General features: G+C 67.4%; 46 protein-coding genes. 24 read left to right on the top strand and 22 right to left on the bottom strand.

Features of this window, described 5'->3' with window-relative positions:
- The first annotated feature begins 220 nt into the window (after nt 1-220).
- Entirely contained in the window at nt 221-817 is a 597-nt protein-coding gene (locus ACFQ4E_RS16135) for a gamma-glutamyl kinase (protein ID WP_386805362.1), read from the top strand.
- Between the two features lie 3 nt (nt 818-820).
- Here the strand turns inward: ACFQ4E_RS16135 and ACFQ4E_RS16130 are convergent, their stop codons facing one another.
- Both ACFQ4E_RS16130 and ACFQ4E_RS16125 read right to left on the bottom strand, forming a co-directional pair.
- The gene (locus ACFQ4E_RS16130; RefSeq protein ID WP_386805360.1) at nt 821-3,313 is read right to left on the bottom strand and encodes a hybrid sensor histidine kinase/response regulator; all 2,493 of its coding nucleotides are present in this window, start codon (nt 3,311-3,313) and stop codon (nt 821-823) included.
- 109 nt (nt 3,314-3,422) lie between these two features.
- On the bottom strand, nt 3,423-3,950 hold the full coding sequence (locus tag ACFQ4E_RS16125) for a molybdopterin-dependent oxidoreductase (RefSeq protein WP_386805358.1): 528 nt from the start codon (nt 3,948-3,950) through the stop codon (nt 3,423-3,425).
- A 230-nt stretch (nt 3,951-4,180) separates the two neighbouring features.
- Between ACFQ4E_RS16125 and ACFQ4E_RS16120 the strand changes: the two genes are divergently transcribed.
- From ACFQ4E_RS16120 to ACFQ4E_RS16105, 4 genes are all read left to right on the top strand, one after another.
- Nucleotides 4,181-4,795, top strand: coding sequence for a response regulator (locus tag ACFQ4E_RS16120; protein ID WP_386805357.1), 615 nt, complete (start codon nt 4,181-4,183; stop codon nt 4,793-4,795).
- A gap of 77 nt (nt 4,796-4,872) precedes the next feature.
- Nucleotides 4,873-5,598 carry a Crp/Fnr family transcriptional regulator gene (locus ACFQ4E_RS16115; protein ID WP_386805355.1) on the top strand — a complete coding sequence of 242 codons (726 nt, stop codon included), beginning with the start codon at nt 4,873-4,875 and terminating at the stop codon, nt 5,596-5,598.
- The gene (gene bluB, locus ACFQ4E_RS16110; RefSeq protein ID WP_386805352.1) at nt 5,595-6,215 is read left to right on the top strand and encodes a 5,6-dimethylbenzimidazole synthase; all 621 of its coding nucleotides are present in this window, start codon (nt 5,595-5,597) and stop codon (nt 6,213-6,215) included. The genes ACFQ4E_RS16115 and bluB overlap by 4 nt, the downstream gene beginning before the upstream one ends.
- A gap of 153 nt (nt 6,216-6,368) precedes the next feature.
- The gene (locus ACFQ4E_RS16105; RefSeq protein ID WP_386805350.1) at nt 6,369-6,770 is read left to right on the top strand and encodes a c-type cytochrome; all 402 of its coding nucleotides are present in this window, start codon (nt 6,369-6,371) and stop codon (nt 6,768-6,770) included.
- An 89-nt stretch (nt 6,771-6,859) separates the two neighbouring features.
- On the opposite strand, the gene gap (ACFQ4E_RS16100) is transcribed toward ACFQ4E_RS16105, so the two are convergent.
- The 6 genes from gap (ACFQ4E_RS16100) to gap (ACFQ4E_RS16075) all read right to left on the bottom strand — a co-directional run bounded on the left by gap (ACFQ4E_RS16100) (nt 6,860) and on the right by gap (ACFQ4E_RS16075) (nt 10,833).
- Entirely contained in the window at nt 6,860-7,861 is a 1,002-nt protein-coding gene (gene gap / locus ACFQ4E_RS16100; RefSeq protein WP_386805348.1) for a type I glyceraldehyde-3-phosphate dehydrogenase, read from the bottom strand.
- A 105-nt stretch (nt 7,862-7,966) separates the two neighbouring features.
- On the bottom strand, nt 7,967-8,110 hold the full coding sequence (locus ACFQ4E_RS16095; protein WP_386805346.1) for a hypothetical protein: 144 nt from the start codon (nt 8,108-8,110) through the stop codon (nt 7,967-7,969).
- Nucleotides 8,111-8,178: 68 nt separating this feature from the next.
- Nucleotides 8,179-8,745, bottom strand: a complete 567-nt coding sequence (locus tag ACFQ4E_RS16090; RefSeq protein WP_386805344.1) for a helix-turn-helix transcriptional regulator — start codon at nt 8,743-8,745, stop codon at nt 8,179-8,181.
- On the bottom strand, nt 8,742-9,281 hold the full coding sequence (locus ACFQ4E_RS16085; protein WP_386805342.1) for a cytochrome b/b6 domain-containing protein: 540 nt from the start codon (nt 9,279-9,281) through the stop codon (nt 8,742-8,744). Before ACFQ4E_RS16085 ends, ACFQ4E_RS16090 begins: the two co-directional genes overlap by 4 nt.
- A 73-nt stretch (nt 9,282-9,354) precedes the next feature.
- Nucleotides 9,355-9,606, bottom strand: coding sequence for a PepSY domain-containing protein (locus ACFQ4E_RS16080; RefSeq protein ID WP_386805340.1), 252 nt, complete (start codon nt 9,604-9,606; stop codon nt 9,355-9,357).
- Nucleotides 9,607-9,828: 222 nt separating this feature from the next.
- Nucleotides 9,829-10,833: a type I glyceraldehyde-3-phosphate dehydrogenase gene (gene gap / locus ACFQ4E_RS16075; RefSeq protein ID WP_386805338.1), complete on the bottom strand. Its 1,005-nt coding sequence runs from the start codon at nt 10,831-10,833 to the stop codon at nt 9,829-9,831.
- A gap of 225 nt (nt 10,834-11,058) precedes the next feature.
- Between gap (ACFQ4E_RS16075) and ACFQ4E_RS16070 the strand changes: the two genes are divergently transcribed.
- Entirely contained in the window at nt 11,059-12,036 is a 978-nt protein-coding gene (locus ACFQ4E_RS16070) for a DUF808 domain-containing protein (RefSeq protein WP_386805336.1), read from the top strand.
- A 187-nt stretch (nt 12,037-12,223) separates the two neighbouring features.
- Here ACFQ4E_RS16070 and ACFQ4E_RS16065 read toward each other — a convergent pair whose 3' ends face one another.
- Entirely contained in the window at nt 12,224-12,619 is a 396-nt protein-coding gene (locus ACFQ4E_RS16065; RefSeq protein WP_386805334.1) for a cell division protein ZapA, read from the bottom strand.
- The gene (locus tag ACFQ4E_RS16060; protein WP_386805333.1) at nt 12,619-13,089 is read right to left on the bottom strand and encodes a hypothetical protein; all 471 of its coding nucleotides are present in this window, start codon (nt 13,087-13,089) and stop codon (nt 12,619-12,621) included. The genes ACFQ4E_RS16065 and ACFQ4E_RS16060 overlap by 1 nt, the downstream gene beginning before the upstream one ends.
- Nucleotides 13,090-13,295: 206 nt before the next feature.
- Between ACFQ4E_RS16060 and tkt the strand changes: the two genes are divergently transcribed.
- Nucleotides 13,296-15,320: a transketolase gene (gene tkt / locus ACFQ4E_RS16055; RefSeq protein ID WP_386805331.1), complete on the top strand. Its 2,025-nt coding sequence runs from the start codon at nt 13,296-13,298 to the stop codon at nt 15,318-15,320.
- Between the two features lie 64 nt (nt 15,321-15,384).
- Here tkt and ACFQ4E_RS16050 read toward each other — a convergent pair whose 3' ends face one another.
- Nucleotides 15,385-15,840 carry a c-type cytochrome gene (locus ACFQ4E_RS16050; RefSeq protein ID WP_386805329.1) on the bottom strand — a complete coding sequence of 152 codons (456 nt, stop codon included), beginning with the start codon at nt 15,838-15,840 and terminating at the stop codon, nt 15,385-15,387.
- Nucleotides 15,841-16,115: 275 nt separating this feature from the next.
- Here ACFQ4E_RS16050 and ACFQ4E_RS16045 point away from each other — a divergent pair, with 275 nt between their 5' ends.
- Both ACFQ4E_RS16045 and ACFQ4E_RS16040 read left to right on the top strand, forming a co-directional pair.
- Nucleotides 16,116-17,036 (top strand): ketopantoate reductase family protein, encoded by a 921-nt coding sequence (locus ACFQ4E_RS16045; RefSeq protein WP_386805326.1) that lies wholly within the window; start codon nt 16,116-16,118, stop codon nt 17,034-17,036.
- An 81-nt stretch (nt 17,037-17,117) separates the two neighbouring features.
- Nucleotides 17,118-18,308 carry a PQQ-dependent sugar dehydrogenase gene (locus tag ACFQ4E_RS16040; RefSeq protein ID WP_386805324.1) on the top strand — a complete coding sequence of 397 codons (1,191 nt, stop codon included), beginning with the start codon at nt 17,118-17,120 and terminating at the stop codon, nt 18,306-18,308.
- A 179-nt stretch (nt 18,309-18,487) separates the two neighbouring features.
- On the opposite strand, the gene ACFQ4E_RS16035 is transcribed toward ACFQ4E_RS16040, so the two are convergent.
- The 4 genes from ACFQ4E_RS16035 to xth all read right to left on the bottom strand — a co-directional run bounded on the left by ACFQ4E_RS16035 (nt 18,488) and on the right by xth (nt 21,187).
- Nucleotides 18,488-19,411: a hypothetical protein gene (locus ACFQ4E_RS16035; RefSeq protein WP_386805323.1), complete on the bottom strand. Its 924-nt coding sequence runs from the start codon at nt 19,409-19,411 to the stop codon at nt 18,488-18,490.
- 227 nt (nt 19,412-19,638) lie between these two features.
- Complete coding sequence (gene grxD / locus ACFQ4E_RS16030) at nt 19,639-20,001, bottom strand: Grx4 family monothiol glutaredoxin (RefSeq protein ID WP_386805321.1); 363 nt, start codon at nt 19,999-20,001, stop codon at nt 19,639-19,641.
- A 56-nt stretch (nt 20,002-20,057) separates the two neighbouring features.
- A complete protein-coding gene (locus tag ACFQ4E_RS16025) occupies nt 20,058-20,300 on the bottom strand; it encodes a BolA/IbaG family iron-sulfur metabolism protein (protein ID WP_386805320.1) in 243 nt (80 codons plus the stop codon).
- A 77-nt stretch (nt 20,301-20,377) separates the two neighbouring features.
- Entirely contained in the window at nt 20,378-21,187 is an 810-nt protein-coding gene (gene xth / locus ACFQ4E_RS16020) for an exodeoxyribonuclease III (RefSeq protein WP_386805318.1), read from the bottom strand.
- Nucleotides 21,188-21,548: 361 nt separating this feature from the next.
- On the opposite strand from xth, the gene ACFQ4E_RS16015 reads away from it, so the two are divergent.
- The 4 genes from ACFQ4E_RS16015 to ACFQ4E_RS16000 all read left to right on the top strand — a co-directional run bounded on the left by ACFQ4E_RS16015 (nt 21,549) and on the right by ACFQ4E_RS16000 (nt 24,566).
- Nucleotides 21,549-22,034, top strand: a complete 486-nt coding sequence (locus tag ACFQ4E_RS16015; RefSeq protein WP_386805316.1) for a hypothetical protein — start codon at nt 21,549-21,551, stop codon at nt 22,032-22,034.
- Nucleotides 22,035-22,107: 73 nt separating this feature from the next.
- Nucleotides 22,108-23,211, top strand: coding sequence for a DUF6902 family protein (locus tag ACFQ4E_RS16010; RefSeq protein ID WP_386805314.1), 1,104 nt, complete (start codon nt 22,108-22,110; stop codon nt 23,209-23,211).
- The gene (locus ACFQ4E_RS16005; RefSeq protein ID WP_386805312.1) at nt 23,208-24,080 is read left to right on the top strand and encodes a DMT family transporter; all 873 of its coding nucleotides are present in this window, start codon (nt 23,208-23,210) and stop codon (nt 24,078-24,080) included. The genes ACFQ4E_RS16010 and ACFQ4E_RS16005 overlap by 4 nt, the downstream gene beginning before the upstream one ends.
- A 54-nt stretch (nt 24,081-24,134) precedes the next feature.
- The gene (locus ACFQ4E_RS16000; protein ID WP_386805310.1) at nt 24,135-24,566 is read left to right on the top strand and encodes a hypothetical protein; all 432 of its coding nucleotides are present in this window, start codon (nt 24,135-24,137) and stop codon (nt 24,564-24,566) included.
- 15 nt (nt 24,567-24,581) lie between these two features.
- On the opposite strand, the gene ACFQ4E_RS15995 is transcribed toward ACFQ4E_RS16000, so the two are convergent.
- On the bottom strand, nt 24,582-24,905 hold the full coding sequence (locus ACFQ4E_RS15995; protein ID WP_386805309.1) for a HesB/IscA family protein: 324 nt from the start codon (nt 24,903-24,905) through the stop codon (nt 24,582-24,584).
- Nucleotides 24,906-24,961: 56 nt separating this feature from the next.
- On the opposite strand from ACFQ4E_RS15995, the gene ACFQ4E_RS15990 reads away from it, so the two are divergent.
- The 10 genes from ACFQ4E_RS15990 to ACFQ4E_RS15945 all read left to right on the top strand — a co-directional run bounded on the left by ACFQ4E_RS15990 (nt 24,962) and on the right by ACFQ4E_RS15945 (nt 35,679).
- Nucleotides 24,962-26,167 (top strand): deoxyguanosinetriphosphate triphosphohydrolase, encoded by a 1,206-nt coding sequence (locus ACFQ4E_RS15990; RefSeq protein WP_386805307.1) that lies wholly within the window; start codon nt 24,962-24,964, stop codon nt 26,165-26,167.
- A gap of 193 nt (nt 26,168-26,360) precedes the next feature.
- Nucleotides 26,361-26,957 (top strand): hypothetical protein, encoded by a 597-nt coding sequence (locus tag ACFQ4E_RS15985; RefSeq protein ID WP_386805305.1) that lies wholly within the window; start codon nt 26,361-26,363, stop codon nt 26,955-26,957.
- A 3-nt stretch (nt 26,958-26,960) separates the two neighbouring features.
- On the top strand, nt 26,961-28,781 hold the full coding sequence (locus ACFQ4E_RS15980) for a cation:proton antiporter (protein WP_386805303.1): 1,821 nt from the start codon (nt 26,961-26,963) through the stop codon (nt 28,779-28,781).
- A gap of 81 nt (nt 28,782-28,862) precedes the next feature.
- Nucleotides 28,863-30,608: an arginine--tRNA ligase gene (gene argS / locus ACFQ4E_RS15975; RefSeq protein ID WP_386805301.1), complete on the top strand. Its 1,746-nt coding sequence runs from the start codon at nt 28,863-28,865 to the stop codon at nt 30,606-30,608.
- Between the two features lie 77 nt (nt 30,609-30,685).
- On the top strand, nt 30,686-31,615 hold the full coding sequence (locus ACFQ4E_RS15970) for an SPOR domain-containing protein (protein ID WP_386805299.1): 930 nt from the start codon (nt 30,686-30,688) through the stop codon (nt 31,613-31,615).
- Nucleotides 31,612-32,616, top strand: coding sequence for a glycoside hydrolase family 3 N-terminal domain-containing protein (locus tag ACFQ4E_RS15965; RefSeq protein WP_386805298.1), 1,005 nt, complete (start codon nt 31,612-31,614; stop codon nt 32,614-32,616). Before ACFQ4E_RS15970 ends, ACFQ4E_RS15965 begins: the two co-directional genes overlap by 4 nt.
- Nucleotides 32,613-33,404, top strand: coding sequence for a segregation and condensation protein A (locus ACFQ4E_RS15960; protein ID WP_386805296.1), 792 nt, complete (start codon nt 32,613-32,615; stop codon nt 33,402-33,404). The genes ACFQ4E_RS15965 and ACFQ4E_RS15960 overlap by 4 nt, the downstream gene beginning before the upstream one ends.
- The gene (gene scpB, locus ACFQ4E_RS15955; RefSeq protein ID WP_386805294.1) at nt 33,401-34,105 is read left to right on the top strand and encodes an SMC-Scp complex subunit ScpB; all 705 of its coding nucleotides are present in this window, start codon (nt 33,401-33,403) and stop codon (nt 34,103-34,105) included. The genes ACFQ4E_RS15960 and scpB overlap by 4 nt, the downstream gene beginning before the upstream one ends.
- 65 nt (nt 34,106-34,170) lie before the next feature.
- Complete coding sequence (locus ACFQ4E_RS15950; protein WP_386805292.1) at nt 34,171-34,386, top strand: hypothetical protein; 216 nt, start codon at nt 34,171-34,173, stop codon at nt 34,384-34,386.
- Between the two features lie 90 nt (nt 34,387-34,476).
- On the top strand, nt 34,477-35,679 hold the full coding sequence (locus ACFQ4E_RS15945; RefSeq protein ID WP_386805290.1) for a hypothetical protein: 1,203 nt from the start codon (nt 34,477-34,479) through the stop codon (nt 35,677-35,679).
- A 63-nt stretch (nt 35,680-35,742) separates the two neighbouring features.
- On the opposite strand, the gene ACFQ4E_RS15940 is transcribed toward ACFQ4E_RS15945, so the two are convergent.
- The 3 genes from ACFQ4E_RS15940 to ACFQ4E_RS15930 form a co-directional block, all read right to left on the bottom strand.
- Nucleotides 35,743-36,405 carry a DUF1236 domain-containing protein gene (locus ACFQ4E_RS15940; protein WP_386805288.1) on the bottom strand — a complete coding sequence of 221 codons (663 nt, stop codon included), beginning with the start codon at nt 36,403-36,405 and terminating at the stop codon, nt 35,743-35,745.
- A 220-nt stretch (nt 36,406-36,625) separates the two neighbouring features.
- Nucleotides 36,626-37,702: a 2'-deoxycytidine 5'-triphosphate deaminase gene (locus ACFQ4E_RS15935; RefSeq protein ID WP_386805287.1), complete on the bottom strand. Its 1,077-nt coding sequence runs from the start codon at nt 37,700-37,702 to the stop codon at nt 36,626-36,628.
- 202 nt (nt 37,703-37,904) lie between these two features.
- Complete coding sequence (locus ACFQ4E_RS15930) at nt 37,905-40,499, bottom strand: cation-translocating P-type ATPase (protein WP_386805285.1); 2,595 nt, start codon at nt 40,497-40,499, stop codon at nt 37,905-37,907.
- A 131-nt stretch (nt 40,500-40,630) separates the two neighbouring features.
- On the opposite strand from ACFQ4E_RS15930, the gene ACFQ4E_RS15925 reads away from it, so the two are divergent.
- On the top strand, nt 40,631-41,002 hold the full coding sequence (locus tag ACFQ4E_RS15925) for a phasin family protein (protein WP_386805283.1): 372 nt from the start codon (nt 40,631-40,633) through the stop codon (nt 41,000-41,002).
- Between the two features lie 10 nt (nt 41,003-41,012).
- Here the strand turns inward: ACFQ4E_RS15925 and ACFQ4E_RS15920 are convergent, their stop codons facing one another.
- The 3 genes from ACFQ4E_RS15920 to ACFQ4E_RS15910 all read right to left on the bottom strand — a co-directional run.
- Entirely contained in the window at nt 41,013-42,713 is a 1,701-nt protein-coding gene (locus ACFQ4E_RS15920) for a PHA/PHB synthase family protein (protein ID WP_386805281.1), read from the bottom strand.
- A 1-nt stretch (nt 42,714) separates the two neighbouring features.
- Complete coding sequence (locus tag ACFQ4E_RS15915) at nt 42,715-43,929, bottom strand: efflux RND transporter periplasmic adaptor subunit (RefSeq protein ID WP_386805279.1); 1,215 nt, start codon at nt 43,927-43,929, stop codon at nt 42,715-42,717.
- Nucleotides 43,930-43,933: 4 nt separating this feature from the next.
- The coding region (locus ACFQ4E_RS15910) for an ABC transporter permease (RefSeq protein WP_386805278.1) at nt 43,934-45,134 on the bottom strand (1,201 nt) is incomplete at its 5' end.

Raw genomic sequence — 45,134 nt, 5'->3', positions numbered from 1 at the left:
ACCGGGCCAGCGCGTCAGCGCGTCACCGGGGGCGTGGTCCGACCGGGCCAGCGCGTCAGCGCGGCACCGGGGGCGCGGCCCGACCGGGACAGCGCGATAGCGCGTCACCGGGGAATTTGAGTCCCCGCTGCATCAGCGCAGGACGGAGCGCAGGGCGCACCCTAGGCGCCGCGGGGCGCCCGCGCTAGGCAGGGGCGGCGCAGAACAAGGGAGCGGCCCCATGCTGGTCTTCTGGAAAGAGCGGCTCGTCTTTCTCGCGGTCCCCAAGACCGGCACCTCGGCCTATGCGCGCGCGCTCGGGCCCCACGCCTCGATGGTCGTCAACGATCCGCCCGAGCTGAAACACGCGCCGGTCTACCGCTACAACCGCTTCTTCCGCCCGATGTTCGAAAAGGCGGGCGCCGAGGACATGGAGGTCATGGCGGTGATCCGCGAGCCGATCTCCTGGCTCGGCTCCTGGTATCGCTACCGCCAGCGCCCGTTCCTCGAGGGCAAGCCGACCTCCACCGCCGGGATCAGCTTCGACGCCTTCGTCGCGGCCTATCTGCAGGGCGAGAAGCCCGCCTTCGCCAATATCGGCGCGCAGTCGAAATTCGTGGAGCCGCGCCCGAACGGAACCGAGGTCACCCATTTCTTCCGCTACGAAGAGCAGGGCCGGATCATCGGGTTTCTCGAAGAGCGCCTCGGCCTGACACTCGATCTCCCGCGCGAGAATGTCTCGCCCCGCCGCGACATCGCGCTCGATCCCGGGCTCGAGGCGAAGCTCCGGCGCAAATGCTCCGACGAGTTCGATCTCTGGGAGCGGATCGGCGGCTGAGCCTCACTCCGCCGCGGTGCGCTCCGGGCGCCATTCCGACAGCGCCTTGTCGGTGCGGCGCCAGTTGAGCGCCAGACGTTCGCGCAATTCGCGCTGGATGCGCCGTCCCGCCTTGGCATCGGTCTCGATCCGCGCGAGATCGGCGCGGAGCGCTTCGGCCCCAAAGGCCGCGGCGCTGCCCGAGAGCTGGTGCGCGGTGGTCGCGACCTCCTCGGGCGGGGTCTCGGGATCGTTCAGCACCGCGATGGCGCGGGTCGTCTCGTTGCGGAACCGGGCGATGAGCGCGTCGTAGATCTCGGCGGGCAGCGAGTTGCGCATCGACATCAGGTGTTCGGGATCGAAAAGCGCCCGACGGGGCGGCTGGCCGGGTCCCTTCCGCTCTTGTGCGACGCGGCCGAGGATGCGGTGCAGAAGACCGCGATCCACCGGCTTGCCGATGCAATGCTGCATGCCCGCGCTGCGGAAGCGGGCGACCTCGTCGGGCAGGGCGTGGGCGGTGACGGCGATGATGGGCGCATCGCTCGAGGGGCCGCTTCCCGCGCGGATCCGGCGCGCGGCCTCCTGGCCGTCCATCACCGGCATGGAGATGTCCATGAGGATCGCGTCGAAGCGCTCGGCCTCGGCGGCCGCGACGCCCGCCGCGCCGTCACCGGCCTCGGTGACGCGGTGCCCGTCGGCTTCGAGCATCCGCCGGGCGACGAAGCGGTTGATCTCGTTATCCTCGACAAGGAGCACCGAGAGCGGACGCGGGGCGACGGGCGCCTCGGCGCTCTGCGGCGCGTCGGCACTGACCATGTCCCCGTCGACGCGGGCGAGCGGCAGACGCAGCCAGAAGAGCGATCCGTCGCCCGGCTCGCTTTCGGCACCGATATCGCCATCCATCAGGAGGGTGTAGCGGCGCGCAATGCCAAGGCCGAGGCCGGTGCCGCCCGCAGCGCGCGCGTAAGAGCTGTCGATGCGTTCGAAATCCTCGAAGATCCGGTCGAGATCGGCGGCCTCGATGCCGATCCCGGTGTCGATGACGCGGAACTCGAGCTGCCCGTCCTTGCCCTGGAGCCGCTCGACCTCGACCTGCACGCTGCCGTCGCGAGTGAACTTCACCGCGTTCGAGACGAGGTTCAGAAGCACCTGCCGCAGGAGCCGCGCATCCGCCATGACATGGTCCTCGGGCGGTCCGATCCAGGTCCAGCCCATGACGTTGCCATTGGCAAGCGCCAGGGGCTGCGCGGTCTCGATGACGCTGGCCATCAGCGCGTCGATCGAGACCGGCTCGGGCAGGGTGTCGAGCTTGCCCGCTTCGAATTTCGACAGGTCGAGCACGTCGTCGACCAGCGCCACGAGCATCTCGCCCGAGCGTTCGGTCCGGTCGAGGAGATCGTCCTGCGGTTCCGACAGACCGGTGTCGCGCATGAGCTGCAGCGTGCCCAGAAGACCGTTGAGCGGCGTGCGCATCTCGTGGCTCATCACCGCGAGGAACCGCGCCTTGGCACGCTCGCCCGCCAGCGCGCGGTCGCGCGCCTCGGTCAGCGCGTCCTCGGCCGCCTTCTGGCGCGAGATGTCGCGGATATAGGCGACGTAGATCGGATCGAAGAGATCGTGCCCGGCGCTGTCGATGGCGATCTCGACCGGGAAGCGGCGGCCGTCATCGGCGCAGACCTCGGTCTCGAAGCGCCGCGCGGCGGGATCGGGGCGGACACCGTCGTCGATGAAGGCCAGGGGCCTCCGGTCGTCGCGCTGGCAGAGGAACTCGTTGAGCTTGCGCTCGATGGGCGTGCCGTAGGGCAGGCCGAAGAGCCGCAGCGCGGCGGGGTTCAGCTCGACGATGGTGCCGGAGCTGTCGCAGACCACGATCCCGTCGAGCGCGGTGTCGGCGATGGCCTTGGTGCGCTCGGCGGTGCTGCGGATCTCGGAGGTCTGTTGCTTGAGACGCCTGTTGAGATGCATCAGGCCCGCCGCCAGCACCAGGAGTGCTGCAAACATCAGCGCGAGGATCACCGCCAGCTTGACCAGGGTGCGCAGGATCTCGGCGCGCTGGGAGACCGCGCTTTCGGCATTCGAGGCGACGCTGATCACCGTCAGGTCGCGCACCGCGTCGTTGATCTCCGAGCTTGCGCGGTACAGCCCGGGCAGGGCTGCCTGAAGCGCGGCGTCCGGGCCGTCGATCAGGAGCACGGTCTCGGCAAGGTGGTCGCGCACCATCTGCAGATCGGCGGCGTAGTTCGGATCCTGCCGAAGCTCGAAAAACGTGTCGCCATAGGCCAGCGTGTCGATGCGGCTGTAGAAGACGTCGAAGCGCCGCCTGAGCAGATCGAGCGGGACGCGGCCGGCCTCGGCATCGGCGATGGCGCCGCGATAGCGAAGATATTCGACCTCCGACTGCGACATGGTCCATTCCATGTTGTCGGTGCGCGAATTGCCGAACTCGTCGATGGCGCGCACGACATAGACCCCGAGGAACGCCATGACCGCGACGCTGATCGCGAACGCGACCAGCATCGCCCAGGTCACCGACCTGCGCGTGGGTTTCGTCGTGGGGTCGGACAGGGTCCGTCGCAGTGCGCCACCTCCCTTGAAGACAGGCGCCCGGCGCGCCTCTCTTACAGGGTTACTCCTTGATCTCGATCCGGTCCAGTTGCCAGATCGAGCGGGAGAAATGCACCTCGGTGTTCAGTTCGGGCGCATCGTCGAACGGGTAGATGACCCAAAGCGGCCCCTTGTCGCGCACGCTCATCTCGGCGCCGTTGCGCTCGTAGGCGATCAGCGCGACGTCGTTCTCCCAATCCTCGGCGGGGATGTCGATGGCGTAGTCGTTGATCGCGGCAGCGCGGAGCGAGGGCCGGTCTGTGACCTCGATCCGCTCCAGAAGATCGGCGAGCGGCACGCCGGTGAACTCCTGAACCCCCTCGGTCCAGATCGTCGCCGTGCGGATGGTGCGCACGGGCAGGGCTTCCAGCATCGCGCGGTCGAAGAGCGCGGCATCTCCCTCGGGGTTGTTGGTGAGCCCGATGGCGCCGGTGATGGTGAGAAGAACGTCGCCCTCGGGCGCGGGAAGCGGGTCGGCTGCAATCGCCGGCGAAACCAGAAGCGTCGCGCTCGCGAAAACAGCGAAAATGAAACGGCTTACACGGTGCATTTCTGAAAAGTTCCAATTAATTGCGGCGTCCGCACATTAATGGATCGGCGGGTCGGGCAAAGTGCAATTTGGCTTTAATAAACTAGCCTTAAGTATAGGTGACCCGGCGTCACAACGTCCATCATGGGGATAAGTGTTGATTGCTCACGGCTGCTGCGGCACAGTATTTGCCACCGCGGCAGGATGCGTGCCGCGGCAAGCGCGCAAGCGCGCGGCGGGACAAAACTGTTATGCGTATTCTTATTGCCGACGACCACGATCTATTGAGAGATACGCTGGTGTCGTTTCTCGAAGCCGAAGGCGGGATCGAAACCGAGACCGCGGCGGATTTCTCTCAGGCGCTGTCACGGGTGAAGCAGGAGCCGGATTTCGATCTGGTGCTTCTGGATTTCTCGATGCCCGGGATGAACGGCCTGTCGGGCCTCGAACGCATGCGCTCCGTCCCGGGCGATCACCGCGTTGCGGTGATCTCGGGCACCGCCACGCGCAGCGTCGCCGAAGAGGTCCTGGCCTCGGGCGCGGCGGGGTTCCTGCCCAAGACGCTGTCGGCAAAGAGCCTCGTGAACGCGGTGCATTTCATGGCCCGCGGCGAGCAATACGCGCCGATCGACTTTCTCAGGGGCGGCGACGATCCCTCGTCGCATCCCTTGCGCGAGAAACTGTCCCAGCGTGAATACGAGGTGCTGCGGGGGCTGTCGGAAGGCAAGTCGAACAAGGAGATCGCGCGCGATCTCGACATCCGCGAGCCGACGGTGAAGCTGCATGTCAAAACGCTCTACCGCAAGATCGGTGTCCAGAACCGCACGCAGGCGGCGCTGATCGCCCGCGAAGAAGGCGTGTTCTGAAGGGCTTGCCCCGTTCGGACCTAAGCTGACTCTCCTGGAAATATTCGCTTGGCTCCGGGCTGGGGCCGGATTATCTCTTGCCTGCCTTCGGGGCGGATGCGGCCGGTGATGGAGACCTCAGCCTGTTTGAACTGGCCGGATATATCGGCGTTGCGCTCTATCTCGGGGCCTATGCGGCGCTTCAGCTCGGCGTTCTGCGCGGGTCGGGGCTGACTTACACGCTGGCCAATCTCGCCGCCGCGTGTCTCGTTCTCGTCAGCCTCATCGAAAGCTTCAACCGCGCCTCGGCGATGATCCAGCTTGCCTGGGTCGCGATCAGCCTTGCCGGTCTCGCGCGGATGGCGCTGGCGCGGATGCGGCTGCGCTTCAGCGCCGAGGAGCGCGCCTTCCTGGCGATGCAGTTTCCGGACATGACGCCCAACATGGCGCGGCGGTTTCTCGATGCGGGCAACTGGATCGAGCTCGGCACCGGGACGCTTCTGACGCGTGAGGGCGAGCCGGTCACCAACCTCTTCTGCGTGGTCGACGGGCGGATTGTCATCACCAGCGGCGGTCAGGAGATCGGCGAGGTGACGGATGGTTTTGTCGGCGAAATCAACGTTATGTCGGGCGGTCCTGCGACAGCGACGGCGGTCGTTGCCAGGACGGCGCGGCTTTTCGTGATCTCGGGCGATGTGCTGCGGCAGGAGCTGAAGCGCGATCCCGACCTGCGGCTCGTCGTCGAACACAGGCTCACCCGCGACACCGGCGAGAAGCTGGCCGCCGCCAACCGGTCGCTGCGAAAGCTGCGGTCGGGCCAGTGACCGACCTGGCCGAGGCGTTCGAGCGGCTCGTCCGCATCCGCCGCGACGTGCGCCGGTTCCGCCCTGATCCTCTGCCCGAGGGCTGCCTCGATAGGCTCCTCGCGATCGCCCATCACGCGCCCTCGGTTGGGCTGTCGCAGCCCTGGCGCTTTGTCCGGGTCGGTGATCCGGAGCGGCGCCGGGCGCTTGCGGAGCATGTCGATGCCTGCAACGCGGAGGCGGCTCAGGCCTATTCGGGCGAGCGGCGTGCGCGCTACGAGCGGCTGCAGCTGCACGGGCTGCATGACGCGCCGGTGGTCCTCGGGGTCTATTGCGACGAGACGACCCCGCAGGGGCGCGGGCTCGGCGCGGCCAGCATGCCGGAAATGCGGCGCTATTCCTGCGTGACCGCGGTCCACACGCTCTGGCTCGCGGCGCGGGCCAAGGGGATCGGTCTCGGCTGGGTGTCGATCCTGACGCCGGACGTGGTCGATCGCCTGCTCGACGTGCCCGCTGGCTGGCACGGGTTGGGCCTTCTGTGTCTCGGCTATCCGCAGGAGGCTTTTGACCGGCCGGAGCTGGAGCTTCGCGGCTGGGAGCGGCGGTCGGACTGGCGGAGCACGCTGATCGAGCGCTGAGCCGGACTGCTGCCCCGGGACGTCCACCGGGCCGGGAAGATTGATCCAGATCATTGTGCGCAAAGGCCTTGTGCCCCGGAATGGAGCCTGTGCCGACAGGGGCACGGGGGCAGCGGCCTCGTCTGCTGCCTTGGCAACAGGGAGGATTAAGACATGCGGACAAGCGCGCATCTACTCGCTCTCTCGATCATCGCGCTGGCGGGCACGACCGCCACTGCCGACGAGATGGGACAGACCGATTTCATGGAAGGCTGCGCCGGGTGCCACGGCGAAAGCGGCAAGGGGCAGGGGCCGTTGGCCGAGCTTCTGAACGTCGCGATCCCCGATCTGACGCAGCTCTCCGCCGGGAATGACGGGGTCTTTCCGATGCTGAAGGTCATCCACACGATCGACGGGCGGACGAGCCTCAAGGCGCATGGCGGGCCGATGCCGATCTGGGGCACGGTGTTCAAATCCCACGCGGCCTCGGCCAGCGGCGTCTATGGCGGACCGGAAGCGGTGACGCGCGGGCGCATCCTGTCGATCGCCTATTACCTCGAGTCGATCCAGGAGTGAGCCTTCGCTGAGCGAGGTCCGGGACGCGAAACGGCCGGGCGCATGAGGCCCGGCCGTTCCGTGGTCCAGATCGCCTGAAAGGCGTCAGATCAGAGGAGCTTGCCCATCGCCACGGCGGTGTCGGCCATGCGGCAGGAGAAGCCCCACTCGTTGTCGTACCAGCTGAGGACGCGGACGAAATTGCCGTCCATCACCTTGGTCTGGTCGGTCGCGAAGATCGACGAATGCGGGTCGTGGTTGAAGTCGGAGCTGACGAGCTTCTTCTCGGTCACGCCGAGGATGCCCTTGAGCGGGCCACCGGCGGCGGCGCGGATCGCGTCGTTGATCTCGTCCACCGAACAGTCGCGGTCGGCCTCGAAGGTGAAGTCCACCACGGACACGTTGGGCGTCGGCACGCGGATCGCGACGCCGTCGAGCTTGCCGTTCAACTCGGGCAGCACGAGGCCCACGGCCTTGGCCGCGCCGGTCGAGGTCGGGATCATCGAGAGCGCCGCGGCGCGTGCGCGGTAGAGATCCTTGTGCATCGTGTCGAGCGTCGGCTGGTCGCCGGTGTAGCTGTGGATCGTGGTCATGAAGCCGCGCTTGATGCCGATTGCGTCGTTCAGAACCTTGGCAACCGGCGACAGGCAGTTGGTGGTGCAGGACGCGTTCGAGACGACCTTGTCATCGGCGGTGAGGCTCTGGTGGTTCACGCCGTAGACGATGGTCTTGTGCGCGTCCGAGCAAGGGGCGGACACGAGGACCGCGCTCGATCCGTTCTCGAGATGCAGGGCGGCCCTCTCGCGGCTGGTGAAGATGCCGGTGCATTCCAGCGCCACATCGACGCCCTCCCAGGGCAGGTCCTTGGGGTCGCGGATGGCGGTCACGTTGATCGGGCCGCGGCCCACGTCAATGGTATCGCCGTCGGTCTTGACCTCGACCGGGAAGCGGCCGTGCACGCTGTCATATTGCAGAAGGTGCGCATTGGTCTCGACCGGGCCGAGATCGTTGATCGCCACCACCTCGATATCGGTGCGGCCCGATTCAACGATGGCGCGCAGAACGTTGCGCCCGATGCGGCCGAAGCCGTTGATCGCGACTTTGGTGGTCATGTCGATATCTCCTCCGGGTTAGGTCCGGTCTGCAGGGTTCTGTTACCGCTAACAAGCAAATCGCGGTCCTCACGTCAAGGTGACACGGGACGCGCAGAGGTCAAGCTAGCGCCAGAAGGCGGTCCATTCGAGCAGGGCGAAGAACTTCTTGCCGAGGAAGACGTAGTGTTCGGTGCCGAAGAGCAACCCGTCGACGACGATGGCCAGGATCAGGGCGGACCCGATGAACAGGGCCAGTTTGTTGGTCATGGGAAGCCTGCGGCAGGGGTAGACGACACGATGCCCTTGGCGTCGCATGTCCGGGCGGCGCTGTCATGTCACAAACGGGCCGATCCTGCGGCGATCTCGGTGCCTGTGTCCTCGGCGACAGGGGCTCCTGCGTCGCGCGGCAGGAGCGGAGCGTCCATCAGGTCGTCGATCAGGAGCGACAGGAGCGCGCCGCGCCCGCTGACCCCGGCCTTGCGGTAGATCGCGTTCAGATGCGACTTCACCGTGCCCTCGGCCGAGGACCTGAGCCGGGCGATCTCGGCGATGTCGCAGCCCTTGATCAGGAACTGTGCCACTTCGCGCTCGGACGGGGTCAGGCCCCAGAGCGCGAACTGCTCGGCGATGACGTCCTGAAAGGCGCTGGCCGCGACCGAGACCTGCCGCTCCAGATGCGCCGCGCGGCGACGATAGGCGAGGAGGAGGCGGTATTCGAAGACCAGCGTCAGGCAGAGGACCAGCGTCGCCAGAAGCTCGAAGGCGGAATGGCCGTCGAGGCTGACGCCGCCCGCAAGCCGCATGTCCTCGACCACGTCGGCGAGGTAGAAGACCGCGCAGGCGACCTGCGCGGCGATCAGGGCAAGAAGCAGCCCCGGGCGGGTGGGGAAGGCGGGCCTCATGGCGCGAGGCTAGCACTCTCCGGCACGCGTTTGACACCTGTGATCATCGCCCGCGGCAGGTTGACGCCGGTCCGGCGGCTTTCCCAGATCACCGCGGCGACATGGACGATCACCGAGATCTCGGCCCAGGTGACGAGCGCCTCGTGGGCCTCTTCGACCCAGTCGATGCCGAACCATGTGGGCGTGGTCATCATCCAGCCCGTGAGCGCGATAAGCGCGACGCTGCCCAGAAGGTTGAGGATCATCAGCGCGCCGAGCGGCGTATGGCCGAGATGCACCCGCGCGCGGCCCGCGGCGATGTCGTCGAGCTGGCCGAGCGCCGCTCCGGGGTGCGGCAGGAAGCTCGCGAAGCGGGCGAAGCGCGGGCCGACCAGACCCCAGACCAGCCGCAGCGCCAGGAGCGCCGCGATCGCGTATCCGAGCCACTCGTGCAGGGCGCTTTCGGGATCGGTGACGAGCGCATTGGCGGCGAAGCCCGCGACCAGCGCCCAGTGAAAAAGACGGATGAACGGGTCCCAGACGCGATATTCGGTCATGGCGGGCCTCCTTGGGGTCATGGAAAAGGGGCGCGCGCGGCACGCTTGGGGGATGAGCCGCGCGCGGGCGGTGTCACTCCTCCTTGGTTTTCACGATCTCGAGCTGGTCATCGAGGTAGAGCTCGAACATGCCGCCATCTTTCAGGGCGTAGACCTCGATCATGCCGTCCTCGATCTCGATCTTGCGGACCTCGTAGCCTTCGTCGGTGAGCTTTTCGCGGATCGCGCTGTCCTGCTCGGGCGAGACGGTGCCTTCGGAGGCCATCGCGCCTGTGGCGGCAATGGCGGCAAGGAGAGTGGCGGCGGTGAGGGAACGAAGCGTCATGGTCTGTCCTTTCGGGCGAGGCGCCGGGGCGGATTGCCCGGGCTGTGTGAGGACAGAGATGCCGGTGCCCGCGGTCCCCGGCTATCGACCGGAAGGCGCAGGCGGCATGGTCTGCAACCCCGGTTCAGGCGGCGATTTCGCGCTTCGTGAAACGGCCCAAGCACAGAAAAACGCCCCGCCGGACCGGCGAGGCGTCAAATCGAGCAAGTAAGGAGCGGCGCGTCAGTGCAGCAGCCGGCCCATCGTCCCGGCCACATCGGCCATCCGCGCCGAGAAGCCCCATTCGTTGTCGTACCAGGCCAGGACCCGGACAAGGCGGCGACCGACGACCTTGGTCTGGTCGGGTGCAAAGATCGAGCTCTGGGTGGTGTGGTTGAAATCGACCGATACCTTGGGCTCGGGGTCGTAGGCCAGTACCATGCCCATCCGGCCCGAGGCGGCCTCGCGCACCACCTCGTTGACGTCCTGGACGGTGACGTCGCGGCCCGCCTCGAAGGTCAGATCGACCGCCGAGACATTCGGCGTCGGCACCCGGATGGCCGAGCCGTCGAGCTTGCCGCGCAGGTTCGGAAGCACCTCGCCCAGCGCCTTGGCCGCACCGGTCGAGGTCGGGATCATCGCCATCGCGGCGGCGCGGGCGCGGTAGAGGTCGCTGTGGCGACGGTCGAGCGTCGGCTGGTCGCCGGTATAGGAGTGGATCGTGGTCATCACGCCGCCCTCGATCCCGATCGCCTCGTCCAGCACCTTGGCCAGAGGCGCAAGGCAATTGGTGGTGCAGGACCCGTTCGAGATCATCCGCTCTTCGGGGCGCAGGTCGCGGTGGTTGACGCCGTAGACCACGGTGCGCTCGACATTCTTCGCGGGCGCCGAGATCAGCACCTTGCGGGCGCCGCGGCGGAGATGCACGTCCGCCTTCTGGCCGTCGTTGAACTGCCCGGTGCACTCGAGCACGACGTCGCAGCCCTCCCAGTCGAGTTCCTCGGGGTCATAGGTCGAGAAGACCTGCATCGGCCCGCGGCCCAGATCCATCGTGTCGCCCTTGACGGTTACGGTGCCGGGGAAACGGCCATGCACGCTGTCGTAGCGCAGAAGATGGGCCGAGGTCTCGATCGGTCCGGTGGCGTTGATCTTGACCACCTGGACGTCGTTGCGCGCGCTTTCGGCGATATGGGCGAGGGTGGAGCGTCCGATCCGTCCGAAGCCGTTGATCCCAACCGTGACAGTCATGTCCACTCCCTTCCGTTCAGCACAAACCTGCCCGGGCCTTAGGCCGGGGGTGGCGTGGGCGCAACGCAAAAAGGCATTCCGGGACAATATGTTAGCGTTAAATCTCCTGTTAGCGCATGACATTGTGCACAATGGTGTACCGCGGCCCGCGCTCTGGCCGCGCCGGGGGGGACGCGCTATGTGCACATTCGCCGGGGCGGTCCCGGCGCCAGGAACGGGTGAGACATGTCCGGATTGATTGCGCTTCTCGACGACGTGGCCGGTATCGCGAAAGTGGCCGCGGCGTCGGTCGACGACATTGCCGGGCAGGCGGTCAAGGCGGGCTCCAAGGCCGCGGGCGCGGTGATCGACGACGCGGCGGTGACGCCGAAATACGTGCAGGGCTTCCCGCCCGCGCGCGAGCTGCCGATCATCTGGAAGATCGCGCGCGGCTCGCTGATCAACAAGCTGGTCTTCCTGTTGCCGGTGGGGCTGTTGCTCTCGGCCTTCGCGCCCTGGGCGATCCCGCCGCTCCTGATGCTGGGCGGGGCATACCTGTGCTTCGAGGGCGCCGAGAAGATCTACCACGCGCTCTTCCACAAGGGCGAGGCCGGGCACGATCCGAAGACCGAGAAGGTCAGCGACCTGCATCTCGAAGAGAAAAAGGTGCAGGGCGCGATCAAGACCGATTTCATCCTCTCTGCCGAGATCATGACCATCGCGCTCTCGGCGATCCCCGAGAGCACCTTCTGGATGGAAGCCGGCACCCTGGCGATGGTGGGCGTGCTAATCACCATCGCGGTCTACGGAGCCGTGGCGATCCTGGTGAAGCTCGACGATATCGGCCTCTGGCTGGCGCAGATCGGACGGCTGGGGGCGACGCGCGCCTTCGGCCGCTTCATCGTCAAGCTGATGCCCTGGCTGATGAAGGTGCTGACCGTCGTGGGCACCGCTGCGATGATCTGGGTCGGCGGTTCGATCATCGTGCACGGCCTGGCCCAGCTCGGCTGGCACGCGCCCGAGGAGATCATCCACCACGCGGCGGTCGCCGTGGGCGCCTCGGTCGGCGAGGGTCTGCGCGGCGCGGCGGAATGGGTGACGACGGCGGCACTCGACGGAGTTCTGGGACTGGCGCTGGGCTTCGTGCTGATCCCCATCGGCACCAAGATCGTCGGCCCGCTCTGGGCATCGGTGTTCGGCGGCAAGAAGGGCGCGGCCCACTGATCCGCGCCAGCCCGGATGCGCGCCGCGCGCCCGCTTCCCCCGGGACGGCGGTCTCCAACCGCGCGCCCCGGTCCGGCGCGGCGCGCAACCGCTCTTGAGGCTTCTTCTTTTCGACAAATACCGCCGGGGGTGAATTGGCCGAAGGCCAAGAGGGGGCAGCGCCCCCTTGCGACCTCCCGACCCGCACTCAGCCCGCCGATTTCTCCTCGACGGAATCCGCGACCGACTCCGCCCGGGCGGCCAGTTCGGCTAGGCTGTCGACAAGACCCGGCGGGAGCACCGCGACCTCGACCGTCTCGGGCGGGGGGGCCGGGCGGGCTTCGAGCTTTTCGACCGTGTCGCGGGCCTGTTCGATCTGGTCCTCGGCGATCTTCAGCTTGTCCTCGAGCCCGGCGGTGCGGTCGGCGAGCATCAGCCCGGCCATCAGGAGCATCCGGTTCTCGGGGATGCGGCCGATCTGGTCGACCAGCGCCGAGGCTTCCTGGTCGAGCATCGCCGCGGCGGATTCGAGATATTCCTCCTCGCCCGCCTGGCAGGCGACGGTGAAGGAGCGGCCGCCGATCTGCACGGTCACTTCGGGCATCAGGCGTTCTCCTCTGCATCCCGTGAGGCGGCCTCGGCCACCAGCGGTTCCAGCGCGGCGACGAGCGCGCGGTGTTCGGCCTCGTCGGCGGCGCGCGCGGCGCGGATGCTTTCCAGCTCGGCCAGCATCGCCTTGTTGATCAGATGCGGCTCGCCGACATTCTCTTCGAGCGCGCGGCGCATCTCGTCATTGGTGGCGCGCAGCATCTCGTTCGAGCGGCGCAGCCGTTGCAGGTCCTCGTCGAGCTTGGCGACACTGGCGCGGGCCTCCGCGAGCGCGGCGTTCCGACCGGCTTCGGCGGCTTCGAGATCAGCGATCCGGGCCTCTGCCGCGGCGAGCGCCCCGGTGTCCTCTGGTGCGTCCTCATCCGCGTCTTCCACGCCGGAGGGCGCGCCGAGGCCGTCCACTCCGCGCGCGATCCGATCCAGCGCCGCGGTGATGCGCCGCTGCAGATCCTCGATATCCGACATGCCACTGCCCCTTTCACGACCTCCGCCGGGACGGTTCTGGCCGCTTCGGTCCGTCCTTCCGAATCGCGCGTGCCCCGTGCGGTACCCCAGTTTTACCAATCCCGATGCAAAAACGCCCGCCCATATCTGTCAAGCACTTCCGCGCCGAGCTTGATCTTCCGCGCGGCTTCGGTAAGGAGCTAGGCATCGCAGGTTCAGCCGGAGGAATGATCCCAGTGGATATCGACGCGCTCAAAGCCAATCACCCCGAACACTGGATGCGGGCAACCGCCATCCGCGCGCTGGCCCTTGATGCCGTGGCCAAGGCAAATTCCGGCCATACCGGCATGCCCATCGGCATGGCCGACGTGGCCACCGTGCTCTGGTCGAAGCACATGAAATTCGACGCCGCCGCGCCCGAATGGGCCGATCGCGACCGGTTCATCCTGTCGGCGGGGCACGGCTCGATGCTGCTCTACGCGCTCCTTTATCTCGTGGGCGACGCCGAGATCACCATCGACGAGGTCCGCAACTTCCGCCAGCTCGGCGCCAAGACCGCGGGACACCCGGAGAACTTCCTCGCCAAGGGGATCGAATGCACCACCGGCCCGCTCGGGCAGGGCATCTCGATGTCGGTGGGCTTCGCCATCGCCGAGGAAAGCCTGCGCGCCCGCTGGGGCAAGAAGGTCTTCGATCACCACACCTATGTCATCGCCGGGGACGGCTGCCTGATGGAGGGCGTGAGCCAGGAGGCCATCGCGCTTGCCGGGCGCCAGAAGCTCGGCCATCTCGTGGTGTTCTGGGACAACAACGGCATCACCATCGACGGCAAGGTGTCGATCTCGGACAACACCAACCAGCCCGAGCGCTTCGCCGCCTCCGGCTGGCACGTCCAGGAGATCGACGGCCACGACCCCGAGGCCATCGACGCCGCCATCGCAGCCGCCAAGGCCGATGACCGCCCCTCGATGATCGCCTGCAAGACGCATATCGCCCTCGGGCACGCGGCGCAGGACACCTCGAAGGGCCATGGTGCGCTGACCGACGCGCAGCAGGCCATCGACGCCAAGGGCGTCTGGGGCTGGACCGCTCCGGCCTTCGAGATCCCCGCCGAGATCAAGTCCTGGTGGGAAGAGGCCGGATCGCGCGGCGCCTCCGAGCGCAAGGAGTGGGAGGACCGCGTCGCGGCGCTCTCCGAGGCCAAGCAGAAGGAGCTGGCGCGGATGCTGGCGGGCGAGGCGCCCAAGAAGCTCTCCTCGACCGTCAAGGCGCTGAAAAAGCAGATCTCCGAGAGCCAGCCCAAGGTGGCCACGCGCAAGAGCTCGGAGATGGTGCTCGAGGTGATCAACCCGATCCTGCCCGAGACGATCGGCGGTTCGGCGGACCTCACCGGGTCGAACAACACGCTGACCAAGGACTTGGGCACGTTCGACTTCGACAGCCGCAAGGGCCGCTACGTCTATTACGGCATCCGCGAGCATGGCATGGCCGCGGCGATGAACGGCATGGCGCTCCATGGCGGCGTGCGACCCTATGGCGGCACCTTCATGTGCTTCACCGATTTCGCGCGTCCCGCGATGCGTCTGGCGGCGCTGCAGCACATCCCGACCGTGTTCGTCATGACCCATGACAGCATCGGCCTGGGCGAGGACGGCCCGACGCACCAGCCGGTCGAGCACCTGGCGATCAGCCGGGCGACGCCCAACACGCTGGTCTTCCGTCCCGCCGACACGGTCGAGACCGCCGAGGCCTGGGAGATCGCGTTCACGCAATCCGCGACGCCCTCGGTCCTGGCGCTGTCGCGCCAGAACCTTCCCACCGTCCGGACCGAGCACAAGACCAAGAACCTCAGTGCCCAGGGCGCCTATGTGCTGGCCGAGGCCGAGGGCAAGCGCCAGGCGATCATGATCGCCACCGGCTCCGAGGTCGCCATCGCTCTCGCCGCCCGAGAGGCGCTGCAGGCCGAGGGGATCGGCACCCGCGTCGTCTCCATGCCCTGCATGGAGCTCTTCGCCGATCAGGACGAGGCCTACCGCAAGCGCGTGCTGCCCGCGGGTCCGGTCCGTGTCGGTATCGAGGCCGCCTGCCGCCTTGGCTGGGACCGCTGGCTGACCGGCGAGCGCGGCCGCGCGAACAAGGCCGATTTCGTCGGCATGGACAGCTTCGGGGCCTCGGCCCCGGCGGAAGAGCTCTACGCGCATTTCGGCATCACCGCCGAAGCCGCGGTCGAGAAGGTCAAGGCGCTGCTCTGACCCCTCCGTTCAAGAACGTCAGGACGCCCCGGAGCCACCGCTCCGGGGCGTCTTGCGTTCCGGTCTACTCCTGGATCGCCTCCAGATAGGTCACGAGCGCGGCGACGCGGCCGAAGGCCAGCGCCTGCACGTCGACATCATGCGGCACGCCCTCGGCCAGAGACATGGCACTCTGGAAATAGCGGTTGCCCCAGACCGGCATGCCCCGGTCGCCATGCGGATTGATCATGTTGCGCCCGTCGATGACCTGCTGCACCGCGTCGCGCGGGAACTGGCCGCTGTAGCGCGCGGAGATCCGGGTCAGGTCGAGCGGTTTTTTCGCAAGCACCTCGGCGACGGGCCCGTCGCCCTTGCCACCCGCGCCGTGGCAGGCCGCGCAATGCGCGATGTACTCGGTCTTGCCAAGCGCCACCTGGCTGGCCTCGTCGAGCGCGCGGCCCGGGACCGCGGTGGCCAGAAGCAGAAGGCTCGCGGCGCAGAGCTGCAGGGCCGGGCGGGCGGTGGATATGGATGTGATCATGGCGTGTCCCCGTGATTGCTGATCGCGATACGCACTCGTGCCGATACACGCGGCAGCAGGGGGCAAAGACCGCCCCCGAAGGCGCAGTGGCGGGGCAGGGCCCTCTGTCCCTGACCGAACCCCGCTCCTCGCGCCGGGCCGCGGGGTCAGTCTCGCACTGGCCTGCCGCATGGCGCGTTGACGCAGATCAAGCCCGGATCGCGGGTTCGGGGTGGTCCGCAGCGGCGCCGGGCTGTGCTAGGCTGGCGTCGGAACAGGGAAAAAGGGGGCCCATCATGAGGATCGCGACAGTCGCCACCGGCGGGATCGGCGGATATCTGGCGGTGAAACTGGCACGGGCCGGGCACGAGGTCGCCTGCCTCGCACGCGGCGCGCATCTTGCGGCGATCCGCGAGCACGGGCTGCGCCTTGAGGCGCCGGAGGATGGCGGCACGGTGTGCCCGGCGCTGGCGACCGACAGACCCGCCGAGATCGGCGAGGTCGACGCGGTGATCCTCGGCGTCAAGGCCGGAGGGCTCGATGCCGCCGCCGAGGCCTGCCGCCCGCTTCTGAAGGCCGACACTCTGGTCGTGCCGTTCCTGAACGGTGTCGAGGCTTCGGACCGGCTCGCCGCGCTTCTGCCCGAGCGCAATGTCGGCAACGGCGCGGCCTATGTCTCGACGACGATCTCGGCGCCGGGGGTCATCACCCAGACCGGCCTTTTCTCGCGCTTCGTCTTCGGCGAGCGGGGGAACCAGCCGTCGGACCGGGTGGCAGGGCTTCGCGCAGCCTTCACCGAGGCTGGCCTAGACGCGCCCGAAAGCGCCGATATCGAGGCCGAGCTCTGGACAAAATTCGCGCTGTTCTCGGCGGTCTCCGGGGTCACCGCCGCGGGGCGCTGCACCATCGCCGACATCTTCGCACATGCCGATCTGGCCGAGCTGTTCGAGACCATCGTCACCGAGACCGACCGCCTGGCGCGGGCGCGCGACGTCGCGGTGCCCGACACTCTGGTCTCCGAGACGATGGAGCGCGCGCGTGGCCTGCCGCCGATGATGCGCGCCTCGACGGCCATCGATCTCGAACACGGCCGGGCGCTGGAGACGCCCTGGATCAACGGCGCGGTGGCGCGTCTGTCGGACGAGCTCGGTCTCGACGCGCCTGCGAACCGGGCGGTCGCGGCGCTCCTCGCGCCGCATGTGCATGGCCGCTGCTGAACCGGCGTCTCACGGAATTATGAGCCGCGCGCGGTCCTCGGGCGCTACCTCTCGGGGAGCCGTTGTCTACCGGAGACCCTTATGTTCCTGCGCCCCGCATTCGCCCTGTCCGTGCTCATCGCCCTTCCTGTCTGCGCCGCGCCATGGGAGCGCGGCGGGCGCAACACCGATCTTCAGCCCGTCTTCCCCGAACAATTCCGCGCCGAGATGGTCGACAGCGGCGTGGCCCTCCGCGTGGAGACCATCGCCGACGGGCTCGACCACCCCTGGGGCATCGCGGTTCTGCCTGAGGGCGGATACCTCGTCACTGAACGCTCGGGCGCGCTCCGCCGCGTGTCCGAGGGTGGCGAGGTCTCGGCGCCGCTCGCCGGTGTGCCCGAGGTCTTCAATCGTCGGCAGGGCGGGCTTCTCGACGTGACGCTCGCGCCGGATTTCGCCGAGAGCCGCCGGGTCTACCTGACCTATTCCAAGCCCATGGGCAGCGGTCGCTCGGTCACGGCGGCGGGCTATGGCGTCCTGACCGGGGATGGCACCGCGCTCGACGGCTTCACCGAGATTTTCGCGCAGACGCCGCCATCGCCCACACCGATGCATTACGGCAGCCGCATCCTCTTCGACGGGGCGGGGCATGTCTTCGTCACCACGGGCGAGCATTCCTCGCCGCAGGAGCGGGTCTTCGCGCAGGATCTCGACACAACCTACGGCAAGGTGATCCGCCTCACGCCCGAGGGCGACATCCCCGCCGACAATCCCTTCGTCGGCGACGAGACCGCCATCGCGTCGATCTGGTCCTACGGGCACCGCAACATGCAGGGCGCGACCCTGCATGAGGGCGCGCTCTGGACGATCGAACACGGGCCCGCGGGCGGGGACGAGCTGAACCGCCCGGAGCCCGGCAAGAACTACGGCTGGCCGGTGATCAGCTACGGTCAGAACTACAACGGCTCGCCCGTGGGCTCCGGCGAGGCGCAGGCCGAGGGCATGGAGCAGCCGGTCTATTTCTGGGACCCGGTGATCGCGCCCGGGGGCATGATAAGCTATTCGGGCGAGGCCTTTGGCGCGTGGCAGGGCGACCTCTTCATAGCTTCGCTGAACCCCGGCGGGATCGTGCGGCTGTCTCTGGAGGACGGGCGCGTGCAGGAGGAAGAACGGCTCGCCACCGATCTCGGTCGCGTGCGCGACGTGGCCCAAGCGCCCGACGGCGCGATCCTCGCGGTTACGGATGCGGATAATGGACGGCTTGTGCGGATAGTGCCTGCGCCGGGAGGGTGAATGGTTGGGTGACCGACATACCCAAAAAGGGCGCGCAACCCGTATTGGTCTAAATTGTCCGAAATACGGGATCTCTCAAGAGATGATTGAGTCGATTAATTGCCGAGCTGTTTTTGGGCTGTTACTCTGTTAAATTTTTCAAAAGCAGAGTGTGAAAAGTCGAGTGTTTGATTAATTTTTCAGAAAGTGCCGTGTGCAAAAATAGACTCGGCGATGCGTGTACTTTCAGGAATTTCGTAAGTCTCGGTTTTGTCATTCAACGCGCCCGGGCCCGACCGGTCTATCAATAACAGTCGGTATTCTTCTTCGTGTTTGAAAGTTGGTGACTTGACGAATGCTATTCCGAGCCAGGTTGCCAAAGCATCGCGGTCTCGTTTGTAAGAAAAATTCTCCTCTACTTTCCAGCGCTGATCTTTTTCTCCGTATTCCACGGTTCTTCCAAGTGGGGTAAGGTTGCTCAAACCGGGTGTTTGAGATAAATTCTCACTAATTGCCTTCCTTAGCGTTGCTAAATGATAGGTTACATACGCGCTGGGCCTTTTTTCTGGGTTGTCTTCAGCGTCACGTATTGCCTCTGCGCGTGGAGTGGCAAACTTTCCGACAGAAGCGCATGAGCAGAAGTCATTTACAATCGTCTCAATGACTATGTGGTTCTTGGTTCCGCTGAATGAGGTGTTCGAAATCTCGATGCCTTTTAGGCTCGCACTTTCAAAAAAACTTGAACGGCTGTTGAAGGTTTCCTGAATTCTACTCTCCTGATGGTCACCGAGGCGGCCGCCTATCGCTCCTTCTGCTGCACGATAGTTTACTAAAGTACCGAATCGAAAATAACCTTTCAGGGTAGCTTCCAGCCAGCGCTCCTCAATGTGGCGCGTGATGTATTCGGGCTGATCCGCTTCGATCATTTGAAGCGATTCGTCGTCAATTTTTGGCGCTTGATGGCGTTTTACCTGTACTATTCCAGTGCCGCAGTTTGAAAAGCTACAGCCTGAAATGATGTTGCCTTGGGAAGGGAGTGTGCGACTAATGTTGGGTGGCAGGCGGTTGAACTGCGTAGATACAAGCGCCGTAGTGCTTAGATGCTTATAGGGACCTTTTTTCAATGCTCTGCTCCTCGAGTATTTTATTCAAATTATGACCGGAACCTTTCGGCTCATCTATACCTCCAGCTGCCTGGTTGCGTATGAAAATCTGCCTACAGAACCAATTTTTTCCGACATTAAAAATCGTCCAGTTTCTATCGCAGTTGACCACTGTTCTTGGACCCCCTCTACAACAAAACGGCCCGCGCAGCGCGGGCCGTTCCTGTCTCTAACCCAAAATCGACGGATCAGCCGTTGGCTTCGCGGATCTTCTCGGCGGCGTCCTTGTCGTAGGAGACGCCGTTCTCCTCGAAGAGCTGGTCCAACTCGCCCGACAGGGTCATCTCGGTGATGATGTCGCAGCCGCCCACGAACTCTCCCTTCACGTAGAGCTGCGGGATGGTGGGCCAGTCGGAATAGTCCTTGATGCCCTGCCGGATGTCTTGGTCCTCGAGCACGTTCACATCGGCATACTCGACGCCCATGTAGTTCAGGACACCGGCCACGCGGCTGGAGAAGCCGCATTGCGGCATGGTCTTGGTGCCCTTCATGTAGAGCACCACGTCGTTCGATTTCACCGTCTCGTCGATACGGGTCTTGGCGTCGCTCATCTTCTGTCTCCTGTCGCGTGGTCGCGGGCGGGCCGCGCCGCTTGCGGGATTGTCTCTCAGTCCGGAGCCTTGGTGGTCAGCGCCAGCGCGTGCAATTCGCCCTGCGCGCCGTCCATCTTGCCCTTCAGCGCCGCATAGACCGCGCGCTGCTGCTGGACCCGGTTCTGGCCGCGGAAGCTTTCGTCGATCACCTCGGCGGCGTAGTGATTGCCGTCACCGGCGAGGTCGGTGATCGTGATCTTGGCGTCGGGGAACGCGGCGCGGATCAGCGTCTCGATTTCCTGGGCCTGCATTGCCATGGAGGGGCTCCGGTCGTTGCTCTCGGGCGCTAGATGTATGCCGCGCCCACGCGGCGCGCAAGGCGAAGGGCGGGCGATCAGGCGGCGAGTTCCACCCAGACCGGCACGTGATCCGAGGGCTTCTCGCGTGCGCGCACGTCGCGGTCGATGCCGCAATCGGTCATCAGGTCGGCGCAGGCGGGTGTCATCAGGACGTGGTCGATGCGGATGCCGTTGTTCCGTTCCCAGGAATTGGCCTGGTAGTCCCAGAACGAGTAGAGGCCCGGTTCGGGATGGCGGGTGCGGATCGCCTCGGTGAAGCCGAGATTGAGGATGCGGCGAAAGGCCTCGCGGCTCTCCAGGAGAAAGAGCGCGTCCTTGGTCCAGGCGTCGGGCCGGGCGGCGTCCTCGCGCTGGGGGATGATGTTGTAGTCGCCCGCCATCAGCGCCGGGGTCTCGGCCGCCATGAGCGCCTCGGCGCGGGCGTGCAGCCGGTCCATCCAGTCGAGCTTGTAGCCGTATTTGCCCTCGCGCTCGGGCGCGCCTTGGGCGTCGAAGCTGACCGGGTTGCCGTTCGGCAGGTAGAGCCCGCAGATGCGCACGGCCTCGGTGTCGCCCATGACCGTCGCCTCGATCCAGCGGGCCTGTTCGTCGCTGTCGTCGCCGGGCAGGCCGCGGGTCACGTCCTCGAGCGGGAGTTTCGACAGGAGCGCGACGCCGTTGAAGCTTTTCTGGCCATGGGTCTCGACATTGTAGCCGAGCGCCTCGATCTCTTCGGCGGGGAAGGCGGCGTCGACCGACTTGATCTCCTGCAGGCAGACCACGTCGGGATCGGCCTCTTTCAACCAATCGAGCAGCGCAGGAAGGCGTGCCTTGATTCCGTTGATGTTGTAGGTGGCGATCTTCATCGGCAGGTCTCCGGCGGTTGGGCGCGGTTATCGCGCCTAGCCGGAGGCGAGGCAAGGGTTCCGGACGCTGTCGCCGGGGACGAATCGGAATCAGCCGATCGCGGTCGGAGCGGGACATTTCCGTCCGCCGCGGCGGGCGCGTCGGGACATCGGGCGGGCGTGGATAACTTATCCACAGATTTTTTCCTTCTGTGGATGAATCCGAATAGATCGGCGATGCCGATTTTCTGCGGGGCGACATTAAAGTGGATTAAGTCTGTATAATCTATTAGCTTTATTCTATCGGTTGTTTTGATGTTCATATTTCTCCTGACGGCTGCAACGCTCATGAGGCAATCACGCACTGACGGAGAGTTTTACCATGACTGCAGTTCTGAAGCATCGCGACGTTTTCCAGGTGACCGATCTCGTGACCGGAGCGGATGCGTTTTCGGGTGAGGAAACCGGTCTGTTCACGACGAGCTGCGCGCCGTCGTCCACGGCCGACATGATGAGCGGAGAGCGGGTCGAGATTTTCACCACGAGCTGTGCCCCGGTGCTTGGCAGCGACGCGCTGGCGGGCGAGAAGGTCGAGATGTTCACCACGAGCTGCGCGCCGGTGATGGGCAGCGACGCGCTGGCAGGCGAGAAGGTCGAGATGTTCACCACGAGCTGCGCGCCGGTGATGGGCAGCGACGCGCTGGCGGGCGAGAAGGTCGAGATGTTCACCACGAGCTGTGCGCCTGTGATGGGCAGCGACGCACTGGCGGGCGAGAAGGTCGAGATGTTCACCACGAGCTGCGCGCCGGTGATGGGCAGCGACGCGCTCGACGGTGAGCGGGTCGAGGCGTTCACCACCAGCTGCTGATCGGCAGCCGCAGTGACAGGGGCAGGGGCCGGATGCGGCCCCGCCCGGACAAGATGACAGGAGCCCGATGGCCATGAGCAACGTCATTCCTCTGCCCGTCCCGCGCCGGATCACCGATCCCGGCGATCGTCTCGCTGCGATCTGCGCCTGTTTCGCCGAGGAGCGCCGCGCGGGCGAGGACGTGTTCTGGCTCAAGGAGACCGCCGAGCTTCTGAACGTGCTTGAGACCTCGGGCGCCTCTCTGCCGGACCATGCGCTCGCGGCCTTCCGGCCCTTCTACGACGGGCTCGAGGCGCGGCTCGAGTTCTTCCCGCAATATTACCGGTTCCTGCTCTCCATCGCGCTCGATCTCGAAGCGCTCGGGCTCGAGGGCGAGACCGCCGAGCATCTGGTCGCGCAGGCGGCACGGGCCGATCTGCCCGGGGCCGAGTTGTCGGACCTGCAGCGCATGGAAGCGCGGCGGCTGATGGCGCGGCGCGGCGTCGAGGCTCTTCCGGAGGATGCCGGGCTCGAGGCGCGGATGCGGCGCTTCATCGCCCGCTCGGACGTCTTCGCCCTTCCGAACAAGAAGGCGGCCTACGAGCTGACCCACGTGGTCTTCTATCTCAGCGAATACGGCCGCCGCGACCCCGCGCTCTGCGAGGGCGCGATCACCAGCCTGCGCCATGTCGGGCATCTGGCCTGGCTCGAGCGCAATGCCGACCTGATGGCCGAATGCTGCGCCGCCCTGCGCTTTGCGGGCGTGACACCGCCGATGCTCTGGACGCGCTGGCTTGCCGACGAGGTCATGAGCTTCCGGGTCGAGGCCGGGCCCTCCGCGACGCTCGCCGATGATTACCACGTCTTCCTGGTCTGCCACTGGCACCGGGCCATCGCCGAGGGGCGGCCCTGTTTCGACGGCGTGCCGGTCATGGAGGGGCGGATGGCGTTCCTGCGCGGACCGGTCTGGAGCGCGCCGCTCAAGGAGCTGTCGCGCTGCCTCTACGATCTAGGCGCGGCGCGCTCGGGGGACTGGCAGACGATGCGCCCCATCCTCGACGCCCGCCTGACCGACGGGGCCTCGGACACGCTCGCCGCCGCATCGGAGATCGACGGGTTCGAGCGGTTCTTCCACCTCTTCGCGCGCTCGGGTCCGCACGATACCGGCCTCGCGAGCCTTCTGGAGCGACGGGCATGAGATCCGCGGCGCTCACCGGAGCGGGGCTTGTCGCCCTCTATACGCTGATGATCTCGGTCGCGGACGGGGTCACCAAGCGGATCGCGGGCAGCTTCGAGGCGCCGCAGCTCTTCTTCATATCGGCGGCCATGGTGCTGCTCCTCAGCCTCGGCGTCAGCCGCTATCGCGGCCAGAGCGAGCGGCTGGCCACGAGTTGCCCCTGGGCGATGGCCGCGCGGGCGGGTCTGACGGTGCTGGCCTGCCTGTCGTTCTTCATGGCGTTCCGGCACCTGCTTTTCGCCGATGTCTTCCTCTTCGTCGGCCTCATCCCGGTGATCGCCGCGCTGATGAGCGGCCCCGTCCTCAACGAGCCGATCCGGCCCATGGCCTGGGCGGCGCTCGGCCTCGGGGCGCTGGGCATCCTCTGCATGATGCCGGAGGGACCGAAAGCGCTGCAGGTGGGCCATCTCTGGGCCTTCATGGGGGCGGTCTCGGGCACCGCGTCGATGGTGATTGCGCGCTATATCGGGAGGATCGAGAGCAACGCGCTGGCGCAGGTCTTCTGGCCGCAACTGGCGATCTTCGCCACGATGGGCCTCGCACTGCCCTTCGTCTGGAAGCCGATGAGCGGCGCGGATCTCGCCTGGATCGCGGTCTATGCACTGGGTCTTTTCGGCGCGCGCTGGGTGGTTGTCGTGGCGCTTCGGCTGCTGCCCGCCTATGTGGCGACGCCGCTGATGAACCTGCAATTCGTCTGGATGGTGCTGATCGGCTGGGCGGCCTACGGCGAATGGCCCGCGGCGACGACCTTCTGGGGCGTGGCCATGGTGATGGGCTCGGGCCTCTGGCTCGTGATCGACGAGATGAGCCTGCGCCGCGTTCCTGCCTGACCGGACAGATGCGCCCGATGATGCTATCCTGCCCGTCCGCGGGCAGGAGGTGTCATGACCGCAAGCGTGTTGAAATGGCTCGGCGGCATCGGCTCGGCGGTGGTCGCCGGGCTGGCGGTCTGGTGGCTGACCGCCGAGGGCGGACCGTTTGTTCCCAAGCACAAACCGCCGCCGCCGCGCACGCCCGCGCCGAAGATCGTGCTTCTGGACAGCCGGATCGAGGCGCCCGACCTGAGCCAGGCCTACGGGGATCGGTTCGAGGGGTGGTTCACGCTTCATAACGACGGCGACGCCACGGCGGAGAACTGCCTTCTGTGGCTGATCGACGGCGGCAGCCGACGGTTCGGTCTTGAGCCCGGCGGCAAACGCCAAGTCCATGTTCTCACGAGCCAGCTCTACCGCGAACCTGGTCGCGTCGATCTCTACGCGATCGTCCAATGCGACGGCTACGAGCGGCAGCTTTACCGCGAGATGCACACTCTCTGAAACTGCGTCGGGCGCTCAGATCGAGAAGCTGGTGCCGCAGCCGCAGGAGGACGTGGCGTTGGGGTTCTCGATCACGAAGCGCGCGCCGATCAGCTCATCGGCGAAGTCGATCACCGCGTTCGACAGGAAGGGCAGGGAGACGCTGTCCACGACCACCTGCTGGCCCTGGCCTTCGAGCACCAGATCGTCCTCGGCGGGCGCGTCGAGCTTGATCTCGTACTGGAACCCCGAACAGCCGCCGCCCTCGACGGCGACGCGAAGCGCGTGGCCCTGGTCGGCCGCGCCGATCTCGGCGAGGCGGGCGAAGGCGCGGTCGGTGACTTTGGGCGGCAGTTGCATGATATCCCCTCGCACGCGGTCCGCGCGCGGTTTCTTTCCGGTCAGGCCTGCAATATATGGAGCCTCGGGACAGCTCACAAGGATGGCGAGGCAGGATGCGCGCCCGATACGCATGCGATCCCGCGGGCTCCCGCGGGCGGCTCTACGCGGAAGAGGAAAGCGCCTTCCGGTCGCCGTTCCAGCGCGACCGCGACCGGATCATCCATGCCTCGGCCTTTCGCAGGCTCAAGCACAAGACGCAGGTCTTCGTCGAGCACGAGGGCGATTTCTTCCGCACCCGGCTCACCCATTCCATCGAGGTCGCGCAGGTCGCGCGCACCATCGCCAACGCGCTCGGGCTCGACACCGACCTGACCGAGGCGGTGGCGCTTGCCCATGACCTCGGCCACACGCCCTTCGGTCACACCGGAGAGGACGCGCTCGACGCGCTGATGAAACCCTTCGGCGGGTTCGATCACAACGCGCAGGCGCTGCGGATCGTCACCTCGCTCGAGCGGCATTATGCCGGGTTCGACGGTCTGAACCTGACCTGGGAGACGCTCGAGGGCATCGCCAAGCACAATGGGCCGGTGCCGCGGCCCTTGCCCTATGCGCTGGCGGAATACGACGCCCGGCACGATCTGGAGCTCGACACCCATGCCAGCGCCGAGGCGCAGGTGGCCGCGCTCTCAGATGACATCGCCTACAACAATCACGACCTCCATGACGGGCTGCGCGCGGGTCTCTTCTCGGAAGACGAGATCGCGCCCTTGCCGCTTGTCCGCGAGGCCTATGCCGAGGTCGATGCGCTCTGGCCCGATCTCGATCCCTACCGGCGGCGCCACGAGGCGCTCCGGCGGGTCTTCGGCGCGATGGTCAGCGATCTGATCGACACCTCGCGCGCGGCGCTCGAGGCGAGCGGTGCCGACAGCGTCGACGCGATCCGCCATCTCGGGCGCCCCGTCATCGCCTTCTCCGCGCCGATGGCGGCGGCGATCCGCGAGATCAAGAGCTTCCTTTTCGGCCACATGTACCGCGCCCCCTCGGTCATGGCGCAGCGCGCGCGGGTCACCGAGGCGGTGGAGGCGCTCTTCCCGATCTACCTCGCCACCCCCGAAGAGATGCCCGAGCATTGGCGCCACGGGCTCGATACCTGCGCGGACGAGACCGCGCGGGCGCGGCTCGTGGCCGACTATGTCGCGGGCATGACGGACCGGTTCGCGCTGCAGGAGCATGCCCGTCTGACCGGCGCGCAGCTGCTCGGCAAGGTCGGGGATTCCTGACCGACCCTAGACCAATTCGCGATTGTGCCGGGCCTTCCCCCCTTGGCATGGTGTGCCGGTGCCTGTCCTCCGGTCGCATGTGTGCCCGGTTGCCTTTGTGAAGGAGCGCGTCCGCGACGTGTTTGGAGTGTCTCATTTTTCCGGACGTATCGTGCTCTGCGCCGGGGCCTGTCATCCGCTCGGGCGCTCCCTCGTGCGACGGCTTGCCGGCTTCGGAGCGATCGTGGTCGCGGTGGACGCGGACGAGCGCGGCCTTCTGGAGCTTGCGCGAGGCCATCCCGACCGGATCGAGCCCCTGGCGCTCGACCCGCGCTGCTCGGCGCGCTGGGCGGATATCGCCGCGGCCTGGGGGACGGAGCCGCTGCACGTCTTTCTCGACATGACGCTTCTGGCGCCCGAGGCCGCGACCCGCATGGGCCGCGCTCTGGCCGATCTCGACGCGCTGACGGGCGCCTTGCGCGCCGGGCTGAGGCGGGGGCAAGCGACCGGCGTGATCGCTTTGCCGGTGCCGGACCGAGGCGCGGCACGCGCCCAGGTCGCGCTGGCTGCAGCGGCGCGCGCGATCCTGCCCGAGCTTGCCACACGGTCGCGCCCGGCGCGGCTGGCCGGGGTCGAGATCGGCACGGGTGGCCCGTGGGACGCGGATCGGCTGACCGCGCTCGGCGACGCGGTGCTGATGCTCTGCCATCCGGTGTCGCGCGCGGTGGTGGCGGGTACGGTTGTGTCCTGCGAGGCGGGAACGATCGGTGCGCGAGCCGCGTTAGACGAAGCTACAGCGGAGACGTCTTGAAGTATGGCAACAGGTGTTGAGGGCGGTCTGACGCCTGTTATGGCTTTCGCGGTGGTGGGTGCGCTTGGTGTTGGCTCCCAGTGGTTGGCCTGGCGTCTGAGGATGCCGGCGATCGTGCTCATGCTGCTCGCGGGGCTGATCGTCGGACCCGGTCTCGGACTTCTCGACCCGAGCGAGGATTTCGGGGCCTTGATGCAGCCCCTCATCGCGGTGGCCGTTGCGATCATCCTCTTCGAAGGCGGATTGACCCTCAATCTCAAGAGCTTGCAGGACGCAGCTGAAGGGGTGAAGCGGCTCGTCGTGATCGGCGCGCCGCTCGGATGGGCGGCCTCGACGGCGGCGCTTCACTGGGTCGCGGGCCTCTCCTGGGAGACCTCGGCGGTCTTTGGCGGCATCATGATCGTGACCGGTCCGACCGTGATCGCCCCGCTTCTGCGCCAGGCGCGGCTGCGCCGCCGCCCGGCAGCGCTCCTGAACTGGGAGGCGATCGTCAACGATCCCGTCGGAGCACTGGCTGCGGTCCTGGCCTTCGAGGTCGTGATCGTGCTCCAGACCGCCAGCGGCGTCGGGCATGCGGCGTGGGAGCTTTTCGTGGGCGTCGCGGTCGCGAGCGTGCTCGGTCTTCTGGCAGGCTGGGGCGTGGCGCGTGCGTTCAGCCGCGGCTGGGTCCCGGAATACATGAAGATCCCGGTCCTCTTCGTTGTTCTCCTTGGTGTTTTTGCGGTCTCCGACGCCGTTCTGCATGAAAGCGGCCTGCTCGCGGTGACGCTCATGGGTCTCCTGATCGCAAACGTCGAACTGCCGTCCTACACCGAGATCCGCCGCTTCAAGGAGCAGGCGACGGTGATGCTGGTGTCTGGCGTGTTCATCCTCTTGGCCGCGAATATGGATCGCCAGACGCTGATGGCGCTCGACTGGCGGGCGCTCCTGTTCGTCCTGTCGGTCATCCTGATCGCCCGCCCGCTTGCGGTGCTGACGTCGCTCGCGTTCTCGGCCATCCCCTGGTCCGAGCGGCTCCTCGTCGCCTTCACCGGTCCGCGCGGCGTGGTTCTGGTCGCGGTGGCGGGGCTCTTCGGCGAGCGTCTGACCGCGCTCGGGATCGAGGACGGCACCCAGATCGGCCCCCTGGCCTTTGCGCTCGTGGCGGCGACGGTCGTGCTGCACGGGTTCACGCTCCAGCCGATGGCGAAGCTTCTGAAGCTGACCGCCGCGGATCGGCCCGGCGTGATGATCGTCGGCGGCTCGGCCTGGTCCGTGGCACTGGCGCAGGCGCTCGGCAAGCTGGACCTGCCGGTGATCATCGTCGATCCCAACCACAGCCATCTCCGCGCCGCGCGCGAGGCGGGGATCGAGACCTATTTCGGCGATCTTCTCTCCGAGGATGCCGAGCACCGGCTCGATCTGGTGCGCTACGAGAAGGTCGTCGCGACCACCGACAACGACGCCTACAACACGCTCGTCACCACTGACCTCGGCCCGGAATTCGGGCGCGAGCATGTCTACCAGCTCAAGCGCGTGCGCGGCGGCTCCGCCCGCCATGCGCTGCCCGCGACGCTCGGCGGGCGCCCGATCGGTCCGGACGAGACCTATTGGGAGGCCAATGCCCGCCTTCGCGAAGGCTGGGAGTTCCGCGTCACCCGCCTCTCCGAGGAGTTCCAGCTGCCCGACTGGTACGAGAAGAACCCCGAAGCGATCCCGGTCGCCGAGCTTGGCCCCGAGGGCGCGCTGCGCTTTCTCGGACCCGACGACACGCCGCGGGACCTGAACGATGTGCGGCTCGTGGCGCTGGCGCCGAAGCGCGAGGAGCGCAAGGACGCGGCATGAGGGCAGGGCGCGAAGAGCCGCGCCCGCATTGACCCCGGCCCGCCCCGTGGTAAGACCCGCGGCGTCAGATCTGGGAAAACCATGAACCTCTTCGCCGATATCCGCATCCTCGTCACCGAGGCCATCGACACGCTTGCCGCCAGGGGCACGCTTCCCGAGGGCCTGCCCTTCGACAACATCGCCGTCGAGCCGCCGCGCGATCCGTCGCATGGCGATATGGCGACGAATGCCGCGATGGTGCTCGCCAAGCCCGCCGGGATGAAGCCGCGCGAGATCGCCGAGGCGCTGGCGCCGATGCTGGCCGAGGATTCGCGCATCGCCACCGCCGAGGTCGCGGGGCCGGGCTTCCTCAACCTGCGGCTCTCGGATGCCGTCTGGCAGGACGTCGCCAAGACCGTTCTGAGCGACGGCGCGGCGTTCGGGCGCTCGATCATGGGGCAGGGGATCAAGGTCAATGTCGAGTATGTCTCGGCGAACCCGACTGGGCCGCTTCATGTCGGCCACACACGGGGCGCGGTCTTCGGCGACGCTCTGGCGGCGCTTCTGGATTACGCGGGCTATGACGTGACCCGCGAATATTACATCAACGACGGCGGCGCGCAGGTCGATGTGCTCGCGCGGTCGGTCTACCTGCGCTATCTCGAGGCGCATGGGCAGGAGGTCGCCTTTGCCGACGGCACCTATCCCGGCGAATATTTGATCGAGGTCGGCGAGGCGCTGAAGGCCAAGGTGGGCGACGCCTATCTCGACGCGTCCGAGGACGTCTGGCTCGAGCCTGTCCGGGAATTCGCCACCGACGCGATGATGGCGCTGATCCGCGAGGACCTGGCGCTTCTGGGCGTCGAGATGGATCATTTCTTCTCCGAGAAATCGCTCTACGGCACCGGCAAGATTGAGCGGGCCATTAATGAGCTCGTCGAACGGGGTCTGATCTATCGCGGCGTGCTGGAGCCGCCCAAGGGCAAGCTGCCCGAGGATTGGGAGCCGCGCGAGCAGACGCTCTTCAAGTCGACCAAGCATGGCGACGACGTGGACCGGCCGATCCGGAAATCGGACGGCAGCTGGACCTATTTCGCGCCCGACATCGCCTATCATTACGACAAGGTCAGGCGCGGCTTCGACCAGCTCATCGACGTCTTTGGCGCCGATCACGGCGGCTATGTGAAGCGGATGAAGGCGGCGGTCTCGGCGCTCTCGAACGGCTCGGTGCCGCTCGACATCAAGCTCTGCCAACTCGTCAAGCTCTACAAGAACGGCGAGCCCTTCAAGATGTCGAAGCGCGCCGGCACCTTCGTCACCCTGCGCGACGTGGTCGAGCAGGTGGGCCCCGACGTCACCCGTTTCGTGATGCTGACGCGGAAGAACGACGCGCCGCTGGATTTCGATTTCGACAAGGCGGTCGAGCAGTCCAAGGACAACCCGGTGTTCTACGTGCAATACGCCCACGCGCGTGTGTGCTCGGTCTTGCGCAAGGGCACCGAGGCGGGGATGGACCTGTCGGACCAGGCCCTTCTCGAGGCCGATCTCTCGGGCATGACCCACGAGACCGAGCTGGCGGTTGCGAAGAAACTCGCCGAATGGCCGCGGCTCGTCGAGATCGCCGCGCGCACCCACGAGCCGCACCGCGTCGCCTTCTATCTCTATGAATTGGCGTCAGATCTGCACGCGCTCTGGAACCGCGGCAACGACGAGCCGGGGCTTCGTTTCCTGCAGGAGGGTGATCCTGCCACAAGCCGCTCGAAAACCGCTCTGGCGCGGGCGGTCGCGGTTGTCATTGCCGCCGGTCTGGGTATCTTGGGCGTCACTCCGGTCGAGGAAATGCGCTGAGCGATAAAGCGCCCCGCCGGGTGAGCAGACAAGAACCAGGGTCCGGCGGCGCGCCGCAACGGACAGGCGAGGCAGGCATGGCGGATATCTATTACGAGGGGCCCGAAGCGGGGTCCAAGCGCAAATTGGCTAGCTGGACCAACTGGGTCGGCGCGGGCGTCTCGCTTGCGCTGGTCGCGGGTGTCGGCATCTGGGGCACCAAGCTGGTGATGCGCGACGTGAGCGGCATCCCGGTGGTTCAGGCCGCCGAGGGCCCGATGCGGGTCGCCCCCGAACAGCCCGGCGGCCGCGAGGCCGAGCATCAGGGGCTGGCGGTCAACGCGGTGGCCGCTCTCGGCACCGCCGAGGACGTGCCCGACGAGCTGCGCCTTGCGCCGCAACCGGATTCGCTGGCGGTCGAGGACATCACCCTCGCCGAGTATGACGAGATCACCACGCCGCCCGAAGTGCCCGATCGCCTGCTCGAGCGGGTGGCGGCGCTGGCCGTGCCCCAGCCCGATTTCGACAGCGACCCCGATGCCGCCATCGAGGCGCTCGCCGCGCAGATCGCCGCCGGGATCGAGCCGTTCTCGCCCGTCGAGGCCGCGTCTGACGCGCAGATCATCCTCGCCTCCGCCAGTGCCGGCGATGCCATCATCCGTCCGCGCCAGCGTCCCCGCAGCACGGCCGTGTCGGGCCTGCGGACCGCCGCGCTCTCCGCTCCGGCGGCCATCGCGACCCGGTCGACGACCGAGATCGAGCCCGAGACCTTGGGCGCGGGCACCCGTCTCGTGCAGCTCGGCGCATTCGACAGTGCCGCGACCGCGCGGGCGGAATGGGCGCGACTGGAGACGCGCTTCGGTGCCTATCTCGACGACAAGGCGCGCGTGGTGGAGCGGGCGCAGACCGGCGGAAAGACCTTCTACCGGCTGCGCGCGCATGGCTTCGACGACCTCTCCGACGCGCGCCGTTTCTGCGCGGCCTTCGTGGCCGATGGCGCGGACTGCATTCCGGTGGTGGTCCGGTGACGGCCTCGGGCGCAGCGATCCTCGGCTGCGAGGGGCTGCGCCTGTCCGAGGCGGAGCGGCGTCTCTTTCGCGACACCGACCCCTGGGGCTTCATCTTGTTCGCACGCAATATCGACAGCACCGCGCAGGTCGCGGGGCTGACCGAGGAGCTGCGTGACAGCGTCGGCCGAGACGCGCCGATCTTCGTCGACCAGGAGGGCGGTCGCGTGCAGCGCCTGCGCCCGCCCCTGGCCCGCGACTGGGCGCCGCCTCTCGAGTTCGCGCAGGACTACGGCCCGCAAGCGGCGCGCGCCATGTATCTGCGCTACCGCATCATCGCCGCGGAACTGCGCGCGCACGGGATCGACGGCAATTGCGCGCCGATGCTCGATGTCGCGCGGCGCGACACCCATCGCTTCCTGCGCAACCGCTGTTACGGCGAGACGCTCGACGAGGTGACCGAGCTTGGCCGCTCGGTGGCGCTCGCCCATCTCGACGGCGGCGTGCTCCCCGTGATCAAGCACATGCCCGGCCACGGGCTCGCCCGGCTCGACAGCCATCTCGACCTGCCGCGGATCGAGGCGGATCGCAAGACGCTGGAGGCGGTCGATTTCGCCGCCTTCCGGCCCTTCGCGGACCTGCCTCTGGGCATGACGGCGCATCTGGTCTTCGAGGCCTATGACGACGCGCCCGCGACCATCTCGCCCGAGATGATCGGGCTCATCCGCGACCAGATCGGCTTCGACGGTCTCCTGATGACCGACGACATCTCGATGGAGGCGCTCTCGGGCACGGTCGCGGAGCGCGGCGCGGCCTCGATCGCGGCGGGCTGCGATCTGGTCCTGCATTGCAATGGCGAGATGGACGAGATGGTGGCGCTGATGGACCGGGTCGGCACCCTCTCGGACGCGGCGGTGGCGCGGGCCGATAGGGCTCTGGCAGAGCGGCGCGACCCGGGCGAGGTTGACATCACCGCCCTGACCGAGATGTTGGAGGCGCTTCCCACCGAGCGCTCCGGATGACCGATACAGAGTCCACTGTTCAACCCCTCTCCGTCGCAGATCGCCTCGCCGCCGAGGCGCTCATCATCGACGTGGACGGGTTCGAGGGGCCGCTCGACCTGCTTCTCACGCTGTCGCGGACGCAGAAGGTCGATCTGAGGAAGATCTCGGTCCTCGATCTGGCGCGGCAATACCTGGCCTTTGTCGAGAAGGCGCGTGAGCTGCGGATCGAGCTGGCGGCGGATTACCTGGTGATGGCGGCCTGGCTCGCCTTCCTGAAATCGCGGCTCCTGCTGCCGCCCGATCCGGTCGCGGACGGTCCCTCGGGCGAGGAGCTGGCCGCGCATCTGGCCTTCCAGCTCCAGCGGCTCGAGGCGATGCGGGACGTGGCCGCGCGGCTCATGGCGCGGGATCAGAAGGGGCGCGACTTCTTCCCGCGCGGCCTGCCCGAGCGGATCGAGCGCGTCCGCCGGGTGCGCTACACCGCGACGCTTCTCGACCTGATGCAGGCCTATGCCCGCATCCGCACCCGCGACGAGTTCCGCCCCTTCGTGATGGACCGCGACAACGTCTTCACCATGGAACAGGCGCTTGACCGGATGCGCGGGATGATCGGCTTCGCGGGCACCTGGACGGATATCTGCTCCTACCTGCCCGAGGGATGGGAGAATGATCCGGTGCGCCGCCGCTCCGCCACCGCCGCGACCTTCGCCGCCTCGCTGGAGCTGGTGAAGGAAGGCCGGGCCGAACTGCGGCAGTCGGGCATCTTCGCGCCGATCGAGCTTCGCCGTCGCGAGGGCCGGACATGAGCGAGGACACCGACGAGGATATCGCGGCCGGGGAGGCTTCCGCCGCGCCCGAACCTCAGGGCCACGAGTCGCTCTTCGAGGCGCCCGACATGCCCGAGCAGGAGCGCATGGTCGAGGCGATCCTCTTTGCCAGCGCCGAGCCGGTCACCGTGGCCGAGCTCAACGCCCGGATGCCGCATGGTTCCGACGCCGCCGAGGCGCTGCGCCTTCTCAGGGACCGCTACGAGGGCCGCGGCGTGCAGGTGGCGCGGATCGGCGATGCCTGGGCGATCCGCACGGCCTCGGACCTTGGGTTCCTCATGCAGAAGGAAACCGTCGAGACCCGCAAGCTCAGCCGCGCCGCGATCGAGACGCTCGCGATCATCGCCTACCACCAGCCGGTCACCCGCGCCGAGATCGAGGAGATCCGCGGCGTCTCGGTCAGCCGCGGGACGGTGGACCAGCTTCTCGAGATGGAGTGGATTCGCTTCGGTCGGCGCAAGATGACACCTGGCCGTCCCGTGACCTTCGTTGTGACGGAAGGCTTCCTCGACCATTTCGGGCTCGAGAGCGCCCGCGACCTGCCGGGCCTCAAGGAGCTGCGCTCGGCCGGTCTTCTGGAGAACCGGTTGCCGCCCGACACCGCGCCTTTGGCCGGCGATGGCGACACCGATGCCGACGAGGCGCTCGACGAGGGCCAGTCCGAGCTTTTCGAGGACTAGGCCCAGAAATCGGCGCATTCTGTGGCTAGACCGCCCAGCGAGCAGAGTGCGAAAGGAGGCCGCCCATGAATGGCAGCCAGATCGTCAACATGGTCCTGCGGATGGTGATGAACCGCCTGATCCGCAAGGGCGTGAATACCGGGCTGGACCGCGTCTTCGGACAGGGCAAGGCGCCCGAGGACATGACCCCGGAAGAGCGCCGCCGCGCCAGAAGCGCGAAAAAGCAGACCGCCCAGGCCCGGAAGACCCTGCGCAGCGCGCGCCGTCTCAACCGCTTCTGACATCGCCCGCACACGCGTGCGTTGAGAAAATCGCGAAATGCGGGTAGTGTGTCCGTATTTCAGACGCTTTTTTCTCACGGAGCGATTGTCATGGCGCGATTTCTGCCCGGGGTCTACCGGCCCTCTCTTCTGTCGCTGATCCTCATCGGCCTCTATCTCATTTTCGTTGGCGCGCTCACTCTGGGCTTCGCCGCCTATATCACCCGCACCTCGATCCAGACCGAGATCGCCGCCGACAGCGCGGTGTTCAGGTCCATCGACGCGGTCTTTCACCACACCCGGTCCGAGACGCGGCTGCTGAACGAGCGCCGCGCGGCACAGGCGCAGGCGGACGAGGCGCAGACCAAGCTGCTCGCGGCCGAGCTTGTCGCCGAGCAGAAGGACCGTCAGGTCCGACGGCTCGCGACCCAGCGCGACGAAGCGCTCGGACAGTTGACCCACAGAACCGACGATCTCCGGGCGCGGTTCTCGCGGCTCGAGGACGGGCTGCCGAGCATCTTGGCCGGGGCGCGCGCCAAGGGGCTCGATGCCGAAGCCGAGGCGCTGTCGAAGCTTCCCGTCGCCCCGGCCTCGTCGGACAGCGCGCTGAGCGGTGACCAGGACGCGCTGTCCGAGGCGCGGAGCGCGGTCAAGGAGATCGAGGCCAAGATGGCCGTCAGCGAGGTCGAGGCGGCCTATGCCGCGAACGAGCGGGTGATCGCGAAACACCGGCTCGAGACTGCCGCGAACGACGTGCAGAGGGTCGACGAGGCGCTCGCCACCCTGCGCAGCGACGACCGTCTGGCCTCGCCGCACCTGACCCGGATCCGCTGGATGGAGGGGGACAATACCGGGGCCAGCGCGCTTTTTTCGCGCATGGTCAGTTGGCCGACCATCCTCTTGACGCTCTTCGTCACGGTGTTTTCGGGCGCGCTCGGGTCGGTGGTATCGTTCAGCCGCGCCTATGGCGCGTCCGAGACCGGCTCGCAGCAGGACAGCTCGACGCGGCTCTTCGTCGGCATCGGCGAAGGCACGGCGGCGGCGATCGCGATCTTCCTGCTCTCGGGGGCAGGCATGCTGGTCCTGAGCCAGGGCACGGGCGTGGCCAACCGGGTCGAGCTCAGCCCTTACACGGTGGCCTTCATCGCCTTCGTCTCGGGCTTCATGGCCTCGGATGCGTTCGGCCGGATCGAGGAGACCGGTCGGCAATTCTTCAAGCGCGACCGGCAGGAGAAGGGCGCGGCGGAGACGGAGGCGGGTGCTGCGACGGATCGGAACGGGGCGGGCAATGCGCCCGCTGCGACACCGCAATAGGACGGAAAAAGGCCCCGGCGATGTGCCGGGGCCCTGATCTCTGCTTGATCGCGAAAGCTGCGATCAGCGGATGACGCGCACGATGCGGCGGTTCTCGGGGTTCACCACGACATACTGCTCGTTCACGTTGACGTACTGGTACTGTGCGTCCGGCACTTCGTAGAGCGTCACGGTGTCGGGGATACCTGCGCCCACGACGACTTCGCCGTTCAGGTAGACCGGCTCGACCGGGTTCGCGGTGACGTAGGTCACGGTCTCTTCCGGCACGGACTCGGCACCCACGGCGGCACCGATCACGGCACCGGCTGCGGCGGCGGCAGGGCCACCCACGATCAGCGAGCCGACAGCCGCACCCCAGGCACCGACGGACGCGGCGCCGACGGCTTCTTCGGTGGTGTTGTCATAGGTGACGGTCTCGACCTTCACGCGGTCGGTGTTCTGGTAGATGACGACCGGCTCGTTCTCGACCGGGGTTGTCAGATAGGCGGAATAGGCCCAGCCGGACGTGCCGTCATAGGTCACTTCGCACCACTCACCGGCTTCGAGGCAACCTGCGACATCGACGGCGCCCTCGGCGGGGATGACGCTCTGGACGGCATACTGCGGTCCGGGGCCTGCGCGGAGGTTGAGGTCGGTCGTCGCCGACGCGGTCATCGCGGCCGAAACCGGGGCTGCGGCGAGGCCGCAGAGCGCGGCGGCGGTCAGAAGGTTGGTCTTGCGGATCATTGATCTTCTCCGTTTCCAAAGACCCCGAATGCCGGGGCCGTCTGGGAAGGAGAAGCCGCGAGAGCCCCGATCCGTTCCGTGGGCTTCTGAAAAATGTTTGCTGTTCAGCGCCTTTTCGCCAACCTTTAAGGTGATCGGCAAAAATATGTTCAGCAGGTGCGGTCTTGCATGTTTCGCTGGAACGAAGACGCAGGGCCGCGCGTTCCCGGCGATTTCGCGGTCAGGCGCGAAAATGCTTGGAGAGCTTCAGACCCTGTCCCTGGTAGTTCGAGGAGATGCCCGCGCCGTAGACCTGGCGCGGTTCCTCGTCCATCCGCTCGTAGACCAGCCGCCCCACGACCTGCCCGTGTTCCAGAACGAAAGGCGCCTCGTGGCAGCGCACTTCGAGGACGCCGCGGGACCCGGTGCCACCCGCACCGGCATGGCCGAAGCCCGGATCGAAGAACCCGGCGTAATGGACGCGGAACTCGCCGACCATGGCGAGATAGGGCGCCATCTCGGCGGCATAGGCGGGCGGGATGTGGACCGCTTCGCGGCTCACGAGGATGTAGAAGGCGTCGGGGTCGAGGATGATGCGGCCCTCGGTGGTGCGCAGTTCTTCCCAGAATTCGCTGGGGTCGTATTTGCCGATCCGGTCGAGGTCGATCACGCCGGTATGGGGTTTGGCGCGGTAGCCGACGAGGTCGGTGCCCTCGGGCTTCAGATCGACGGAGAAGCCCAGCCCGTCGGAAATGACCGCCGGTCCGCCCGAGACCAGCGTGTCGCTCTCGTGGAGCGCGGTCAGTTCGGCGTCGGTCAGGACGGATTGCCCACGGCGGAAGCGGACCTGGTTGAGCCGCATGCCGGGACGGACCAGAACCGAGAAGGAGCGGGGGCAGATCTCGGCATAGAGCGGTCCGGTATAGCCGGGCGCGATGCGGTCGAACTCGGTGCCGCCGTCGCAGATCGTGCGGGTCAGAAGGTCGAGCCGCCCGGTCGAGCTCTTGGCATTGGCGATGGCCTGGATGTCGTCGGGGAGCGCGAGGCTCTCCATTAGCGGCACCACGTAGACGCAGCCCTTCTCGAGGACCGCGCCCTGGCTCAGGTCGATCGTGTGCATGCGGAACTCGTCGAGCCGCTCGGCGACGCTGCGCCCGGTCCCGGCAAGGAACGACGCGCGCACCCGGTGGGCGACCGTCCCGAGCCTCAGATCGAGGCTCGCGGGCTGGACCTGACCCTCGGCCAGGTCGGTCTCGATGCTGATCGCACCGGTTTCGAGCAGCGTCTCGATCTGCTGGCTTGCCAAAACCCCGGTCATGTCCCGCCTCATTCTCCGCGTGCGGCAGATCCCTAGCAGGCGGAAGGGACAAGGGAAACGGCAAGTGATGCGTTGGGAGGGATCGGCGTGTTGGGAGGTCTCGTGAGATACGCCAGTCAGGCCTCGGAGGGACTGTCCGAGGCCGCGGTCTGCATCCTCCGTCCTGTCGCTGCCAATGAGTGATGGGGCTGAGCGCGGCAGATCAGCGCGCGCGGCGCTGATTCAGCATCTTGAACCCCTCCGGCACGACGATCAGCGGCAGCGCCAGCGTGGCGATGGACAGCCAGTGGCCAGCGGCGATCGGCACCGTGTGCAGGAGCGTCTGGAGCGGCGGCCAGTAGACCACCGCGACCTGTGCCAGAAGGCTGATCGAGAAGGCCACGACGAGGAACCGGTTCGAGAACCAGCCGACGGACAAGACCGGCCGGCTGAGCGAGCGGAAGGCGAAGACGCTGACCTTTTCGAAGACCAGCATGCCGGTGAAGGCGACGGTACGCGCCAGATCCGTGCCCGAGGGCAGGAGCGTGTAGAAGAGCCAGAGGCTCGCGCCTGCGGTGTAGATGCCGAAGCAGAGCATCAGGATCAGACCGACGCGCCCGAGGATCGGCTCGTTCACCCGGCGCGGGCGGCGGCGCATCTGGTCGGGGTCGGCCTCTTCGAGGCCGAGCGCGACGGCGGTCGCCCCGTCGGTCACGAGGTTCATCCAGAGGATCTGCGTGGGCAAAAACACCAGCGGCCCGCCGAGGGCGAGGTTGGCGAGAATCGCCAGCACCTCGCCCGCGTTGGAGCACAGCAGATAGCGGACGAACTTGCGCACATTGTCGAATTGCCGCCGCCCCTCGGCGATGGCCGCGACGATAGTCGAGAAATTGTCGTCGAGCAGGATCAGGTCGGCGGCGCTTTTGGAGACCTCGGTGCCGCGCAGGCCCATCGCGATGCCGATATCGGCGGTCTTGAGCGCGGGGGCGTCGTTCACGCCGTCGCCGGTCATCGCGACGATCTGGCGCTGGCCCTGCAGCGCCTCGACGATGCGGAGCTTGTGCTCGGGCCGGGTGCGGGCGAAGAGCACATCGCACGAGAGCCGCTGGGACAGGGCCTCGGGGGTGAGCGTGTCGAGCTCGGTCCCTTCGATCACGTCCGGAGCGCCGAGCCCGATATGCCTGGCGACCGCGGTGGCGGTGCGGGGGCCGTCGCCGGTGATCATCATCACCCGGATGCCGGCCGAGCGCGCGTCCGCGACGGCCTTGGCCACTTCCGGTCGGGGCGGGTCCATCATCCCGGCGAGGCCCAGGAAGGTGAGGGCCTTTTCGTCCATGTCGTCGGGCGCGGCCAGGCGAGAGGCGAGCGCGAGAACCCGCAGCCCGTCTCCGGCCATGTCCTGATAGGCGGCCTCGACCCGGGCGCGGGTCGCGTCGTCGAGAGGCACCGGGCCATCTGGTCCGAGAAGGTGATCGCATCGCGCGAGCACGATCTCGGGCGCGCCTTTGACATGCAGGCGCAGGCGGTCGCCGTCCCGGGCCAACACGCTCATGCGCTTGCGCTCGCTGGAAAAGGGTTTTTCCGCGATCCGGGCCTCGGGCGGGACGGGATCGGCCCAGCCCTTGTAGGCGAGCGTCACCAGCGCGCCCTCGGTCGGATCGCCGATCATCGTCCAGCTATCCGCCTCGCGCCGCAGCGTGGCATGGGTGCAGGTGAGGGCGGTCGCGAGCGCCGCTCGCAGCACCGGATCGTCTCCGGCGCGGACGCGCGTTCCGTCCCGCGCGATGTGGCCAGCCGGGTCGTAGCCGTCGCCCGTCACCTCGTAGGCCGCGCCCGGGGTCCAGAAACGGCGGACGGTCATGGCGTTCTCGGTCAAGGTGCCGGTCTTGTCGGTGCAGATCACCGAGGCCGCGCCGAGCGTGTCGACCGCCTGAAGACGCCGCGCCAGCGCGTGTTTGCGCGCCATCGCCGAGGCGCCCAGCGCGAGCGTGATCGTCACGACCGCGGGAAGCCCCTCGGGCACCATCGCGACGGCGAGCGACAGCCCGGTCATGACCATCTCGAAAAGAGGCCGCCCGGCCCACCAGCCGAGGAGCGCCACGAGCCCGGCGATGGCCAGCGCTCCGGCGCCGATCTGCTGGGCGAGGCTGCCGAGGCGGCGCTGCAGGTTGGTGCGTTTCTCGCCGACCTCGCCGGTCAGCCGCGCCACGGTCCCGAACCGGGTCGCAAGCCCGGTGGCGACGGCGACGCCCTCGGCGCGGCCCGCGACCAGAGCGGTTCCGGCGAAAAGCTGGCCGTCCTCGGCCTCGGCGCCCGCGCTCTTGTCCACGGGCACGGATTCGCCCGTCAGCGTGCTTTCGTCGGCGCGCAGATCGGTGCCCGCGGAGAGGTGCAGGTCGGCGGGGATCGCCTCGCCGGTTTCCACTACGACCACGTCGCCCGGCACGATCTCGCGCGCGGGGATCTGGCGCTCGACGCCGTCGCGCAGGACGACCGCCACGGGATGCAGCATGGCGCGGAGCGCGTCGAGCGCGGTCTCGGCGCGCCATTCCTGAACGAAACCGAGGATCGCGTTCAGGACCAGCACCAGAAAGATCGCCAGCGCGTCGATCCGCTCGTCGAGAAGAAAGGCGATCACCGCCGCGGCGGCGAGGATCAGGACGAGGAAGCCCCGGAACTGGCGCAGGAAGATCGCCAGCGGGGTCGGCGGCGTCGGGCGGGGCAGCTCGTTCCAGCCGTGGCGCTCTCTGAGCGCCGGGACCTCGGCGCTCGTCAAGCCCGCGCGGGGACCGGTCCTGTCGGGCGAGGCGTTCGTCATGCGGCCTCGGTCCGGATGCCCAGGGGCGCGGGTCTGCGCCGCGGGAGGCGTCCCGGGATTTGCGCAGGATCAACGATTGGCCCCGCGACTCGGCCTAGGGTGCCCGCGGAACCAGAGACAGGGAGACAGCCATGCCTGAGAAAACCACCGAGACGACCCGCAAGCCCGCCGCCAAGCCCACGGTCGATCCGACCGAGATGATGAGCGATGCCGCCGCGCTCCAGGCCTACGGGTTCAACACCGTCGCCGGGATGAGCGTCGCCTGGGCCGAGGCGCTGAGCGAGATGGGCAGCGAGGTGCTGAGTTTCGTCGCGCACCGGATCAAGGAAGACGTCAAGACCCAGCACCAGATCCTGCATTGTCGTGACGTGGGCGAGCTGCAGAAAATCCAGGCGGAGTTCCTGCAGACCGCGATCGACCAGTACCGCGCGGAGACCGGCAAGCTCTTCGAGCTGAGCCGCGATCTTCTCGCGCCGGTCGAACCCGGCGGCGACAAGAGCTGATCGTCCGAGCTCAGCCAAAGACGTAAGACCCCGGGGCCGCGCCCAAGCTGCGGCCCCGTCGCTCTTTGGCGACCCGGTCTGCGCCGCTTCGTGCGGACAGCCACTCCGCCCAGGCGGGCCACCACGAGCCCTCGTGCTCGGGCGTGGTCTCGACCCAGGTCTCGGGGTCGATATGGCGCTGGCCTTCGGTCTTGTCGCGGATGCGGTAGTGGCGGTGGGGATGCCCGGGTTCTGAGAGGACGCCACTGTTGTGGCCGCCTGCGGTCAGGCAGAAGGTCACGTCGGTATCGGTCAGAAGATGCAGCTTGAAAACCGAGCGCCAGGGCGAGACGTGGTCCTTTTCGGTCCCGAGGCAGAAGATCGGCGCGCGGATATCGGACAGGGCGACCGTCTCGGTGCCGACCCGGAAGCGGCCTTTGGCGAGCCGGTTCTCGAGGAACATCTGACGCAGGTACTCGGAATGCATCCGGGCGGGCATCCGGGTCGCGTCGCTGTTCCAGGCCATCAGGTCGTTCATCTCGGTCCGTTCGCCCAAGAGGTAATGCCGGATCACCCGGCTCCAGATCAGGTCGGCCGAGCGCAGCATTCGGAACGCGCCCGCCATCTGGTCGGCGCGAAGATAGCCCTGCCGCGCCATGATGTCTTCGAGAAAGGCGACCTGGCTTTCGTTGATGAAGAGCGAGAGCTCGCCCGGTTCGGAGAAATCGACCTGCGCGGCCAGAAGCGAGACGGTCCCGAGCCGTGCGTCCCCGTCCCGCGCCATCGCCGCCGCGGCGGCGGCCAGAAGCGTGCCGCCGAGGCAATAGCCCACTGCGTGAACCCGGTCCGAGGCCTCCGGCGCGATGTGATCCAGCGCGGCGCCGAAGCCCGTGGTCAGGTAGTCCTGCAGGCTCAGCTCCGCGTCCTCATGGCCGGGGTTTATCCACGAGATCGCGTAGACCTCGAACCCCTGATCGCGGAGCCAGGCGATCATCGAGTTCCCGGGCGAGAGATCGAGGATGTAGTATTTCATGATCCAGGCCGGGACGATCAGGATCGGCTTTGCATGGACGCGCGCTGTTGTCGGGCGATAGCGGATGAGTTCGATCAGCCCGTTGCGCAGCACGACCTCGCCTGGGGTGACCGCGATGGTCTCGCCGACGGTGTAGTCCGGGTCGGGCGTGCGCGCGCCGGTGATCACCTGGTTCATGTCTTCGAGCCAGTTGCGCAAACCCCGCAGGAAATTTTCCCCGTGTTCGGTCTGCGCGCGCTCGAGCACGTCGGGATTCGTGGTCGCGAAATTCGACGGCGACAGCATGTCCAGCATCTGCCGCGCCGCGAAGGAGACGATGCGCTGATGCGCGGGATCGAGCCCGGGCAGGGGGGCGGTGGCTTTTTCCCACCAGGCCTGGTTGAGGAGAAACCAGTTGGCGAAGAGATTGAAGGGAGGGCGGCTCCAGGCCGGGCCCTGGAAGCGGCGGTCCGAGGCGCGGCGCGCGCAGAGCCCGCCGGGATCGCCGCTCATCGGGCAGAGCGCGGCGGCGGCGTAGGCCTCGAGGAGGTTCGCGCCTCCCTGCCGCATGAGGTCGATCTGGCGCATCGGCGCGCTCGTCAGATGCAGCGCCCAGTCGGTATAGGCCGTGGCAAGCGCGGCGGGAGAGATGCCGCCGGTCACCGCGCCGATCCTGCTTCGCAGGATGCGGTCGAGATCGGGTTGGGGGTGTTCGGCCATGTCAGAGATCTCCGAAGGTGCTGCGCTCGACGAAAAGGGCGCCATCCTCGAGATCGCGGCTCGGATGGGTCACCACCCGGTCGCCGTCCTCGAGGCCGCCCGTCACCGTGGCGTAGCGGCCGTTGCGGCGGCCGATGGTCACGGGGACGCGGACGACGCGGTCCTCCTCGGCGCGGAACACGGACCAGCCGTCGCCCGAGCGGAAGGCGGCGCTGAGCGGGATCAGCATCGCGTCGGCTTCCTCGTATTCGATGACCCTCAGGAAGACCGCGAAACCGTGGCCGAGCTGCTGGAACGTCTCGGGCGGCGAGGTGATCTCGAAGATCGCGTCGACCCGCTGCTCCTCGATCCCGAGGGCCGAGATCTTTGTGCGCGCGGCGGGGTCGATGCGGACGAGCCGGGCGTCGAGCGGCGCGCCGCCCCAGCGTTCGACCCGGGCACGGGCCTTGGGCGGCAGGCGGACGGCGTCCGAGGACAGGATATCGGCGACGATCTCCAACTGGCGCGGGTCGCCGAGGGACAGGAGCCGCGTGCCTGCGGTCACGGGCCGCGCGCTGACGGTGTCGATCTCAAGGATCACCCCGTCCGCGGGCGCCAGGATCGGCACGCAGCAGACCGCGCCGCCCGCATCCGAGGTCATGTCGACCAGCGCGGCGCGCGCGGCATCCAGCCCGCTCGTGGCCTGCGCGATCCGTGCCTCGGCGGCGGCGACCGCGGCATCGGCGATGGCGCGGCGCTGATGGGCGCTTTCGAGCTGGGTGATCGAGGCGACATTGCGCTCCACCAGCAGGGCGATGCGGTCGTATTGGCTTTGCGCGTAGGTCAGATCCTCTTGCGCCTTGGTCTGGTCGGAGCGGGCGACGTTCAGCGCGGCTTCCATCTCGCGGACATGCGCTTCGGCCTGAAGCCGGGTTCGCGCATCGAGAAGGCCGGGGAGCGAGGGTTCGACCTGCGCCACCACGGTCTCGCCCGCAACGACCGGATCGCCGACCGAGACCGGCGCGCGCAGCGCCATGCCCGAGATCGGCGCGGCGATCTCGTAGATCTCGGCGACGCGGGTCTGGCCGTCGACATCCACGGTGATCTCGAAATCGCTGCGCGTGACGGTGTGCAGATCGACTGGCACCGGCTCCGGCCGAAAGGTCACGAAGGCGAGCCCGGCGACGACGGCCAGTCCCAATCCGGCCAATACGATGTTCCTGTGGGTCTGGGCCATGCACTCACTCCCGGGTTTTCATGACGGCGACGAGATCGAGCCGGTCGAGGCGGCGGCGGACGATCAGGACCGAGGCGAAGGCGGCGGCCAGAACGATGAGGCTCGCGGTGGAAAAGGTCGACGCCTGGAAGACGAGCGGGATCGCGTAGAGATCGCTCGCGAAGCTCTCGGTCATGAGCTTCGCGATCAGCCAGCCGATCCACCAGCCCAGAGGCTGGGCGATGAGCGCCAGCGCCATGATCTCGCCCACCAGCACGAAGCCGACCTCGCTGCGGGTGAAGCCGAGGATGCGCAGGCTCGCCAGTTCGCGTGCGCGCTCGGACAGCTGGATGCGGGCGCCGTTATAGGCGACGCCGACGGTGATCAGGATGCCAAGCACGGTGTAGATCGTCGTGGTGATCAGGATGTTCTGGCTGATCGTTTCGCGGAAGCTGTCGAGGTTCTTCAGCATCATCGCGCGGCCCGCGAGCCGCGGCAGGTCCTTCAGCCGGGCTTCGAAGGCCTCGGTTTGCGCCGGATCAAGCGTAACATTGATCACCGAGACCTGAGGCGCCTGCTGGAACATCCGGTCGGCGGTCTCCTGGTCCATGTAGGCGCCAAGCCCGAAATACTGGGTGGTCAGGCGGGTGACGGGCAGGTCGAAGGCGCCCTTGCGCAAGCCCAGGAACTCGGCCTCGACCACGTCGCCGGGCCCGACGCCCAATTGCGTCGCCAGGCGCCGCGACAGCATGAGACCCCCGGGCGGCGCGTCGATGGGGGCACCGGCCTCGTCGACCACGCGGCTGAGATCGGTGCCGGGGCGGCGCGCCTCGATCACCACGCGCTTCGAGCGGTGGCCGTTCGTCAGCACGGCCGTCAGGTATTGCTGCCCCTCGGCCTGGAGGACGCCGGGCAGGCGGCGCGCATCCTCGAGCGCGCTCTCGGGCATGGCGTTGTTGAAGAAGAGCACCGCGTGCTGGCGGTTGGCCTGGTGAAACGCCATGTCGATCATGTGCTCGAGCGCGTCGGGAAAGAAGTTCGATGCCACCAGGATCGCCACGGCAAGCGCCATCCCGAGCGCGCCGGTCAGCGCGCGCACCGGCCACCGGATGAGGCTGCGCAGGATCATCATGGAGGGCTGGCTGACCCTGAGCACAGCGAGCGCCCGGTCGAGCCAGGTGCGGCGGAACCGCGGCGGCGCGGGCGGGGCCATGGCGGTCGCGGGC

Origin of the sequence: Litorisediminicola beolgyonensis, from assembly GCF_042679605.1 — a bacterium.
Lineage (GTDB): Bacteria > Pseudomonadota > Alphaproteobacteria > Rhodobacterales > Rhodobacteraceae > Litorisediminicola > Litorisediminicola beolgyonensis.
Note: the sequence above shows the minus strand (reverse complement) of the source record. Positions and strands in the feature narration are given on the sequence as shown.

Coding starts and splice junctions, on each gene's coding strand:
- ACFQ4E_RS16135 (WP_386805362.1), top strand. CDS start 221: ATGCTGGTCTTCTGGAAAGAGCGGCTCGTCTTTCTCGCGGTCCCCAAG.
- ACFQ4E_RS16130 (WP_386805360.1), bottom strand. CDS start 3,313: ATGCTGGTCGCGTTCGCGATCAGCGTCGCGGTCATGGCGTTCCTCGGG.
- ACFQ4E_RS16125 (WP_386805358.1), bottom strand. CDS start 3,950: ATGCACCGTGTAAGCCGTTTCATTTTCGCTGTTTTCGCGAGCGCGACG.
- ACFQ4E_RS16120 (WP_386805357.1), top strand. CDS start 4,181: ATGCGTATTCTTATTGCCGACGACCACGATCTATTGAGAGATACGCTG.
- ACFQ4E_RS16105 (WP_386805350.1), top strand. CDS start 6,369: ATGCGGACAAGCGCGCATCTACTCGCTCTCTCGATCATCGCGCTGGCG.
- gap (WP_386805348.1), bottom strand. CDS start 7,861: ATGACCACCAAAGTCGCGATCAACGGCTTCGGCCGCATCGGGCGCAAC.
- ACFQ4E_RS16095 (WP_386805346.1), bottom strand. CDS start 8,110: ATGACCAACAAACTGGCCCTGTTCATCGGGTCCGCCCTGATCCTGGCC.
- ACFQ4E_RS16090 (WP_386805344.1), bottom strand. CDS start 8,745: ATGAGGCCCGCCTTCCCCACCCGCCCGGGGCTGCTTCTTGCCCTGATC.
- ACFQ4E_RS16085 (WP_386805342.1), bottom strand. CDS start 9,281: ATGACCGAATATCGCGTCTGGGACCCGTTCATCCGTCTTTTTCACTGG.
- ACFQ4E_RS16080 (WP_386805340.1), bottom strand. CDS start 9,606: ATGACGCTTCGTTCCCTCACCGCCGCCACTCTCCTTGCCGCCATTGCC.
- gap (WP_386805338.1), bottom strand. CDS start 10,833: ATGACTGTCACGGTTGGGATCAACGGCTTCGGACGGATCGGACGCTCC.
- ACFQ4E_RS16070 (WP_386805336.1), top strand. CDS start 11,059: ATGTCCGGATTGATTGCGCTTCTCGACGACGTGGCCGGTATCGCGAAA.
- ACFQ4E_RS16065 (WP_386805334.1), bottom strand. CDS start 12,619: ATGCCCGAAGTGACCGTGCAGATCGGCGGCCGCTCCTTCACCGTCGCC.
- ACFQ4E_RS16060 (WP_386805333.1), bottom strand. CDS start 13,089: ATGTCGGATATCGAGGATCTGCAGCGGCGCATCACCGCGGCGCTGGAT.
- tkt (WP_386805331.1), top strand. CDS start 13,296: ATGATCCCAGTGGATATCGACGCGCTCAAAGCCAATCACCCCGAACAC.
- ACFQ4E_RS16050 (WP_386805329.1), bottom strand. CDS start 15,840: ATGATCACATCCATATCCACCGCCCGCCCGGCCCTGCAGCTCTGCGCC.
- ACFQ4E_RS16045 (WP_386805326.1), top strand. CDS start 16,116: ATGAGGATCGCGACAGTCGCCACCGGCGGGATCGGCGGATATCTGGCG.
- ACFQ4E_RS16040 (WP_386805324.1), top strand. CDS start 17,118: ATGTTCCTGCGCCCCGCATTCGCCCTGTCCGTGCTCATCGCCCTTCCT.
- grxD (WP_386805321.1), bottom strand. CDS start 20,001: ATGAGCGACGCCAAGACCCGTATCGACGAGACGGTGAAATCGAACGAC.
- ACFQ4E_RS16025 (WP_386805320.1), bottom strand. CDS start 20,300: ATGGCAATGCAGGCCCAGGAAATCGAGACGCTGATCCGCGCCGCGTTC.
- xth (WP_386805318.1), bottom strand. CDS start 21,187: ATGAAGATCGCCACCTACAACATCAACGGAATCAAGGCACGCCTTCCT.
- ACFQ4E_RS16015 (WP_386805316.1), top strand. CDS start 21,549: ATGACTGCAGTTCTGAAGCATCGCGACGTTTTCCAGGTGACCGATCTC.
- ACFQ4E_RS16010 (WP_386805314.1), top strand. CDS start 22,108: ATGAGCAACGTCATTCCTCTGCCCGTCCCGCGCCGGATCACCGATCCC.
- ACFQ4E_RS16005 (WP_386805312.1), top strand. CDS start 23,208: ATGAGATCCGCGGCGCTCACCGGAGCGGGGCTTGTCGCCCTCTATACG.
- ACFQ4E_RS16000 (WP_386805310.1), top strand. CDS start 24,135: ATGACCGCAAGCGTGTTGAAATGGCTCGGCGGCATCGGCTCGGCGGTG.
- ACFQ4E_RS15995 (WP_386805309.1), bottom strand. CDS start 24,905: ATGCAACTGCCGCCCAAAGTCACCGACCGCGCCTTCGCCCGCCTCGCC.
- ACFQ4E_RS15990 (WP_386805307.1), top strand. CDS start 24,962: ATGGAGCCTCGGGACAGCTCACAAGGATGGCGAGGCAGGATGCGCGCC.
- ACFQ4E_RS15980 (WP_386805303.1), top strand. CDS start 26,961: ATGGCAACAGGTGTTGAGGGCGGTCTGACGCCTGTTATGGCTTTCGCG.
- argS (WP_386805301.1), top strand. CDS start 28,863: ATGAACCTCTTCGCCGATATCCGCATCCTCGTCACCGAGGCCATCGAC.
- ACFQ4E_RS15970 (WP_386805299.1), top strand. CDS start 30,686: ATGGCGGATATCTATTACGAGGGGCCCGAAGCGGGGTCCAAGCGCAAA.
- ACFQ4E_RS15960 (WP_386805296.1), top strand. CDS start 32,613: ATGACCGATACAGAGTCCACTGTTCAACCCCTCTCCGTCGCAGATCGC.
- scpB (WP_386805294.1), top strand. CDS start 33,401: ATGAGCGAGGACACCGACGAGGATATCGCGGCCGGGGAGGCTTCCGCC.
- ACFQ4E_RS15950 (WP_386805292.1), top strand. CDS start 34,171: ATGAATGGCAGCCAGATCGTCAACATGGTCCTGCGGATGGTGATGAAC.
- ACFQ4E_RS15945 (WP_386805290.1), top strand. CDS start 34,477: ATGGCGCGATTTCTGCCCGGGGTCTACCGGCCCTCTCTTCTGTCGCTG.
- ACFQ4E_RS15940 (WP_386805288.1), bottom strand. CDS start 36,405: ATGATCCGCAAGACCAACCTTCTGACCGCCGCCGCGCTCTGCGGCCTC.
- ACFQ4E_RS15935 (WP_386805287.1), bottom strand. CDS start 37,702: ATGACCGGGGTTTTGGCAAGCCAGCAGATCGAGACGCTGCTCGAAACC.
- ACFQ4E_RS15930 (WP_386805285.1), bottom strand. CDS start 40,499: ATGACGAACGCCTCGCCCGACAGGACCGGTCCCCGCGCGGGCTTGACG.
- ACFQ4E_RS15925 (WP_386805283.1), top strand. CDS start 40,631: ATGCCTGAGAAAACCACCGAGACGACCCGCAAGCCCGCCGCCAAGCCC.
- ACFQ4E_RS15920 (WP_386805281.1), bottom strand. CDS start 42,713: ATGGCCGAACACCCCCAACCCGATCTCGACCGCATCCTGCGAAGCAGG.
- ACFQ4E_RS15915 (WP_386805279.1), bottom strand. CDS start 43,929: ATGGCCCAGACCCACAGGAACATCGTATTGGCCGGATTGGGACTGGCC.